At 66.6% G+C, this 57,671-nt stretch carries 55 protein-coding genes, 1 tRNA gene and 1 riboswitch; of the genes, 19 read left to right on the top strand and 37 right to left on the bottom strand.

Annotation, left to right across the window (positions count from 1 at the left end; genetic code table 11):
- Positions 1 to 72: 72 nt before the first annotated feature.
- Positions 73 to 561: a dUTP diphosphatase gene (dut, locus tag G6016_RS01135; RefSeq protein ID WP_182630872.1), complete on the bottom strand. Its 489-nt coding sequence runs from the start codon at positions 559 to 561 to the stop codon at positions 73 to 75.
- Positions 562 to 606: 45 nt separating this feature from the next.
- Between dut and G6016_RS01130 the strand changes: the two genes are divergently transcribed.
- The gene (locus G6016_RS01130; RefSeq protein WP_338403464.1) at positions 607 to 1,113 is read left to right on the top strand and encodes a DUF3093 domain-containing protein; all 507 of its coding nucleotides are present in this window, start codon (positions 607 to 609) and stop codon (positions 1,111 to 1,113) included.
- A gap of 158 nt (positions 1,114 to 1,271) precedes the next feature.
- Here the strand turns inward: G6016_RS01130 and G6016_RS01125 are convergent, their stop codons facing one another.
- The gene (locus G6016_RS01125; protein ID WP_182630870.1) at positions 1,272 to 1,574 is read right to left on the bottom strand and encodes a DUF4193 domain-containing protein; all 303 of its coding nucleotides are present in this window, start codon (positions 1,572 to 1,574) and stop codon (positions 1,272 to 1,274) included.
- Between the two features lie 203 nt (positions 1,575 to 1,777).
- On the opposite strand from G6016_RS01125, the gene cei reads away from it, so the two are divergent.
- Entirely contained in the window at positions 1,778 to 2,416 is a 639-nt protein-coding gene (gene cei / locus G6016_RS01120) for an envelope integrity protein Cei (protein ID WP_182630869.1), read from the top strand.
- Positions 2,417 to 2,475: 59 nt separating this feature from the next.
- On the opposite strand, the gene G6016_RS01115 is transcribed toward cei, so the two are convergent.
- Positions 2,476 to 3,330, bottom strand: coding sequence for an inositol monophosphatase family protein (locus tag G6016_RS01115; protein WP_182630868.1), 855 nt, complete (start codon positions 3,328 to 3,330; stop codon positions 2,476 to 2,478).
- Between the two features lie 202 nt (positions 3,331 to 3,532).
- On the opposite strand from G6016_RS01115, the gene ppgK reads away from it, so the two are divergent.
- The gene (gene ppgK / locus G6016_RS01110; RefSeq protein ID WP_182630867.1) at positions 3,533 to 4,369 is read left to right on the top strand and encodes a polyphosphate--glucose phosphotransferase; all 837 of its coding nucleotides are present in this window, start codon (positions 3,533 to 3,535) and stop codon (positions 4,367 to 4,369) included.
- A gap of 190 nt (positions 4,370 to 4,559) precedes the next feature.
- Positions 4,560 to 5,951, top strand: coding sequence for an RNA polymerase sigma factor (locus G6016_RS01105; protein ID WP_182630866.1), 1,392 nt, complete (start codon positions 4,560 to 4,562; stop codon positions 5,949 to 5,951).
- Positions 5,952 to 6,125: 174 nt separating this feature from the next.
- On the opposite strand, the gene G6016_RS01100 is transcribed toward G6016_RS01105, so the two are convergent.
- Positions 6,126 to 7,850 carry a DEAD/DEAH box helicase gene (locus G6016_RS01100; protein ID WP_241729641.1) on the bottom strand — a complete coding sequence of 575 codons (1,725 nt, stop codon included), beginning with the start codon at positions 7,848 to 7,850 and terminating at the stop codon, positions 6,126 to 6,128.
- A 109-nt stretch (positions 7,851 to 7,959) separates the two neighbouring features.
- Positions 7,960 to 8,205 (bottom strand): DUF3039 domain-containing protein, encoded by a 246-nt coding sequence (locus tag G6016_RS01095; protein WP_182630864.1) that lies wholly within the window; start codon positions 8,203 to 8,205, stop codon positions 7,960 to 7,962.
- Between the two features lie 71 nt (positions 8,206 to 8,276).
- Between G6016_RS01095 and G6016_RS01090 the strand changes: the two genes are divergently transcribed.
- The 4 genes from G6016_RS01090 (at position 8,277) to G6016_RS01075 (ending at position 11,915) form a co-directional block, all read left to right on the top strand.
- Positions 8,277 to 8,777, top strand: coding sequence for a DUF3099 domain-containing protein (locus G6016_RS01090; RefSeq protein WP_182630863.1), 501 nt, complete (start codon positions 8,277 to 8,279; stop codon positions 8,775 to 8,777).
- Positions 8,774 to 10,339, top strand: a complete 1,566-nt coding sequence (locus G6016_RS17040) for a DUF7782 domain-containing protein (RefSeq protein ID WP_182630862.1) — start codon at positions 8,774 to 8,776, stop codon at positions 10,337 to 10,339. The genes G6016_RS01090 and G6016_RS17040 overlap by 4 nt, the downstream gene beginning before the upstream one ends.
- Positions 10,336 to 10,773: a D-aminoacyl-tRNA deacylase gene (dtd, locus tag G6016_RS17035; protein ID WP_182630861.1), complete on the top strand. Its 438-nt coding sequence runs from the start codon at positions 10,336 to 10,338 to the stop codon at positions 10,771 to 10,773. Before G6016_RS17040 ends, dtd begins: the two co-directional genes overlap by 4 nt.
- Positions 10,774 to 10,946: 173 nt before the next feature.
- Positions 10,947 to 11,915, top strand: a complete 969-nt coding sequence (locus G6016_RS01075; RefSeq protein WP_182630860.1) for a sigma-70 family RNA polymerase sigma factor — start codon at positions 10,947 to 10,949, stop codon at positions 11,913 to 11,915.
- 125 nt (positions 11,916 to 12,040) lie between these two features.
- On the opposite strand, the gene G6016_RS01070 is transcribed toward G6016_RS01075, so the two are convergent.
- Positions 12,041 to 14,863 carry a bifunctional acetate--CoA ligase family protein/GNAT family N-acetyltransferase gene (locus G6016_RS01070; RefSeq protein ID WP_182630859.1) on the bottom strand — a complete coding sequence of 941 codons (2,823 nt, stop codon included), beginning with the start codon at positions 14,861 to 14,863 and terminating at the stop codon, positions 12,041 to 12,043.
- A 67-nt stretch (positions 14,864 to 14,930) separates the two neighbouring features.
- Entirely contained in the window at positions 14,931 to 16,163 is a 1,233-nt protein-coding gene (locus G6016_RS01065; RefSeq protein ID WP_182630858.1) for an acetoin utilization protein AcuC, read from the bottom strand.
- Positions 16,164 to 16,400: 237 nt separating this feature from the next.
- Here G6016_RS01065 and G6016_RS01060 point away from each other — a divergent pair, with 237 nt between their 5' ends.
- Complete coding sequence (locus tag G6016_RS01060; protein ID WP_182630857.1) at positions 16,401 to 17,087, top strand: iron-dependent transcriptional repressor DtxR; 687 nt, start codon at positions 16,401 to 16,403, stop codon at positions 17,085 to 17,087.
- A complete protein-coding gene (galE, locus tag G6016_RS01055) occupies positions 17,084 to 18,064 on the top strand; it encodes a UDP-glucose 4-epimerase GalE (protein WP_182630856.1) in 981 nt (326 codons plus the stop codon). Before G6016_RS01060 ends, galE begins: the two co-directional genes overlap by 4 nt.
- Positions 18,065 to 18,175: 111 nt before the next feature.
- On the opposite strand, the gene G6016_RS01050 is transcribed toward galE, so the two are convergent.
- Positions 18,176 to 19,354 carry a DUF4192 domain-containing protein gene (locus G6016_RS01050; RefSeq protein ID WP_182630855.1) on the bottom strand — a complete coding sequence of 393 codons (1,179 nt, stop codon included), beginning with the start codon at positions 19,352 to 19,354 and terminating at the stop codon, positions 18,176 to 18,178.
- Between the two features lie 289 nt (positions 19,355 to 19,643).
- On the opposite strand from G6016_RS01050, the gene G6016_RS01045 reads away from it, so the two are divergent.
- The 7 genes from G6016_RS01045 (at position 19,644) to G6016_RS01015 (ending at position 27,196) form a co-directional block, all read left to right on the top strand.
- Entirely contained in the window at positions 19,644 to 20,579 is a 936-nt protein-coding gene (locus G6016_RS01045; protein WP_182630854.1) for a proteasome assembly chaperone family protein, read from the top strand.
- A 155-nt stretch (positions 20,580 to 20,734) separates the two neighbouring features.
- Positions 20,735 to 23,281: a DUF3516 domain-containing protein gene (locus G6016_RS01040; RefSeq protein WP_182630853.1), complete on the top strand. Its 2,547-nt coding sequence runs from the start codon at positions 20,735 to 20,737 to the stop codon at positions 23,279 to 23,281.
- A 157-nt stretch (positions 23,282 to 23,438) separates the two neighbouring features.
- Positions 23,439 to 23,897: a DUF3817 domain-containing protein gene (locus tag G6016_RS01035; RefSeq protein ID WP_182630852.1), complete on the top strand. Its 459-nt coding sequence runs from the start codon at positions 23,439 to 23,441 to the stop codon at positions 23,895 to 23,897.
- On the top strand, positions 23,894 to 24,565 hold the full coding sequence (locus G6016_RS01030; RefSeq protein ID WP_241729633.1) for a TetR/AcrR family transcriptional regulator: 672 nt from the start codon (positions 23,894 to 23,896) through the stop codon (positions 24,563 to 24,565). The genes G6016_RS01035 and G6016_RS01030 overlap by 4 nt, the downstream gene beginning before the upstream one ends.
- A 115-nt stretch (positions 24,566 to 24,680) precedes the next feature.
- Positions 24,681 to 25,496: an NUDIX hydrolase gene (locus G6016_RS01025; protein WP_182630851.1), complete on the top strand. Its 816-nt coding sequence runs from the start codon at positions 24,681 to 24,683 to the stop codon at positions 25,494 to 25,496.
- Between the two features lie 64 nt (positions 25,497 to 25,560).
- A complete protein-coding gene (locus tag G6016_RS01020; protein ID WP_182630850.1) occupies positions 25,561 to 26,589 on the top strand; it encodes a TY-Chap domain-containing protein in 1,029 nt (342 codons plus the stop codon).
- Positions 26,590 to 26,641: 52 nt separating this feature from the next.
- On the top strand, positions 26,642 to 27,196 hold the full coding sequence (locus G6016_RS01015; RefSeq protein WP_182630849.1) for a hypothetical protein: 555 nt from the start codon (positions 26,642 to 26,644) through the stop codon (positions 27,194 to 27,196).
- Here G6016_RS01015 and G6016_RS01010 read toward each other — a convergent pair.
- On the bottom strand, positions 27,193 to 27,573 hold the full coding sequence (locus tag G6016_RS01010; protein WP_182630848.1) for a YchJ family protein: 381 nt from the start codon (positions 27,571 to 27,573) through the stop codon (positions 27,193 to 27,195). The genes G6016_RS01015 and G6016_RS01010 overlap by 4 nt on opposite strands.
- Before the next feature lie 108 nt (positions 27,574 to 27,681).
- On the opposite strand from G6016_RS01010, the gene G6016_RS01005 reads away from it, so the two are divergent.
- A complete protein-coding gene (locus G6016_RS01005; protein ID WP_206682275.1) occupies positions 27,682 to 27,930 on the top strand; it encodes a hypothetical protein in 249 nt (82 codons plus the stop codon).
- Positions 27,931 to 28,053: 123 nt separating this feature from the next.
- Positions 28,054 to 29,610: a fatty acyl-CoA synthetase gene (locus tag G6016_RS01000; protein WP_182630847.1), complete on the top strand. Its 1,557-nt coding sequence runs from the start codon at positions 28,054 to 28,056 to the stop codon at positions 29,608 to 29,610.
- Between the two features lie 85 nt (positions 29,611 to 29,695).
- On the opposite strand, the gene G6016_RS00995 is transcribed toward G6016_RS01000, so the two are convergent.
- The 28 genes from G6016_RS00995 to G6016_RS00860 all read right to left on the bottom strand — a co-directional run.
- Positions 29,696 to 30,544, bottom strand: coding sequence for an alpha/beta fold hydrolase (locus G6016_RS00995; protein ID WP_182630846.1), 849 nt, complete (start codon positions 30,542 to 30,544; stop codon positions 29,696 to 29,698).
- A gap of 90 nt (positions 30,545 to 30,634) precedes the next feature.
- A complete protein-coding gene (locus tag G6016_RS00990) occupies positions 30,635 to 31,462 on the bottom strand; it encodes an 8-oxoguanine DNA glycosylase OGG fold protein (protein WP_182630845.1) in 828 nt (275 codons plus the stop codon).
- 48 nt (positions 31,463 to 31,510) lie between these two features.
- Positions 31,511 to 34,405, bottom strand: coding sequence for an aminomethyl-transferring glycine dehydrogenase (gene gcvP, locus G6016_RS00985; RefSeq protein WP_182630844.1), 2,895 nt, complete (start codon positions 34,403 to 34,405; stop codon positions 31,511 to 31,513).
- 175 nt (positions 34,406 to 34,580) lie between these two features.
- Positions 34,581 to 34,678: riboswitch (glycine riboswitch) on the bottom strand.
- A 34-nt stretch (positions 34,679 to 34,712) separates the two neighbouring features.
- A complete protein-coding gene (locus G6016_RS00980; protein WP_182630892.1) occupies positions 34,713 to 35,315 on the bottom strand; it encodes a MerR family transcriptional regulator in 603 nt (200 codons plus the stop codon).
- Positions 35,316 to 35,599: 284 nt separating this feature from the next.
- On the bottom strand, positions 35,600 to 36,100 hold the full coding sequence (locus G6016_RS00975) for a bifunctional nuclease family protein (RefSeq protein WP_182630891.1): 501 nt from the start codon (positions 36,098 to 36,100) through the stop codon (positions 35,600 to 35,602).
- A gap of 95 nt (positions 36,101 to 36,195) precedes the next feature.
- Positions 36,196 to 36,930 carry a transcriptional regulator FtsR gene (ftsR, locus tag G6016_RS00970; protein WP_182630843.1) on the bottom strand — a complete coding sequence of 245 codons (735 nt, stop codon included), beginning with the start codon at positions 36,928 to 36,930 and terminating at the stop codon, positions 36,196 to 36,198.
- Entirely contained in the window at positions 36,927 to 37,346 is a 420-nt protein-coding gene (gene odhI / locus G6016_RS00965; RefSeq protein WP_182630890.1) for an oxoglutarate dehydrogenase inhibitor Odhl, read from the bottom strand. The genes ftsR and odhI overlap by 4 nt, the downstream gene beginning before the upstream one ends.
- Positions 37,347 to 37,475: 129 nt before the next feature.
- Positions 37,476 to 37,877: a glycine cleavage system protein GcvH gene (gcvH, locus tag G6016_RS00960; protein WP_182630842.1), complete on the bottom strand. Its 402-nt coding sequence runs from the start codon at positions 37,875 to 37,877 to the stop codon at positions 37,476 to 37,478.
- A gap of 47 nt (positions 37,878 to 37,924) precedes the next feature.
- The gene (locus tag G6016_RS00955; RefSeq protein WP_182630841.1) at positions 37,925 to 38,689 is read right to left on the bottom strand and encodes a CDP-alcohol phosphatidyltransferase family protein; all 765 of its coding nucleotides are present in this window, start codon (positions 38,687 to 38,689) and stop codon (positions 37,925 to 37,927) included.
- A complete protein-coding gene (secA2, locus tag G6016_RS00950) occupies positions 38,686 to 40,953 on the bottom strand; it encodes an accessory Sec system translocase SecA2 (RefSeq protein WP_187354209.1) in 2,268 nt (755 codons plus the stop codon). Before secA2 ends, G6016_RS00955 begins: the two co-directional genes overlap by 4 nt.
- Before the next feature lie 118 nt (positions 40,954 to 41,071).
- A complete protein-coding gene (locus G6016_RS00945; protein ID WP_182630839.1) occupies positions 41,072 to 42,211 on the bottom strand; it encodes a hypothetical protein in 1,140 nt (379 codons plus the stop codon).
- Between the two features lie 76 nt (positions 42,212 to 42,287).
- Positions 42,288 to 43,409 (bottom strand): ATP-binding protein, encoded by a 1,122-nt coding sequence (locus tag G6016_RS00940; RefSeq protein WP_182630838.1) that lies wholly within the window; start codon positions 43,407 to 43,409, stop codon positions 42,288 to 42,290.
- A gap of 117 nt (positions 43,410 to 43,526) precedes the next feature.
- Positions 43,527 to 44,606 (bottom strand): bile salt hydrolase, encoded by a 1,080-nt coding sequence (gene bsh / locus G6016_RS00935; protein ID WP_182630837.1) that lies wholly within the window; start codon positions 44,604 to 44,606, stop codon positions 43,527 to 43,529.
- An 89-nt stretch (positions 44,607 to 44,695) separates the two neighbouring features.
- Positions 44,696 to 45,328: a hypothetical protein gene (locus G6016_RS00930; protein WP_338403467.1), complete on the bottom strand. Its 633-nt coding sequence runs from the start codon at positions 45,326 to 45,328 to the stop codon at positions 44,696 to 44,698.
- Between the two features lie 246 nt (positions 45,329 to 45,574).
- Positions 45,575 to 46,975 (bottom strand): glutamate decarboxylase, encoded by a 1,401-nt coding sequence (gene gad, locus G6016_RS00925; RefSeq protein WP_380024238.1) that lies wholly within the window; start codon positions 46,973 to 46,975, stop codon positions 45,575 to 45,577.
- A 492-nt stretch (positions 46,976 to 47,467) separates the two neighbouring features.
- Positions 47,468 to 49,048, bottom strand: coding sequence for a polyamine aminopropyltransferase (locus G6016_RS00920; RefSeq protein ID WP_182630834.1), 1,581 nt, complete (start codon positions 49,046 to 49,048; stop codon positions 47,468 to 47,470).
- Positions 49,049 to 49,109: 61 nt separating this feature from the next.
- Positions 49,110 to 49,544, bottom strand: coding sequence for a DUF350 domain-containing protein (locus tag G6016_RS00915; RefSeq protein ID WP_182630833.1), 435 nt, complete (start codon positions 49,542 to 49,544; stop codon positions 49,110 to 49,112).
- Positions 49,545 to 49,593: 49 nt separating this feature from the next.
- Positions 49,594 to 50,013: a DUF4247 domain-containing protein gene (locus G6016_RS00910; RefSeq protein WP_182630832.1), complete on the bottom strand. Its 420-nt coding sequence runs from the start codon at positions 50,011 to 50,013 to the stop codon at positions 49,594 to 49,596.
- A complete protein-coding gene (locus G6016_RS00905; RefSeq protein ID WP_182630831.1) occupies positions 50,010 to 50,561 on the bottom strand; it encodes a DUF2617 family protein in 552 nt (183 codons plus the stop codon). The genes G6016_RS00910 and G6016_RS00905 overlap by 4 nt, the downstream gene beginning before the upstream one ends.
- A 17-nt stretch (positions 50,562 to 50,578) precedes the next feature.
- A complete protein-coding gene (locus G6016_RS00900) occupies positions 50,579 to 51,205 on the bottom strand; it encodes a DUF4178 domain-containing protein (RefSeq protein ID WP_182630830.1) in 627 nt (208 codons plus the stop codon).
- Between the two features lie 233 nt (positions 51,206 to 51,438).
- Positions 51,439 to 51,512: transfer RNA gene (locus G6016_RS00895), tRNA-Pro, on the bottom strand.
- 69 nt (positions 51,513 to 51,581) lie between these two features.
- Positions 51,582 to 53,039 carry a ribosome biogenesis GTPase Der gene (gene der / locus G6016_RS00890; protein ID WP_182630829.1) on the bottom strand — a complete coding sequence of 486 codons (1,458 nt, stop codon included), beginning with the start codon at positions 53,037 to 53,039 and terminating at the stop codon, positions 51,582 to 51,584.
- The gene (gene cmk / locus G6016_RS00885; RefSeq protein ID WP_182630828.1) at positions 53,036 to 53,776 is read right to left on the bottom strand and encodes a (d)CMP kinase; all 741 of its coding nucleotides are present in this window, start codon (positions 53,774 to 53,776) and stop codon (positions 53,036 to 53,038) included. The genes der and cmk overlap by 4 nt, the downstream gene beginning before the upstream one ends.
- A complete protein-coding gene (locus G6016_RS00880; protein WP_182630827.1) occupies positions 53,773 to 54,531 on the bottom strand; it encodes a pseudouridine synthase in 759 nt (252 codons plus the stop codon). Before G6016_RS00880 ends, cmk begins: the two co-directional genes overlap by 4 nt.
- 7 nt (positions 54,532 to 54,538) lie before the next feature.
- On the bottom strand, positions 54,539 to 55,303 hold the full coding sequence (gene scpB / locus G6016_RS00875) for an SMC-Scp complex subunit ScpB (protein ID WP_241729632.1): 765 nt from the start codon (positions 55,301 to 55,303) through the stop codon (positions 54,539 to 54,541).
- Positions 55,294 to 56,220 carry a segregation and condensation protein A gene (locus G6016_RS00870; protein WP_182630826.1) on the bottom strand — a complete coding sequence of 309 codons (927 nt, stop codon included), beginning with the start codon at positions 56,218 to 56,220 and terminating at the stop codon, positions 55,294 to 55,296. Before G6016_RS00870 ends, scpB begins: the two co-directional genes overlap by 10 nt.
- Complete coding sequence (locus G6016_RS00865) at positions 56,217 to 57,092, bottom strand: ParA family protein (RefSeq protein ID WP_182630889.1); 876 nt, start codon at positions 57,090 to 57,092, stop codon at positions 56,217 to 56,219. Before G6016_RS00865 ends, G6016_RS00870 begins: the two co-directional genes overlap by 4 nt.
- 75 nt (positions 57,093 to 57,167) lie before the next feature.
- The coding region (locus tag G6016_RS00860) for a tyrosine-type recombinase/integrase (protein ID WP_182630825.1) at positions 57,168 to 57,671 on the bottom strand (504 nt) is incomplete at its 5' end.

Raw genomic sequence — 57,671 nt, 5'->3', positions numbered from 1 at the left:
ATCCTCTCCCCGTGCGCCCCGGCCCCGGACAGGACCGTCTGGGACGACGCTACCCAACGTCGCCGACCCCGGTCAGGTCAGGCGGGCGTGTCCGCCGGTGGATCCGTGACCTCCCGTGCCGCGATCGGTCTGGTCCAGTTCCTCGACCTCCGCCACATCCCACAGCTCGACACGCTGGATGAGGAGCTGAGCGATCCGGTCACCGCGCGCGATGTGGACCGTATCGGTCGGATCGAGGTTGATGAGATTGACCTTGATCTCACCTCGGTAGGCCGCGTCGACCGTGCCCGGTGCATTGACGATCGACAGTCCGGCACGCGCGGCCAGACCTGACCGGGGGTGCACAAGTCCGACGAAGCCGGCGGGCAAGGTGATCGCCACCCCGGTCCCCACAAGCATGCGATGCCCCGGGGCGAGGTTGCAGTCGTGTGCTGCGTGGAGATCGATGCCCGCATCGGTCGGATGTGCCCGGACAGGCAGAGGCAGGTCGGCGTCCAGTCGCTGCAATCGCAGCACCGGGGTCGATCCGCTCGCGTCGTGACTGTTGTCCATGGTGTTCATGCCCTCCTACCGGCTCAGACCCGGATGGTAGATAGTCTGTCTGGCGTGACCGAAGAAGATCTCCGCCCACCCCGCGATCGCGCTCCACGTCCGGTTCACTCGGAATCTCTCCGGGTTCCCGTGTGGTGGTGGCTGCTGCTGATCGCGATCACCGTGGTGGCGGTGGTACTGGCTGTCACCATCGGCGCTCGCTGGTGGATGTGGATCCTGATCGTGGTCCTCCCGGCCCTGTTCGCGTGGCTGTTCGTCACGGTCAGCCGCGAGAAGGTCGAGGTCGAGTCCGACGGCCAGGGTGGCGGAACCCTGTATGCGGGCCGGGCACGTCTGCCGTTCGACGCCATCTCGAGGACGGCGGTGGTCCCGGCATCGGCCAAGCAGGCGGCGATGGGCCGGCAGCTGGATCCGGAGGCCTTCGTGGTCCACCGCGGGTACATCCCCACCATGGTGATCGTCGTCCTGGACGACCCGCTGGATCCGACCCCGTACTGGCTCATCAGCACCCGCGATCCCGAGGGGTTGGCCGCCGCGCTTCCGGACAATCACTACTGCTGATTCCCCGACGTCGATCCCGGGACCCCGAACGGACGGCAGCCCGGTACTGACAACTGCGGCGGCTGACCGATGATCCTCGGCCAACCGCCGCGAGGCCACTCAGCGCGGCCACCTGCCACCGCCACAGCCGCCCATCTCGGGGGCTGTGGCGCCCGGCGTCAACCCGCGCAGTCCACGCAAATCGACAGACCGTCGCGCTCTTCGGCGAAGCGGCTGCGGTGGTGCACGAGAAAGCACTCGCCGCAGGTGAACTCGTTGTCCTGCTCCGGCACGACTCGTACCGTCAGCTCTTCACCGGACAGGTCCGCGCCCGGGAGTTCGTAGGATTCGGCGGTGTCCGTCTCGTCCACGTCGACCTCGCCGGTGGCACCCTCAGCACGTCGGGCTTTGAGCTCTTCCAGCGAATCGCCGGCGAGCTCGTCCGCCTCTGTCCGGCGGGGTGCGTCGTAGTCGGTTGCCATGAGTCTCTTTTCTGCGGGGTCCGGGTCGAGGGTTCGCGCATCGGTCGTGGTGCGACCGGCGCACGCATAGTAACGGAATCCACACGGAATTTCATCCGCCGATTCGTCCGTGTCCCGGCGACGGTCCCACCGCGGGGACCTCTACAGTGTTGCCACAGGGCTCGAACGGGCCGTGCACTCGCTTACCTGCAGGAAGGCCGTCGATGGTCGCGCACCTCAGCACCCAGACCACTCCGAGCCCGACCCCCGCCCGGGGGGTCGGACGTCTGCGCACGCCGTATGTGCTGTTCGTGGTCGCGGTCCTGGTTCTCGGGGCCGCCGTGTGGGTGTTGGCGCTCCGAGGGGACGACGCCGCGACCCAGGCCGTGGCGTGCCCGATTCCGGAGGTCGCCGAGCAGGCGGGACTGCAGGATCAGCAGGTCGACGCGCTCGACGACGTGGAGCCGGCGGTCCTGGACACCACCCGCGTGAGGGTGCTCAACGCCAACGGACAGAGCGGCCAGGCGGGCGCTGTGGCCGCGCAACTGGCCGAGCGCGGATTCCAGCCCGCGGGCTCGGACGCGACCGGCAACGACCCGATCTACGGCCAGGCGCTCGAGTGCCACGGCCAGATCCGGTACGGCGAAGCAGGCGAGGCCAGCGCCCGGTCACTGTCCCTCGCCGCCCCGTGCATGCAGCTGGTGACCGACGGCCGCGAGGATGAGAGCGTCGACCTCGTCCTGGGCACCACGTTCTCCAGGCTGTCGGATTCGGTGTCGTCGGTCGGCGCGCTGGACGAGCTGAAGGTGGGTCGCCAGCCGATCTCCAGCGAGCTCGAGGCCGCGCGCGCGGTCAGCTGCTAACTCGAACGCAACACCGGTAGAGCACACGACACCGGTAGAGCCCGCCGGCAGGTCCGGAGCTAGAGGGCCCCGCACTCCCGCAGGGCCTGACGGAACGCCTCGGAGACGCCGGGGCCCGCGGCGACCGTGGGCACCGCGTCGTCGTCCGAGGTGGTGACGATCGCGCCCGCCTCGGCCGCGATGAGCGCCCCGGCCGCGTGGTCCCACGGCTTGAGGCACCGTTCGAAGTACGCATCGAGGCGGCCGGTGGCGAGCATGCACAGGTCCAACGCCGCGGAACCGCACCGCCGGATGTCGCGGACGCGCGGGAGCAACGCCGCGACCACCGCGCCCTGCTCGGAGCGCACCGAGGCGTCGTAGGAGAACCCGGTGCCGACCAGGGCGAGGGACAGGTCGACGCAGTCGGAGACGCCGAGCGGGACCACGTCCCGCTCCGGGGCCCGCAGGGTGGCCCCACGGTCGCGCGCGGCCGTCCAGGTCTCGTGGGTGACGATGTTGTGAACCGCTCCGACGACGACGACACCGTCGACTTCAGCCGCCACCGAGACGGCCGTGAACGGAATTCCATAGAGCAGGTTCACCGTCCCGTCCACGGGGTCGACAACCCACCGGACCCGGGTACCGCCTCCCGTGCCCCGGGTCTCGCCGGCCTCCTCCCCCAGTACGCCGTCCCCGGGCCGGGCCGCGGCGATCCCCCGGCGCAGGTGCTCCTCCACCGCGGTGTCGATGACCGTCACCGGGTCGGTGACCGAACTCTTGGTCTGCGCCCCGGGCCCCTGCCCGTCAAGCTCGGCAAGCATCCGCCGGGCCACCTCGCCGCCCGAGGTCGCGAGATGGACGGCGAGCGCCCGCAGACCGTCGATGAACTCCGGGCCGGACTCGTTCTCCCTGGCCGATGCCGTGTTTCCGTTCATGCGATCCCTGCTCTCGTCGTCGTCGCGATTTGATCTTGCGCCGTCAGGCGCGTGGCCTTATCGCGCCGTGAGGCGCGTGGCGCGGATACCCTTGCGGGCGGGTCACCACAGCCCATACTGCCCCGTCCCGCGGGGCTCCTTTCCAACCGTGACGCGAACCTCACCCACGCCGCCTGCCGCGGCCCGTCCCCGGGAGCACCCATTGGCCAGCACCACCACTGACCCCTCCGGAACCGCGCTCGTCGGACTGGGGGTGGACGTCGGCGGCACGGGGATCAAGATCGGCCGCGTGGACCTCGCCGACGGTGAGCTGCTCGACGAGCGGCTCATCCGACCGACCCCGCAGCCCGCCACGCCCGACGCGATCGCCGAGACCATCCGGGAGATGATCGACGAGGTCGGGTGGGACGGCCCGGTGGGCGTGGCCATCCCGACGGTCATCCACGAGGGCACCGCACGGATCGCGCACAACATCGACGAATCGTGGATCGGGTGCGACGTGGTGGACCTGTTCGACCGACACCTGCCCGGTCGCACGGTCGTCATGCTCAACGACGCGGACGCGGCGGGCCTGACCGAGGTGCACTACGGCGCCGGCGGGGGCGTCGAGGGACTGGTGATCCTCCTGACCTTCGGCACCGGGATCGGTTCCGCGCTGATCCTGAACGGTCAGCTCATCCCCAACACCGAGTTCGGTCACCTCTTCGTCGACGACATCGCAGGGCGGGGATTCGACGAGGCGGAGCACCTGGCCTCCGCGATGGTGCGGGCGCGCGACGATCTGTCGTTCGACGAGTGGGCCCCCCATGTCTCCAACGTCCTGCGCTCGATCGAGGACCTGCTGTGGCCGCGCGCGTTCGTCTTGGGCGGCGGTGTGAGCGAGGCCGCGGACGAGTGGTTTCCCCTGCTCGAGAACCGGACGCCCGTGCGCGCGGCGGTCCGTCTCAACGACGCCGGAATCATCGGTGCGGCGCTGTATGCGGCAGCACATGACGGCGCCGTAGACCTCGGACAAACCCTGGGCGTTTCCGATAACTGACGCGGTTAACTCTCGGTTAACCCCGCCGGATGCGACCTCCAGGCCGGTTCCTCGTTACAATGGCGCAGGCCGGGATCAGCTACCGGCCGGGGACGGGCCCGGTACCGCATGGCGGACGGCTCGAGTGTCTGCAGAAAACGCGGCACCGTTCCCCGATTCCCATCGAGTAACCGGTTGTGAAGGGGCGTTTGTGGCAGCCACGAAGACCACCAGTTCGGATCCCGCCGAGAGCGGCGATCCGTCAGGCACCGAGGTCACGGGCGCGGCCCCCGCCAAGAAGACCGCGGCCAAGAAGGCCCCCGCCAAGAAGACGGCGGCCAAGAAGACCGCCGCGAAGAAGGCTCCCGCCAAGAAGACGGCGGCCAAGAAGACGGCTGCGAAGAAGACCGCCGCCAAGAAGACGGCAGCCAAAAAGGCCACCGCCGCGGCGACGCCCGAGTCCGATGAGGACCAGACCGACGAGGCCCCCGAGGCGTTGGACGCCGAGCCGGACACCGCCGAGCTGGAGGACGTCGAGGTCGAGGACGTCGAGGATGACGAGGAAGCCGACGAGGAGACCAAGGAGGAGCCGTCCGCGAAGGACAAGGCCTCCGGGGACTTCGTCTGGGACGAGGAGGAGTCGGAGGCGCTGCGGCAGGCCCGCAAGGACGCCGAGCTCACCGCGTCCGCGGACTCGGTCCGTGCCTACCTCAAGCAGATCGGCAAGGTCGCCCTCCTCAACGCCGAGGAAGAGGTCGAGCTCGCCAAGCGCATCGAGGCCGGTCTCTACTCGACCTGGTTCATGGCGCAGGTCGCCGAGCGTGGCGAGAAGCTCACCACGGCCCAGCGTCGCGACTACAAGTGGATCGAGCGGGACGGCGTGCGCGCCAAGAACCACTTGCTCGAGGCCAACCTCCGTCTGGTCGTCTCCCTCGCCAAGCGCTACACGGGACGCGGCATGGCGTTCCTGGATCTCATCCAGGAGGGCAACCTCGGCCTGATCCGCGCGGTCGAGAAGTTCGACTACACCAAGGGCTACAAGTTCTCCACGTACGCCACCTGGTGGATCCGCCAGGCCATCACCCGCGCGATGGCCGACCAGGCCCGCACCATCCGTATCCCGGTGCACATGGTCGAGGTCATCAACAAGCTCGGCCGTATCCAGCGTGAGCTGCTCCAGGATCTGGGCCGCGAGCCCACCCCGGAGGAGCTCGCCAAGGAGATGGACATCACCCCGGAGAAGGTGCTGGAGATCCAGCAGTACGCCCGGGAGCCCATCTCGCTCGACCAGACCATCGGTGACGAGGGCGACTCGCAGCTCGGTGACTTCATCGAGGACTCCGAGGCCGTGGTGGCCGTGGACGCGGTGAGCTTCACGCTCCTGCAGGATCAGCTGCGCTCGGTGCTCGACACGCTGTCCGAGCGTGAGGCCGGCGTCGTTCGCCTGCGCTTCGGCCTCACCGACGGTCTCCCCCGCACCCTGGACGAGATCGGCCAGGTCTACGGCGTGACCCGCGAGCGGATCCGTCAGATCGAGTCCAAGACCATGTCCAAGCTGCGCCACCCGTCGCGGTCGCAGGTGCTGCGGGACTACCTGGACTAGATCGCCTGCCGGGTCTCCCGGCCCGCAAGAATTCCCGACTCACGCCCCTTACCGGACCACCGGCAGGGGGCGTGAGTTCATTTATGACGCTATGGCTGCACGGGATGACGCACCGTCAGTACAGCTGAGGCTGCCGGCCCCGGTGCGTCCACTGCCCTGATTCACCCCGGTGCCTCACCACGAACGCAGCGTCGAAATGCGCTCCCGGATCTGCTCGGCCGAAGCCATCGGCACCGGCGGTCCACCGCAGGCATTGCGCAATTGCGTATGGATCGCGCCGTGGGATTTGCCCAGGCGTCCCGAGTACACCGACACCAGGGTGTTCAGCTGCCGGCGTAGGTCCTTGAGCTCGGCGGCGGATGCCACCCGCTCGGCCGCGGCACCGGCGTGGGAGCCCGGGCCCGCCGCATTGCCCGGCAGCGTTGTCCCGGACATCCCCGGGTCGGTGCCCACCACCGAGATATTTCCCGCTGCGGAGGCCTGCGCTGATGACGAGCGTTGCTTGACCTGTTCCTTCTCACGCTGCCTAAGGAGCGCCTTGACGTCATCAGCACCAAGGAGACCGGGCAGGCCGATATAGTCGGCCTCTTCCTCGCTGCCGGCAAAGGTCGCGGTGCCGTACGAGGAGCCCTCGTACACGATCTGGTCGAGTTCGGCGTCCGCACCAAGCGAGATGTAGCCGCGTTCTTCCTCGTCCTCGGTGTTCTCGTCCTGCTGCTGGTTGGCCTTGGCCAGGAGTTGATCCTCCAGCCCCTCCTCCCGGTGAGGCTTGCCCAACACGTGGTCGCGCTGGGCTTCCATCTCCGAGGCCAGCTTCAGCAGTACCGGAACCGACGGCAGGAACACCGACGCCGTCTCCCCCTTGCGCCGGGAACGCACGAAACGTCCGATGGCCTGCGCGAAGTACAGCGGGGTCGACGCGCTGGTGGCGTAGACGCCCACGCTCAGGCGCGGGACGTCCACGCCCTCGGAGACCATGCGGACCGCGACCATCCACTCGTCAGTGGAGTCGGAGAAGGCGCCGATCCGGCTCGAGGCGGTCGGATCGTCGGACAGGACCACGGTAGGTGCGGTGCCGGTAATCTCGGTGAGCAACGCGGCGTACTCGCGCGCCCGTTCCTGATCGGTGGCGATCACCAGTCCACCCGCGTCCGGCACACCACCGGCGCGGATCTGGCGTAGGCGGGTGTGCGCAGCCTGCAGGACCGCCGGCATCCAGTCACCGTGCGGGTCCAGCGCAACGCGCCAGGCCCGGGACATCTGATCGGCGCTCAGGGGCTCCCCCAGACGCGCGGAGAACTCTTCGCCCGCGTTGGAGCGCCAGCGGGCTTCACCGGAGTAGGCGAGAAAGACCACCGGGCGGACGACTCCGTCGGCCAACGCGTCGGCGTATCCGTAGGAGTGATCGGCCTTCGATCGCTGGTGCCCCTGTCCGTCCGGCTCGTAGGTGACGAACGGGATCGGGCTGTCATCCGAGCGGAACGGTGTCCCGGTCAGGGAGAGTCGACGCTCGGCGTCGTCGAATGCCTCGCGGATGCCGTCACCCCAGCTCTTCGCGTCACCACCGTGGTGGATCTCGTCGAGGATCACCAGTGTGCGGCGTGAGTTGGTGCGCTCGCGATGCTTGAACGGGTGTGCTGCGACCTGTGCGTAGGTCACCACCACACCGTGATATTCCGGCGCCAGGGCGCCGGAGGAGTTGGCATACTCCGGGTCCAGCGCGATGCCGGCGCGAGCCGCGGAGGCCGCCCACTGGTACTTCAGGTGCTCGGTCGGCGCGACGACCGTGATCGTGTCGACCGTCCGGTCGGCCAACAGTTCGTTGGCGACACGCAGCCCGAACGTCGTTTTTCCGGCACCCGGCGTGGCCACAGCGAGGAAATCCTTGGGCCGCGCCATGAGGTACTTGCGCAGTGCGGTCCGCTGCCAGGCGCGCAGCGACGCACCCCCGGCCGTCGGGGTGGTGGGTTCTGCGGTCAATTCCTCGTGGCCCGGGACCGCTCCGGGATCACTCACCAGGCTTCAGCGACTCATAGACGCGCTTGCACTCCGGGCACACCGGAGAGCCTGGCTTGGCGGAGCGGGTGACCGGGAAGACCTCACCGCACAGGGCGATCACATAGGTGCCCATGACCGCGCTCTCGGCGATCTTGCTCTTGTCCACGTAGTGGAAGAACTTTGGGGCGTCGTCCTCCGTCTCCTCGGTCGTAGTGACCTCGGGACGCTCGAGTGTCTTGGTCCGGGTGGTGCTCACCCCCTCATGATGCCGCACCCGGGTGCCACCGCGCCAACGCTCAGGTACCCCTGCCGGAGTACCTTGGGTTCATGGCTCCCGGCTTCCAACGAAAGCGGTCCGGGGATCGGGATGACACCTCGAGCCCCGTCCTCATCACCGAGGCCCGCCAGTCCTACCAGGAAGAACTGGCGGCACGGAAGAAGCGTTACTTCCTGCTGATGAGTGTGCGGATCCCGGCGCTTCTTCTCGCCGCGGGATCGCTTTCTATCTGGAACAACCCCTGGATCGCTCTGGCGATCGTCGCCGTGTCCATCCCGATCCCGTGGATCGCCGTGGTCGGCGCAAACGATCGACCGCCGCTGCCCAAGGGCCAGGCACGCACCTATAACGCGGGCCGCCTGCCCGCACCCCGGACAGTCGCCCTCCCTCCGGGCCAGACCGGAAAAACTTCGTCTCAGTCCTCGACCGATCCCGAGCGCGAGGCACCCGTCGACGACATCGACATCGACTTTGAAACCAATACCGACACCGCCCAGAACGACAACACTGGCTCAGACACAGACACAGCGGAAGGCAATCCGACCCCGTGACCGGTTCCAGCACTTCCCTCGCGACTCTCGCCTCTGATCTGGCCGCGGCCTTTCGTCGGCATGACTACACCGTGGAGGGGCTCGAGCGCGCGCTCGGCGAGGAGGCCGTCTCCGCCCTGGCCCGCTCGGACGCCGCGGTGGTCCGCCGACATGCTCGCGGCGCCGGAGCGCCCGGTGCGCTGCTGAGGCTGTTCGTCCTCGGCGACGCGCTCCCCCGGTCGGAGGTCGAGTCCCTCCTGCCGGCCACCGATGTTGCCGCCGGTGCAGAAGCCGGCCTGTGGGAACCCGCAGGTGACGACTCGCTGCGCGCGCTGATCGATCTGCGCCCGGTCGACACCGGCCACGGCACCCGCTGGGTGTTCGCGGATGTGGACGGTTCAATGGTCCGCACGCAGACCCGCCCGGACCACGTCCTCGGCGTGGGGCAGGCCACGTTGTCGCTGCTGCGCATCTCGCCCGCCTCCCCGGTGGCGTCGGTCCTGGATCTGGGGACGGGCTGCGGGATCCAGCTGGTCCACAACCTCGCCACCGGCGCCGCGGGGACGGGGACCGACATCACGCCCCGCTGCCTCGAGCTGACCGAGGCGACTTTGGCCATCAACGCGATGGAGGCTGAGCTCCTGCGCGGCCCCTGGTTCGAGCCCGTCGAGGGCCGCCGGTTCGAGCGGATCGTCGCCAATCCGCCGTTCGTGGTGGGTCCGCCGGAGACGGGGCACACCTACCGGGAGTCGGGGCTGTCCCTGGACGGCGCGTCCCGCACGGTCGTGTCCGGCGCACCGGAGCACCTCGCCGAGGGCGGTACCGCGGTGCTGCTGGCCTCCTGGGTCGAGAGTGAGAGCACCGACTGGCGATCGCATGTGGCCTCGTGGGTTCCGGCCGAGGGCGTGGACGCGTGGTTCCTGCGCCGGGACTCCTCCGATCCGGGCCTGTACGTGTGGACCTGGCTCACCGACGAGGGGATGGATCCGCGCGACGAGTCCACGTGGCGCGCCGCCGACGCCTGGCTGGACCATTTCCGCGACGAGGGCGTGACGGGGATCGGGTTCGGCTACGTCTACCTGCGCCGGATCGACGGTCCGTCGTCGGTGCTATGCGAGGACCTGACCCATCCGTTCGAGGGCGGTCTCGGCGAGGAGGCGGAGGCCTACTTCGCCCGTACCGAGTGGCTGCGCACCGCCGCCGAGCAGCACGGCGGCGAGGACCTGGCGCTGGATGCGACGGTCTTCACCGTCTCCCCCGATGTCCACCTGCACGTGTCGGAGTCGCTGGCGCCGGGCGGTGTCGACGATCTGCCGTCCGGTCCGTCGACCGTGGTGGTGGAGCGGGTCACCGGCGCGCGGTGGCGGCACGAGATCGACCAGTTCACCGCGACGGTGCTGCGGGGCGCGCGCACGGGGGCTCTGCCGTTGGAGGACCTGGTAATCCTCGCCGCGGCCGCCGCGGGTGTGGATCCGGACGAGCTCGCCGCGCCGATCCGTCGGGTCGTCGTCGACCTGTTCCTGCACGGCTTCCTCGTTCCCGCGGGGGTGCCGGACGTGGTGCCGCCCGGGGTCGACGCGTGAAGGCCGTGGTCTCGCGCGTCACCGAGGCGTCGGTGACGGTCGACGGCACCGTGGTGGGAGCCCTCCCTGGTCCGGGGCTGTTGGTCCTGGTGGGAGTATCTGTCGACGACGACGACGCCGACATCGCCACCATGGTGCGCAAGATCTCCGAATTACGGATCCTGCATGACGAGTCGAGTGCTGTAGACGTAGGCGCCCCGGTCCTCGTGGTGAGTCAATTCACGTTGATGGGTGAGACCTCAAAGGGCCGGCGGCCGTCGTGGTCGAAGGCCGCGCGGGGTCCGGTCGCCGAGCCGATGGTGGACTCTGTCGTCCGGGGCCTCCGCGAGCGCGGCCTGCGGGTCGAAACCGGGGTTTTCGGGGCGATGATGCAGGTCCATTCGGTCAATGACGGCCCGTTCACCGTCCTGATCGAGACCCCGAGCTCCCGCTGACCCGCCGATTCCCGGATCTTCGGTACTCGGCGTGACCGAAATCATCTCGCCGGGAACATTCCGGGAACTCCCTCCGTTGTAGGTATACGTGACCGATTAACGGACACGACCCTGATCCGTCCACCAGCGACCGACCGCCGGCCCCGTTTCCGGGCCAGGCAGGAGGAGGAGACATGACGTCAGCCACCACTCGATCGGATCTTCGGACGGAGGCGGATTCGGAAGGTCAGAGCCCCAGCGCTGACCTGGTTCGTGTCTACCTCAACGGGATCGGTAAGACCGCCCTGCTCAATGCCGAGGACGAGGTGGAGCTGTCGAAGCGCATCGAGGCCGGGCTGTACGCAAAGCATCTGCTCGCCACCAAGAAGCGCCTGGGTCCGGTGAAGAAGGCTGACCTCGCGGTGATCGTCCAGGAAGGTGAGGCCGCGCGGGCGCACCTGCTCGAGGCCAACCTGCGTCTGGTGGTCTCGCTGGCCAAGCGCTACACCGGCCGCGGGATGCCGCTGCTCGATCTGATCCAGGAGGGCAACCTCGGGCTGATTCGCGCGATGGAGAAGTTCGATTACGCCAAGGGCTTCAAGTTCTCCACCTACGCCACCTGGTGGATCCGCCAGGCCATCACGCGCGGTATGGCAGATCAGTCGCGCACAATCCGCCTCCCAGTGCATCTCGTCGAGCAGGTGAACAAGCTCGCGCGCATCAAGCGTGAGCTGCACCAGCAGCTCGGTCGTGAGTCCACGCTCGAGGAGCTCGCGGAGGAGTCGGGCATCCCGGCCCACAAGATCGAGGAACTGCTCGATCACTCGCGTGATCCGGTCAGCCTGGACATGCCGGTCGGTGCGGACGAGGAGGCGCCCCTGGGCGACTTCATCGAGGACGCCGAGGCGATCAGCGCCGAGAACACGGTCGTGACCAACGTCATGCACTCGGATGTCCGGGCGGTCCTGTCCACACTTGATGAGCGGGAGCAGCAGGTCATCACTCTGCGTTTCGGCCTCAATGACGGTCAGCCACGCACTCTCGATCAGATCGGTAAGCGGTTCGGTCTGTCCCGTGAGCGTGTCCGTCAGATCGAGCGCGAGGTCATGGCCAAGCTCCGCGAGGGGCGCCGCGCCGACAAGCTGCGTTCCTACGCCAGCTGACACCCGCTCGTGCAGAGAACGGCCCCGCTTCCCAGCGGGGCCGTTCCTCATTCTCGGCTCGTCCAGCTCCCCCAGCGCGTCTGCGCTCAGTCCGCGCGTCGAATTTCCTCAACCCACCCGCTCTGTCAGCGCGTCTGATCTGTCAGCGCGTCCGCTCCCAGTGAGCGGAGGCGGCGTGGGCCTTCGTCGCCGCTGTACAACGGCGGGGGTCCGAGCGTCACGCTGGCATAGAGCACAGACAGTCCTTCGGGAGCGACGAGCCCGGGATCCAGTGACAGCCGACGCAACTCCGGGATGTCCTCCGCCAAGCACGACACCCTGCCCATCAGTTCGACTAGCGCCTCCCTGTCCACCGGTGCATCTCCCGCGTACCCGTCCAGGATCGGTGCTGCCCGGGGACGGTCGAGCAACGCGGCCGCCTCTGACGGGGTGATCGGCAGGGTGCTGAAGGCCCGGTCAGCCAACAGGTCCGAGAGAATTCCGGACAGGCCGAACGAGATCAGCGACCCGAAGATCGGATGGTCGGCCACTCGGATGGTCACCGCGACCCCCTTGGTCGCCATCTTCTGCACATGCAGTGATCGCGACCCGGTCGTGGACTGCAGGTAGTCGAAGGCGTGCCGGACCGCAGTCGCATCAGCCAGATCCAACCGCACCCCTGATTGGTCGCTCCGGGTGCGCCACTCCTCACCCATCGCCTTCACCGCGACCGGGTAGCCGAGCTCGTCGGCCGCCATCACCGCCTGCTCAACATCTGTAGCAACGCGGTAGTCGATGATGTCGATGCCATAGCACTCGAGTAGCGCACGGACCTGGCCCTGTGTCAGAGAGAACGCATCGACGCCAGCATTGAGCTGGCACAACGAGTCGACCAGTTCCCGTGCCCGCTTCCGATCGATATCCGCGAACTCGGCGGGCTCCTCGGCGGGCTGATCCAGCCATTCGGCGTAGCGCCGAGCCCTCACGAGCGCTGACACAGCTCGCTCGGGGTACGGGTAGGAGGGAATCGACCCACGTGAGGCGACGCCGGAGTCGTCGGTCACCGTCAGCCCTTCGGGAAGCCCCTCCCCCGCGAGGAACGTACTCACGACGGGTTTCTCACTTCCCGAGGCGGCTGCCTGGATCGCTCCGGCGTACGCATCCGGTTCGGTGGCCACGGGCGGGACGAACACCGTCAGCACCGAGTCCACCTCGTCCCGTGCCAACGAATCCGAGATCGCTGTCCGGAACTCTTCCGGGCTCGCGCCTGCCCCCAGGTCGACCGAGTGGGCGACGGTGAACCCCTGCATGCGGGCCGCGTCGCCGCCGAGACGTGCGACGGCGGACGAGTTCCCGACAATCGCCAGCCTGCCCCCGGCTGGCAGTGGCTGGTAGGCGAGAAGCGTGGCGGTGTCGAACATGTCCGTGATCGAGTCGACCTGGATGAGACCGGAGTCGCGGAACAGGCCGCGGATCGCGTTCGCGGTGAGTCCCTCGACGCCGGACTCGAGATCATCCGATGCGCGCCGCACGACCACTACCGGCTTGTTGCGGGCGATTCGGCGAGCGATCCGGGAGAACTTTCTCGCGTTACCGAAGCTCTCGAGATAGAGGAGCACCACTTCCGTGGCCGAATCGGTGTCCCAGTACTGCATCAGGTCATTGCCGGAGACGTCCGCGCGGTTTCCTGCGGACACGAACGTCGACAATCCGAGCCTGCGTCTGGCCGCTGCGGCCAGAATCGTGATGCCCAGTGCACCGGACTGGCAGAAGAACCCGACCCGCCCGGGTCCCGGGACGAGTTCGGCGAGAGTGGCATTCAGCCGGACATCCGCGGAGCTGTTGATCACGCCGAGCGCGTTCGGACCCACCACCCGCATCCCGTGAGCCCGGGCTTCACTGACCAGGCGTCGTTCCGACACCACACCCGCGCTACCGACGTCGGAGAATCCCGCCGAGATGACGACCAACGTCGACACGCCCTTGGACAGGCAGTCGTCCAGTACCTCTGACATCGATGCGGCAGGCACTGCGACAACAGCCAGGTCCACCGGGTCAGGAATATCCCGGACGCTGGCATAGGCACGCACCGACTGCACGGAGTTCGCGTCCGAGTTGACCGGATACACCGGCCCGGAGAAACCGTTGGCGATGAGGTTGCGCAGCACGGTGTGACCGATCTTGCCCACCTGGTCGGAGGCGCCGATCACGGCCACCGAGCCGGGATTGAGGACCCTGGCGACGCTGCGCGCCTCGGCGGCCGCCTCCCGCGAGTTGCGGACATTCGTCAACGCCTCGGTCGGGTCGATGGCGAACTCGAGGTGCAGGCTCGATCCGTCGAACGACCGGGAGATCTCATAGCCGGCCCGGCGGAAGACCTGGATCATCGACCGATTCTCGGAGAGGACCTCGGCCTCGAAATGGTCGATCCCGCATTCCGCGGCCGCACCGGCGAGGTGCTCGAGGAAGATCGACCCGAGGCCACGTCCCTGGTGCTGGTCCGAGATGGTGAAAGCGACCTCGGCGAACGTGGAGTCCGGTAGCCGCTCATAGATCGCCATACCGATGATCTCGGCACCGAGTTCGGCCACGAACGCCATGCGGTCGCGATAGTCGACGTTGGTCATCCGGTGTAGCTCACGATCAGACAGGACGTCCCGTGAGCCGAAATAGCGCAGATAGCGCGTACGGTCCGACAAGCTCGTATGGAACCGCGAGACCTTCTCCGAGTCTCCCGGCACGATGGGCCGGATGCGAACCGCCCGGCCGTCGGATCCGAGCACATCCGCCGCCCACTCGTGCGGGTACCCCTCCGGGTAGACATCCACTGACGTGTCGGTGGAGGCATGCTCCGGTGGCTCCACCGCTGGTGCCGCAGCGGCCTGCGAGGCCGGGGGCGTCGTCACCGGAGTTGTCGTCGTGGTCGGTGTCTCCGGATCACTGGTGGAATCGTCACCGGGATTCGTCATGGGATTCTCCATCGAGGGGATCGGTCGGTCGGTCAACGGTCATGGTGATGCGGTCGTGAACCGTCGATCAGTCCCGGGGATCGTCCGGGTCGAGTCCGTGAAGGGGAAACACCGACCGGCGTGTGTCCAGAATCGATTGGTCCAACCTCGCCAGCGACCGATCGATCTCGACTCCACGGTCCGCACCGGTCGGCTCCCACGGCGTGAACTCGGGCAACTCACCGTCGGTCATGGTCTCGGGCACCCGTTCCGGCACCGTCAACTGCCTGGCCATCTCGCGCCACTGCTCGGGAATCACCGTGTCCGGGGCCACCGGCGAACCGAGCACCGCACCGATGAGATGCGTCCAGGACCGTGGCACGACACGGACCAGCTCGTAGCCGCCGCCCCCGATCGCGATGAGACGGCCCTCGCAGATCTCGTCGGCCAACGCGATCACATCGAGGTAGGACTGTCGGTGCCCGTCGACACTGAGCGACAGGTCCGCGAGGGGGTCCTCGCGATGCGAATCGCATCCGGCCTGCAGGACGATGATCTGCGGTTCGAAGGTGCGGAGCAGGCCGGGTACCACGGCGTGGAATCCGCGAAGCCACAGGCTGTCGGTCGCCGCGGGCAGGTAGGCGAGGTTGACGGCAGCGCCCTCGGCCCGGCCGACTCCGATCTCGGAAGCCCAGCCCGTCGACGGCCACAAGGTGGCGGGATGCTGATGCAGCGAGACCGTGAGCACCCGCGGATCCTCATAGAAGGCCGTCTGCACCCCGTCACCGTGGTGAACGTCGATGTCGACATAGGCGATGCGGTCATATCCGTTGTCGAGCAACCAACTGATGGCGACCGCGGCGTCGTTGTACACACAGAAGCCAGCTGCTGCCGCCGGCATCGCATGGTGCATGCCGCCGGCCACCGAGATCGCTTTGTTCGCCACACCGTCGGCGATCGCGCGGGCGGCTGCGAGAGTTCCACCGGCGACCGCCGCGCTGGCCTCGTGCATCGCCGGGAAGGTCGGATTATCGGCCGTTCCCAGTCCGTGACTCATCCCCACGTGCTCACCGGGCGGCAGATCACCCGCCGCCTTGACCGTGTCGATGTAGCGCGACGTGTGGACCCGCAGAAGTTCCTCGTCGGACGCCGTGCCGGGATCGAGCAATTCGACCCCTTCGAGAAGTCCGAGTTCGGTAGCCAACGACATCGTCAGATCTAGCCGCCGCGGACTCATCGGGTGGTCCCTCGAGTGGCGGTATTGCAGCAACGACGGGCTCCACACCACCTTCGCCGCGACTCCGTCCCGGATGCCCGACATGGTCACCGTCCTCCCCATATCGCCGGGTGGTTCCCGGCCCCGCGCCCCCGGGCTCTCCCGAGGAATGCGTCTTCCGCAAATCTACGCGGCACCCGCCACCCAGACCCCGGATTGCGAGGCCTCCACCCCGGTTCGTGCACCGACGGTAGGCTCATTGCGAACACTGCGCGCGGGCGTGTCATGCACGCGCATCAGTACGTACTCTCTCAACCGATTTTCAACTCGGAGGACTGCAGCGTGAAGGACCTGGTGGACACCACCGAGATGTACCTCCGCACTATCTATGAGCTCGAGGAGGAAGGTGTCATCCCGCTGCGTGCGCGGATCGCCGAACGCCTCGAGCAGAGTGGACCGACGGTGAGCCAGACCGTGGCTCGTATGGAGCGGGACGGGCTCGTCCTGGTGGCACCGGACCGGCATCTCCAGCTCACACCGACCGGCCGCGAACTGGCCGTGGATGTGATGCGCAAGCACCGTCTCGCCGAGCGACTGCTGGTCGACGTGATCGGCTTGGAACTGGAGAAGGTCCATGCCGAGGCCTGCCGCTGGGAACACGTGATGAGCGATGACGTCGAGCGGCGTCTCATCGAGGTACTCGATGATCCGCTCACCTCCCCCTACGGCAACCCCATCCCGGGACTCGACCGGATCGGGTACGACGCCACGGTTGGTGAACCGCCGACCTACGTGCGGTTGTCCGAGCTCGAGGCGGACGTGCCGCATCAGGTCCGCATTCAGGCGATCGGGGAAAATGTTCAGATCGACATCGAGCTGATCACGGAGTTCCGGGCCACGGGTGTCGAGCCGCTCAAGACCGTCACCGCCACGCGTCGAGGCCACCTCGTGGAGCTCGATTCCGGGTCGGGACAGACTGTCGAGATCGACGGGGATCACGCCCACGCGATCCAGGTCGAGATCCTGTGAAGCTTCTCGTCACCGGTGGGGCCGGCTACGTCGGCGGCGTCTGTGCGACCGTCCTGCTCGAACGCGGGCACGAGGTCGTGATTCTCGACGATCTGTCGACGGGTAATCGCGACGGGATCCCAGAGGGTGCGACCTTCATCGAGGGCGATGTCGCAACGAAGATCGGGGATGTCCTCGACTCGACTTTCGACGGGGTTCTGCACTTTGCGGCCCGGTCGCTCGTCGGCGAATCGGTGGAGAAGCCGGGCGAGTACTGGCAGGGCAATGTGGTCACCTCGCTCACCCTGCTCGACGCGATGCGGAGCACCGGAGTGGACAATCTGGTCTTCTCCTCCACCGCGGCGACCTACGGCGAGCCGGAGCAGGTTCCCATCACCGAGGACATGCCGACCCGGCCGACCAACACCTACGGAGCTACCAAGCTCGCGATCGACCACGCGATCACCTCGTACGCCAAGGCCCATGGACTCGCAGCCACCAGCCTCCGGTACTTCAACGTGGCCGGCGCATACGGATCTGCTGGCGAGAACCGCGTCGTGGAGACCCACCTCATACCCCTGGTGCTGCAGGTGGCCTTGGGGCATCGCGAGGACATCAAGGTGTTCGGTGACGACTGGCCGACGCCGGACGGCACCTGCGTCAGGGATTACATCCACGTCGCCGACCTGGCCGACGCCCACGTGCTCGCCCTGGAAACAAACTCCGCCGGGGTGCATCGCATCCTCAACCTCGGCAGCGGGGAAGGCTTCTCGGTCCGCGAGGTGATCGACGTCTGTCGTGAGGTCACCGGACATCCGATTCCGGACGTCATCGCGCCACGCCGCGCCGGGGATCCCGCAGTGTTGGTCGCATCGAGTTCCAAAGCCATCGACGAACTGGGCTGGTCGCCCTCCCGGACGGACCTGCGAACGGTCGTCGAAGATGCCTGGGCATTCACCTCCAACCTCGGCGATCGCGCCCACTCGGCTCCTCGCTGAACGCTCAACGCTGAGGGTCTTGCCTTCGCCTTGCCGAATCCGCCGGACGCCCGCCCCACGGGTGTCCGGCGGATTCACCTTCTCACTGGCCTCCGCGTCGCCGCTCGGCCCTCATGCCGCGGCTGAGGCCGCCCACCGGAGACGTTCCGGCGGAAAGCCGGAATCCAAACCATCCTTGAGGGTCTGGGCAAACGTGTTCGCCGGATCAGCCTCAAGCGCCGCATCGAAGGCAGCCCCCGCATGCACACCCGCGCCGTCGAAATACGAGGCGGCACCCAACAGGAGCAACGCCACGGACCGTTCCCTCGCGGGCCGCCGGCGGGCCAGAGCCCACCACAGCATGCGGCGGCCGTCGACCTCCTCCAACAGGTGCGACGCCAACCGCCGATACACCTCGTCACGGACGGACACCGACAGCAGTCCCCTCCCGATGACGGCCAGCTCGTCGTCGTCGATCTCTCCACCCGATTCCAACCGCAGGGCCGCCCTGTCGTGACGGATGACCATCGCCTCGGACGCCGACCGTGACATCACAGAACCGGCGAGCCGATCCCTCGCCCGCCCCGGCGCCCATTCGGCCTCCTCGCACGCATCGGAGTCCCTCTCTAGATACATCTGCACGATCTCGTCCCTTGACGTCGCGACCGTCCGACCCAGAAACGCATTCGCGGCCGCGATGTGGGTGGACGCAGGATCGATCTGCACCCCGCTGCCCATCCCGAGGAGGTCCACCCACAGTGCGCCGCCCTCGAACTCCTCGACACCGTACGCAGCTACGACAGCCGTGCCGGCCAGCTCGAGGAGGTAGACGGCCGCGGCCGCCGCATCGATCGCCTGCCGGGCGGCGAGCGCATCGGACGTACAGTTCTCGCGGACGACGACCACGCTCACACTCTCCACCCCGGCACGAGCACAGAACCGCGCCAGCCCCTTCATCGGCTCCCAGTTGAAACTCCCGCCCGGGATCCCCATCCCGCCTTGGGCGTCAGATGAGGGATCATCCGGATCGTCGAAGTCACGGAAGTCAGCAGACCCACCGAACAGCTCGTCATCGCCGGGGTCTAGGGCTCCGTCGTCCACCAGCCCCGGAACATCCACCCGCATCACCGGTCCGCGGCTACCGTCAATCATCCGTTCGCACACCATCACCACCGACCCCAGCGGTGGCGGAAACCCGAGCAGGTGCGGAACTGAGGCGATCAATTCCTCCATGGTCTTGATCACCACATGTTCGCGCTCGTCCGTGCCCTCCTCGGCGTTCTCGTCCCCGAGTCCTTGCCGTGAATCCATTTGTCGTCCACCCGTTTCTCTCCTCGCGCGGCCCCGCCTCATCAGATCGAGACGCGGTCCGCAGGTGTCCTCCACCGGCAACAACACTCGGGCATCGACGGGGCCGAAAAGCCCGCACGGCCCCCTCACGCCGCTCCCCTGTGGAGCGCGCCAGAGTTTGCGGGGAATCATCCGAAGCGGCCTGACGTTGACACAAGCGTGTGCATCCGTCCCGAATGGACGACCGCGCGAGCCCCGTCCACGCTCTGACGAGGTGCGGTAACGAGGTGCGGTAACGAGAGGAGTCGACATGGCCAGGCACAGCGATCTGTACCGACTGATCCAGCCCGTTCCCGATCTGCGGTCCGAGGACGGCCGCGGGCCGGTGCTCGTCCACGGTCTCGAGGGATTTTCTGACGCCGGGCAGGCGATCGAGGGCGTGACCGATCACCTTCGCGACTCCCAGGACGCCCAGTTGATCGTCGAGTTCGATGTCGATCAGCTCATCGACTACCGCTCGCGGCGCCCGCACTTGAAGTATTCCTTCGACCACTTCGCCGGATACGACGAGCCGGCCATCCAGATCCACGCGGTCAAGGACACGAAGGGCGCGTCCTACCTGCTGCTGTCCGGACTCGAGCCGGATCTGCGCTGGGACGGCTTCACCGAGTCGGTCGTCGATCTCGCTGGGGCCTTCGGCGTACGCATGTCCATCGGCCTGGGGTCGATACCTCTCGGTGTGCCCCACACTCGCCCCACCAATGCCAGTGCCCATGCCAGCGACGTGGACCTGATCCGTGGCTTCACCGCCTGGCCCGGCGAGTTCTCGGTTCCCGGGAACGTCGGTTCACTGCTCGAGCTGAGAATGTCCGAGCACGGGATCCCGTCCGCCGGATTCACCGTGCACGTGCCGCAGTACCTGTCCCAGACCGCTTACCCGGCGGCAGTGCTCAACCTCGTCGACAGCATCAGCAAGGTCAGCGAACTCGACCTGCCCACCGGGGAGCTGGAGAAGGCCGCCGAGGATTTCACCGCGCAGGTGAACGCCCAGATCTCCCACAATCCCGAGATCCTCACGGCCGTGGAACAGATGGAGAAGCAGTACGACGAGTTCATGGAGGCCCGTATGGGCTCGGACTCGCTCAACCCCGGCGGCAAACCCCTGCCGTCCGGCGACGAGATCGGCGCTGAGTTCGAGCGCTTCCTCGCGCAGCAGTCAGGTGATGGAACCACCGACGAGGAGTAACCCCACCTCGCAGCCGCCCGGTGCCCCGGCATCGGGCGGCTGTCCCATTTCCACCACGCTTGCGCCCACAGGCCGCGGACCCGAACTCGGTCCCGCCCGCGTCGGCGTGCGGTCCACGGACTCCGCGATCACCACATGCCGATAGGCTCGACCACGTGCATCTCCCCGATCTCCTCGCCGACCTCGACGACGTCCCCGCCGATCTCGTGGAGGAAGCCGTCTTCGACGCGTTCGTCGCGTGGGCCGCGGACCGGGGGATCTCGCTGTACCCCGCCCAGGAAGAGGCGGTCCTCGAGATCGCCGCCGACAGCCACGTCATCCTCGCCACCCCGACGGGGTCGGGTAAGTCACTGGTCGCCCTCGGCGCGCATTTCTCCGCAATGGCCCGCGGCGTCAGGAGCTACTACACCGCGCCCATCAAGGCGCTCGTGAGCGAGAAGTTCTTCTCCCTGTGCGAGGTGTTCGGAGCCGAGAACGTCGGCATGGTCACCGGCGACGCCTCGGTCAACGCCGACGCGCCGATCGTCTGCGCCACCGCCGAGATCGTGGCCAACATCGCGCTCCGCGAGGGTGCCTCCGCCGACATCGGCCAGGTGGTGATGGATGAGTTCCACTACTACTCGGAGCCGGATCGGGGCTGGGCATGGCAGGTCCCGCTCATCGAACTCCCCGACACGCAGTTCCTGCTGATGTCCGCGACTCTCGGCGATGTGGAATGGCTTCAGAAGGACCTCGAGGACCGCACCGGCCGGTCCTGCACCCACATCGGCGGTACGCAACGCCCCGTCCCACTGACGTTCGACTACGCCCTGTCCGGCGTGCACGAATCGGTGGAGATCCTGCTGCGGGACGGCAAGGCGCCCGTCTACATCGTCCACTTCACCCAGGCGGCGGCGCTCGAACAGGCTCAGGCGCTGACCTCGCTGGCGGTGGCCGACAAGGAGCGCAAACGCGCGATCGCCGACGAGATCGGCGGGTTCCGCTTCAGCACCTCCTTCGGACGGACGCTGCGCAAACTGCTGCTCCACGGCATCGGCGTCCACCACGCCGGCATGCTGCCGAAGTATCGGCGCCTGGTCGAGAAGCTGGCCCAGGACGGACTGCTCAGTGTCATCTGCGGCACCGACACCCTCGGCGTGGGCATCAACGTGCCCATCCGCACGGTCCTGTTCACCGGCCTGACCAAGTTCGACGGGCGGCGCCAGCGGGTGCTCAAGTCACGCGAGTTCCACCAGATCGCCGGGCGGGCCGGTCGCGCCGGCTTCGACACCGAGGGTTTCGTGGTGGTGCTGGCGCCCGAGCATGAGATCGAGAACGCCAAGGCTGCGGCAAAGGCGGCGGCGAACCCCAAGAAGAAGTCCAAGTCGGCGAAGAAGAAGCCGCCGGAGGGCTTCGTCAACTGGTCTCAGTCCACGTTCGACAAGCTCGTGGGTGCGCAACCCGAGCAGCTCACCAGCCGGTTCGAGGTGAGTAACTCGATGCTGCTGAACATCATCTCGCGGCCCGGCAGCTGCTTCGAGCACATGAAGCATCTGCTGCTCTCCTCGCACGAGACCCGGGCTCGTACCCGCCATCACATCCTGCGCTCGATCGAGCTGTTCCGCGGGCTGGAAACCGCCGGCATCGTCGAAAGGCTGAAAGAGGTCGACGACGACGGGCGCCATGTTCGGCTGACCGTCGACCTGCAGCGAGATTTTGCGCTCAACCAGCCTCTGGCGCCGTTCGCCCTCGCCGCGATGGAGGTCCTCGACCCCGACTCCCCCACTCGCGTGCTCGATATCGTGTCGGTGATTGAAGCCGTCCTCGACGACCCCCGCCCAATCCTCTTCGCCCAGCAGCGTGAGGCCCGTGGTGAGGCGATCGCCTCACTCAAGGCCGACGGTGTCGACTATTCCGAGCGGATGGAGCTCACCGAGGACATCACCTGGCCCAAGCCGCTCGACGATCTGCTCGCGGACGCCTACGACGCCTACCGCGCCGGTCATCCGTGGGTGACGGGCATCGAGCCCTCTCCCAAGTCGGTTATCCGGGAGATGGTGGAGCGCGGCATGACCTTCTCCGACCTGATCTCCGCGTACGGCATCGGTCGTTCCGAGGGCGCGGTACTGCGTTATCTCACCGATGCGTACCGAACCCTGCGCCAGACCGTCCCCGCACACGTGCGGTCCGAGGAGTTCGACGACCTCGTCGAATGGTTGGGTGAACTGGTCCGGCAGGTGGACTCGAGTCTGCTCGACGAGTGGGAACTGCTCACCGATCCGCAGGTGTCCTCCGAACAGGTTGCGGAGCTCGCGTTCGGCGAGAGTTCCGGCACCTCCAGGCCCGTCACCGCGAACCGTCGAGCGTTCCGCGTGATGGTGCGAAACGCCATGTTCCGCCGGGTGGAACTCCTGGCACGTGATGACATCGAACGCCTCGTCGCTCTTGATGACGACGTACCCGATCATCCCGACTGGGACTCCGAGATAGATCCCTACTGGGACGAGTACGACGAAATCGGGACCGGCCCGGCAGCGCGAGGCCCCGAACTGTTCACGGTGACCGAGTCCGGTCCGGGGGTCGACGCCGGAACCTGGCGGGTCCGGCAGGTGCTCGACGACCCCCAGGGCGACCACGGGTGGGCGATCGACGCGGTGGTGGACCTGGCCGCCAGCGACGAGGCCGGTGAAGCCAGGTTCGCCTCCCTCGCGCTACGCGGGTGAGCGCCCGTCCATGGCCGGTTCACAGTAGGTCCCCGAGAGGGTGTGCGGACGGCACAGTGCACTGATCCGCCAAGGCTAAACGGAGCCTTCTCCGGAGTCCGGTCCGCGAGTCCGTACGATGTCGGTCGGACACCACACTGAACCCTGGAGGCCTCCTGTGACCCCCCGCATCCTTTATAAGCGGCTCGCGCTCGCCGAGATGGTGACCTGGACCCTGCTGATCCTCGGCATGATCGGCAAGTACGCCTTCGGGCTCGAATGGGCGACGACCGTCGGCGGCAGCATCCACGGTTTCGTGTTCCTCTGCTACGCGGTCACCACCGTCCTCGTCTGGGTCGACAAGCGCTGGTCCTTCGGCACGGGTGTCCTCGGACTGGCGTCCGCGATCATTCCCTATGCCACCTACCCCTTCGAGCGGTCCGTCGAAAAGCGTGGACTGCTCGACGGGCCGTGGCGGCTCGGCAGCGACGAGGAGAGCCCGCGCGGCGTGCACGAGAAGCTCGTGGCCTCCGCCCTGCGTTCGCCCGTTCTGGCGCTCATCGTGACCGTGGTCGTCGTGGCCGTCGTGTTCAGTCTCCTTCTGCTCGCCGGCCCGCCGACCGAGTGGTTCAGTTGAGTTCGGCCGACCTGGGCACTGTCGGCGGCGACATGGCCCGCGAGCCCGGCCGCCGCGAGTTGAACAAGGCCGACAAGCAGCGGCGCATCCACAAGGCGGCCAGGGAACTGTTCTGGACCCGCGGTTACGCGTCGGTCACCACCCAGGAGGTGGCCGATCGGGCGGAGGTCGGAACCGGCACGCTGTTTCGCTACGCCCGGTCCAAGGGCGAACTGCTGTGCATGGTCGCCAACGACGATTTCCGGTTGATGGTCGATTCCCTGCCGGACACCGGGGATCCGGTCGAGGACCTCGTCCAATTGTGCGAGCCTCTCGTACGGGCGCTGGAGAACCAGCCCGACAACGTCGCCGCCTACCACCGCGAAACCCTGTTCGGCGAGCCCGGCCCTCACCGTGACGAGGCCCAACGAATCCTGCTGGACCTGCGTGGCCGCATAGCCGAGGTGCTGGCCAGGCACTCCGGGGGAGGCGCGGACCCCGCGCACCTCATCGGCCCCGCGCAGACCGTCTTTGACGTCATGTACATGACGATCGTGAGATCGGGGGTGCGCCGGGCGCCGGACTTGGATCATCGCGGCGAACTGCGCGCGCATGTCCGGCGCGTACTCCACGGGGCTCTCGCCGCAGCATCTGAGTCGTCGCCAGAGCCCGGGTCGACGTCGCACTGAATGACCCGACCGGCGTCCCCCGAGTGGACCCGCATCGGCGCGCACGCACAGCCCGTATCGCCCGGATCAGTACCCCGGTGCGACCCACGTCACCCGTGCGGGCCACACTGGCCTCATGAGCAAGGCTGAGCACGACGGCACGCGTCCTGTGAAGGACGCCTCCACGGTGATGGTCGTCCGCGATTCGGAAGCCGGACCCGAGGTGTTCGTGGCCCGGCGGGTCAAGGGGATGGCCTTCGCCGGCGGGATGACGGTGTTCCCCGGCGGTGGAGTCGACGCCGCGGATGACGATCCGGATCTGGCGTGGACCGGCCCCGCCCCGCAGTGGTGGGCCGACCGTCTCGGCTGCGAGGAATCCCGGGCCCGCCGTCTCGTGTGTGCCGCCGCACGGGAAACATTCGAGGAGTGCGGGGTCCTCCTCGCCGACCATCTGGACGGCTCGCCCGTGGCCGACGCCGGCCGCTACCACGGTGCCCGCGCCGATCTGGAGGCCCACGAGTTGACCTTCAGTCACTTCCTCTCCACCGAGGAACTCTCCCTGGCGGCCGGACGACTGCGCCCGTTCGACCACTGGATCACGCCCGCGGTGGAACCGCGGCGGTACGACACCCGGTTCTTCCTCGCCGCACTGCCGAACGGCCAGGAACCCGACGATCAGACGACCGAGGTCGACCTGACGATGTGGGCACGACCGACCGACCTGCTCGACGACTTCCGCTCCGGACGGTCAATGCTCCTCCCGCCGACCTGGGTGCAACTCCACAATCTGTCCGCGTTCGACGACGTCGCGTCCGCGCTCGCCGCCGAGCCGGACATCTCCCCCGTCGAACCGGAGATCATCGAGCACCGGGGCGGGCTGCGCGTCGGATTCGACGGCTCTGACGAGTACTGGGCGGACTACCAGAGAGGCCACGCGGCGCCGGAAAGCTGAGCACCCGCCACGGACACCGGCGAACCGCTGACGGCGAGTACGACTCGGTGGTTGACTTCGAGGCATGCCGGAATTCGAGTTCGACGTCGATGCGTCGATCGCCGCTGGGTGGGAACGGTTCGCCGTCCGCCTGGCCGGGTTTCTCCGCGACCTCGTACCCGGCGCGACCTTCGATCTCACCGTGCCGGTTCTCGGCGTCCAGTCGAGTCAGCCGCCGTTCATCCGGTTCACCACCTCCGAACCGGACTCCGACGCGACGCACACCGCGGTCCTGCAGGAACGCACACGCCATATCGAGGCCGAGGTGTCCGGAGGCGGCGCAGAAGACCATCCGATCCCGCTCCGCTCCTCTCAACTCGACCAACTCGCCGGACTCGGGTGGGAGGTAACCCACGACCCGGCGGCGGCCACGCGCGCCCGGATTCGGCTGCCCGCATTCGAGGCACCACACCTGTCGCATCTGGTCGCCGGAACCATGGAGAGGGTGTTCGGGATCCCCCACCCGGTGTTCCTCCACGACGTGGTTGACATCGAGCACACGACCGCCGATCCGCGCCCACCTTCCGACGAGCCCGGTGGCGGGCCATCGACGCCTCCGGCCGGTAACTCGCCCTCGTTGGCCGATGATCCGGATTTCCATCCGGTCACCATCACCGACCCCGATCAGGCGACCCAGGTGTTGAGCACCGCTCTGTCCGAGGTCTACAACGATCGCGTGGAGGTCGACGACCATGATGTGTTCACGGTGCCGACAGCCTGCGTCGTCGTGTTCGTCCGAGCCCACCGCTCGATGCCGCTGATCGTGTTCCGGAGTCCCCTGGTCCCCGTCGTGGAAGACGCGGCGGCCGCCGAAACCGAGGTGGCGATCCTCAACCGGGATTCGTTGTGGTGCCGGTACGTCTTCGACGGCAAGGCGATCGTGGCCGAGTCTGAATTCGTCGACAGAGTCTTCGTCCCAGTCAATTTCAAGATCAAGCTCGCCGAGATCGTGGCGGAGCTGGACGACGTGTACCCGGATCTCGCCCGACGCGTCGCCAGCTCACAATGGCGTGACCTGCACTCTGCCGACGATCCGAAAATCGACGATCAGTAGCATGTTGTACTGCCGGGATCGGCCCGGCGCACGACCCGCCCAGGAGCACCCGATGAGACGCGTCGCCCTTGCCGCAGCCCTCATGGCCACGATCGCTGTCTCCGGAGCCTGCTCGTCGTCGGATTCCGACGAGCGTCGCACGCTTCCCGCAACCGCGAACGCCGACACCGGACCGGTGCCCACCTCCCAGCAGTTCGACCGGCCCTTCCCCGTCGCCGGCGATGACTGGGATGCCACCGTGACTCTGTCCAACCTCCGCATCGTTCCGACAAGTGCCTATGCGGACACCGTGTTCGCCGTGGACGTCAGAGCCGTGCAGTCCGCCGGGCAGCCCGAGATCGGGCCCGCCTCCCTCTCCGCCTACTCACCCACAGGGGTCGAGTACGAGCTGATCGAGAACCCCGCGGGCATCGTCAACGATCCTCTGGTCCCCTCGGTGATGACGATGCCCGGCGAACAGATCCAGGGGATGGTGGCGTGGAAGATGGCCGGCGGTGACCGCATCGGCCGCCTCGAGGTCGCCTCTCCGCGCACGCTGGCCTCGATCACCGTCACGCTCCAGCCAGCGGATCCGTCGGCTCAGACCGCCGACGCTTCGGCCTCCTAGTCCTCTCGGGGATCCGTCCCCTCCAGGTACACCCAGCGTCCGCCTCGGCGCCGGAACTCGGACCGCTCTCTCATGTTCTCGACGCCGTCCGGGCCGGAGAATCGCGCCTCGAATTCAACGACGCCGTCGTCGTCGTCCTCTTCTCCTGCGACCACCTCGAGCACGGACAGGCCCAGCCACGTCACCCCGCCGGTCTCCACATTTTTCGGGCGGTAACGGGGGTGCCACGTCCGCCAGAGGTGGTCAGGGTGCCCCGTCGCGAACGCCGTGTAGCGCGAGCGCATGAGCTGCTCCGCGGTACGGGCGGGGACCCCGTCCTCGACCAGGGGACCACAGCACGCGCTGTACTCCCCGCCACCACACGGACATGCGGGCATCGACGTCTCCATTCGCTTCGGACCAGGACAGGCTACCTCCGGCCCTCCCCCGTTCATGCCCACGCCACCGCCCACCTGCTGCTGCCGGGGACTATCCTGGTCGGTGTCATGGCATCCCTCTCCTCGCTGCGTGCGCTCGCCCGCCGAACCACCGACCCCGATCTCGCGCCGCTCAAGGTCCGGTCGTGCCGGGACCTGTGCAACTGGAACAAGACCCCCGTCGAGCGGCGGGGCGAGCCGCTGTTCGCCTGCCGCGGCTGCGGCTCCCAATGGGTACCGAGCGAACACTGGACGCCACGCGAGGCCAGCGGACATATCCCGCCGGAGGTTCTGACACTCCTGCGCGCCGAAGACTGATCACCCCGCCGGCGACTCCCGCGATGGGGCCCCACTAGCACCCTCGTCACCTGCGCCGGGAACGGGGGCGGGACCTGTCTTTCTCGGCATCTGCACCGGGGGCGCCGCTATAGGCTCCGTTCCATGCCCTCAACGACTCTCTCGTCCACCTCGGCCGCCAGCGCCGGGACCGTCGATGCAATTCTGCGCCGGTCGGCCTCCCGGTACCCCGACCGACCCGCCCTCACCTTCGGTGACCGCCGCTGGACCTACGCCGAACTCGACGCCGCTGTCGACCGGGTTGCCGCAGATCTGGCTGGCCGAGGCCTCGAGGCAGGAGCCCGCGTCGCCGCCTACGGAATCAACTCCGATGCCTACCTCATCGCGTTCCTGGCGGTCTCCCGCGCGGGCCTGACCCACGTCCCCGTCAACTACGCACTGACCGGCGGCGAGCTCGAGTACCTGCTCACTGATTCGGGTGCATCGGTCGTGCTGGTCGACCCGGCGCAGGCGGCGACGCTCGATTCCGTTCTCGGCGGGATGCCCGGCCTCACCGCACTCCCTCTCCAGCCCGCGGCAGGCGAGTCCACCGATGGCACCGTCCTCGGCACCGCGCTGTCGTCCGAGGCCACCGGGCGGTTCGACTCCCCCGCCTCCGGCACCAGCCTGGCCCAGCTCCTCTACACCTCGGGCACCACGTCCCGCCCCAAGGGCGCGATGATGACCCACTCCGCCCTCGTCCACGAGTACATCAGTTGCATCCTCGCGCTCGATTTCGATATCGACGACGAGCCGCTCGTGGCGATGCCGCTGTACCACTCGGCGGCGATGCATGTGTTCGCTCTGCCGTACCTGTCCCTCGGCGCCACGGTGCACCTGATGGCCGCCCCCGACATCCCGGAGATCCTCCGCCGTATCGAGGCGGACAAGATCCGGTCCCTCTTCCTGGCCCCCACGGTATGGGTCCCGCTCGCCTCGCATCCCGATCTCGAGACCCGCGACCTATCCAGCCTTACAAAGGCCCAGTACGGCGCCTCGATCATGCCGGTCACCGTGCTCCAGCGGCTCCGGTCCAGGTACCCTGACCTCGGCTTCTACAACTGCTTCGGCCAATCCGAAGTCGCGCCACTCGCCGCCGTTCTCCGCCCCGAGGAGCACGACGCCCGTCCCGCCAGCGCCGGGCGCCCGGTGTTCTTCGTCGAGGCGCGCGTGGTCGACGACAACGGCGCGGACGTCGCCGACGGCGAGCGCGGCGAGGTCGTCTACCGCTCACCTCAGCTGTGCAGCGGCTACTGGAACAAGCCCGAAGCGACCGAGGAGGCGTTCCGAGATGGATGGTTCCATTCCGGCGACCTCGTGGTCCGGGATTCAGAGGGCTTCCTCGAGGTCGTGGACCGCATCAAGGACGTCATCAATACCGGCGGCGTCCTGGTGGCCTCTCGCGAAGTCGAGGACGCCGTCTACCAGGACACCCGGGTCGCCGAGGTCGCGGTAATCGGCACCCCCGACCCGAAGTGGATCGAGGCGGTCACGGCTGTCGTGGTGCTCAAGGACGGCCAGGACGTCACCGAGGCCGAGATCATTGACGGCACCCGCGCGCATCTCGCGCCCTTCAAGGTCCCCAAGCACGTCGTGTTTGTCGACGAGCTTCCCCGAAACCAGTCCGGCAAACTCCTCAAGCGCGAACTCCGGCAGTCCTGACTCCAGAGCGAGGTGACTGATCCGATCAACTGTCGATCGGATCAGTCACGGCATATCAGCACCAGCGCCGGCAACGACGCCGACGTCACCGCACGCGCGCCAATACTTCGGCAGCGACAAGCTCCGGATTCTCTTCCGGAATCCAATGCCCACCACCGGACACCGGCACGAATCGGTAGTCGCCGGTCATGCGCTCGGCTGTGGCCTCGGCGCCACTTCGCGCGATCGCCATATCCTGATCGCCCCAGATGAACGTCGTCGGAACAGACACATCCGGCAACTCGTAGCTCCGCATCGCCCGATACCAGTTCAGCGCGCCTGTCAGTCCGTCGCGGGTCCCCACCACGTCCATGTGCTGCGTCACCAGGTCCTCCGGCACGGCATCGGTGAACATGGCTCGAAGGCGCCGTGCGCCATCGGCGAGAAGGACGTCCTCTGCCTTCCCGGGCTCGCGGAAGAGCGTGAAATACGCGGACCGTTCCTGCTGGTCTGGATCGGTACCGATCGCCTCGGCGAATGCCCCGAGGTGCGGCACCGATATCGCGACGAGCGAGGTGAGACGGTTCGGTTGATGGCCGGCGAGCCACCACGCCACACAGGCGCCCCAATCGTGCCCGACCAGGTGAAAGGCACCGAGCTGCAGGTCTTCGGCCACCGCCAGAACATCCTCGGCCAGGAGCTCGATCGAGTAGTCCTCCACGGCCGTGGGCCTCGCCCCCGGCGAATAACCCCGCTGGAGTGGCGCCACGACCCGGACACCGTTGCGGGCGAGGATCTCCGCGACGGGCCGCCACTCGTTCGCTGACTCGGGGAACCCGTGCAGAGCAAGCACCGTCGGCACGGGTTCATCACCCATGCCGGTCCCGTCCGCATCCCACACGAGTACTTCTAGTCGGCCAGCCTGGACATCGACGGACAATTCGCGGGGGCTCATGCCCGGACCCTAATGCCTCCACGGGCTCGCCATACCCGACTTCGTGCGGCCAGCCGGGTTGCCCCCTGACCGGCCGGCCGCCCCGGCCGACTACTGACCGGGCCTGTCGCGGGGCGTCCGAACGGCGGCGCCCGCCCCGACGGTGCCCGACCTCCTGTGATGCCAATCCCGGACGAGCCACATCTCCACCACGAGCGGATCGACTCCACACTCATTGGCCCACGCCTGGACCAGTTCCAGGTATCGCTGGAAACGGCGCGGGGTGAGGCGGGAAGCCGAGTCGACCTCGGTCCAGCCGGCGTGGATCAACGTCCCGATTCCCGCCGAATCGACCGGAACGATGCGCTGCTCAGACCAGGCCATCGCCAACGACGACAGATACAGCGAGGCCAGCGGGTAGCCCAGATCGGGCACTCCGCGTCCGGCACGCCCCGCCGGAGCGCCGTGCCGGAGCAGGTTCATCGCCTCCCCGGGCGCGTCCAGCCAGTCGACGACGTCATGGAGAACGAGGGGGTAGCCGTGAGAAGAGACCGACCGCCAGCCGGATCTGTCCCGGTCCGGCACCCGGAAATCCGGCACCCCACGCCGGATGCCTGACCGTGTGGGGTGGGAGGACAGCCACGCCGCGCACATGTACAGCGCGACCACCGCCTCCTCCAGGCTGCCCCGCGCCCGACGACCGGCTGCCCACAGGTCACTGCGCCGCAGGTAGCCGGTTCCGGTCTCGACCCGGCCACCGTCTGGTCCGCCACCAACCAGTCGGAGGTCGATCCCCTTCTCCGCGAGGCGGAGATTCCAGAGATCCAGATCGATCTTCACGTACTCGTCAGCTACCAGCACCGCCGGCGGCTGCGCCCTGCACCAGTCGGCGCAGGCCGCGGGAAGCGGTGGAACGTGGCCTGGTCCTGTCGTGGTCATACCCGCACAGTGTCATGCGGGTACGACACGATCGGACCGACGAGCCACTCAGTCCTCCGCGAACGCCTCCAACGGAGGGCACGAACAGACCAGGTTGCGGTCACCGTAGGCGCCGTCGATCCGGCGGACCGCGGGCCACACCTTCGGCCGCCACGACGAACCCAGCGGGTAGCCGGCGACACTGCGCGGGTACGGGTGAGTCCACTCATCCGCAGAGACGCTCTCCGCGGTGTGCGGGGCACCCCTCAGCGGGTTGTCCTCGACCGGCCACTCCCCGTCCGCGACACGATCGATCTCGGCGCGGATCGCCGCCATGGCATCACAGAATGCGTCGAGCTCGGCCAGGTCCTCACTCTCGGTGGGCTCGACCATGAGGGTGTTGGGGACCGGGAAGCTCATGGTCGGCGCATGGAAGCCGTAGTCGGCGAGCCGCTTGGCCACATCGTCGATCGAGATGCCCACCGAATCGATGAGCGGGCGGATGTCGAGGATGCACTCGTGGGCGACCCAGCCGCCGTCACCGGAGTACAGGACCGGGAAGTGTTCGCCGATACGGCGGGCGAGGTAGTTGGCACTCGCGATGGCGGTGAGCGTGGCACGGCGTAGGCCGTCCGCACCCATCATCCGGATGTAAGCCCAGGTGATGGGCAGGATCGACGCTGAACCGAACGGTGCCGCGGACACCACGCCACCGGAACCCAGTCCTTCCACGTGCGGGTGCCCGGGCAGGAACTCACGCAGGTGCTCGGCGACAGCCACCGGCCCGACACCAGGACCGCCGCCACCGTGCGGGATGCAGAACGTCTTGTGCAGGTTGAGGTGGCTGACGTCGCCACCGAACCGACCGGGACGCGCGACGCCCACCAGAGCGTTGAGGTTCGCGCCGTCGATGTAGACCTGGCCACCGGCATCGTGGACGATCGCGCAGATCTCCTCGATGTCGTGCTCATACACACCATGTGTGGACGGGTAGGTGATCATGATCGCCGCCAGCTCGTCGGCGTGCTTATCGACCTTGGCCTTGAGATCCTCGACGTCGACGTCGCCGTTCTCACGGCACGCCACCACGACGACCTTCATGCCCGCCATGACCGCGGAGGCCGCATTGGTGCCGTGAGCAGAGGACGGGATGATGCACACCGTGCGGGAATCGTCGCCACGTGAGCGGTGGTAGGCGCTGATCGCGAGCAGTCCCGCGTACTCGCCCTGGCTCCCCGCGTTCGGCTGGAGACTGACCGCCGCGTAACCGGTGATGTCGACGAGCCACTGCTCGACATCGGACACCAGCTGGCGGATCCCCTCGTTCTGATCTGCGGGGGCGAACGGGTGGAGCTTGCTGAACTCCGGCCACGTGATGGGTTCCATCTCGGTGGTCGCGTTGAGCTTCATCGTGCAGGAGCCGAGCGGGATCATCGTTCGATCCAGCGCCATGTCCTTGTCCGACAACGCCCGCAGATACCGCAGCATCGCCGTCTCAGTGCGGTAGCGCACGAACGCCTCGTGCTCCAGGAACGCACTCGTGCGATCTCCGTATGCCGGATCGACGAGGACCTCAAGGCCGGCCGTATCCGCCACGTCCTCGACGCGGCCACCGAAGGCCTCGAGGACGAGTGCGACGTGATCCCCGGTGGTGGCCTCGTCACAGGAAATGGAGACGTTGTCGTCGTCGACCTTCCACAGGTTGACCCCGCGCTCGGCCGCGGCGGCGAGCACCTCGTCGGCGCGGCCCGGTACGCGCGCCAGGACGGTGTCGAAGAACTCATCGTGCACGACCTCGACACCCGCCATGACGAGCCCGTCCGCGAGCACCGCGGCGTGGGCGTGGACACGTCGCGCGATGGCCGTCAGGCCCTCCGCACCGTGGTACGAGGCATACATCGCGGCGAGCACCGCGAGCAGTACCTGGGCGGTACAGATGTTGGAGGTGGCCTTGTCACGGCGGATGTGCTGCTCACGGGTCTGCAACGCCAGACGGTAGGCGACACGACCGTCAGCGTCGGTGGACACACCCACCAGACGTCCCGGCAAGTTGCGGGCGTGCGCGGTGCGGCAGGCCAGGAAGCCGGCGTGCGGACCGCCGAAGCCCATCGGCACGCCGAAGCGCTGGGTGGTGCCGAAGCACGCATCCGCGCCCTTCTCGCCGGCCGGGGTGAGCACCGTCGCCGACAGCAGGTCGACGCCGGCGGCCACCATCACGCCGCGCTCGTGGCACTCCTCGATGAGCTTGGCGACATCCGCGACCCGACCCGACGCCCCCGGCGTCTGGACGAGAGCGCCGAAGAACTCGCCCTCCGGCAGGCCCCCGTCAATGAGGTTGGCGGTGACGATCTCGATCCCGAGCGGCTCCGCACGCGTGGCCAGGATCGCCGCGGTCTGGGGGAAGATGTCGACGTCGACGGCAAAGCGGGGGCTCTTGGACTTTCGGTTGGACCGACGCAGCATGGTCATGGCCTCGGCCGCGGCGGTGCCCTCGTCCAGCATGGAGGCGTTGGCCAGGTCCATACCCGTCAGATCGGACACCATGGTCTGGAAGTTCAGCAGGGCCTCCAGGCGCCCCTGGCTGATCTCCGGCTGGTACGGGGTGTAGCCCGTGTACCAGGCGGGGCTCTCGATGATGTTCCGGATCAGCACCGGCGGCGTAAGCGTGTCGTAGTAGCCCTGCCCGATCATCGACACGGCGACCGTGTTCCGATCAGCCAGAGCCCGCAGTGCGGCTAGCGTATCCGCCTCCGACAGTGGTTCGGGAAGCGCGTCGATACCGGCGGCACGGCCATCGGACCCGACCTCGTCCACGATGACCGACGGGAATGCCCGCTCTGCGAGTTCATCCAGCGACGACACCCCGATGGTGTCCAGGATGCGGTCAAGCCCATCAGCGTCGGGCCCCAGATGGCGGGCGACGAACTCGCCTCCGGTCCGGGCGGTGTGCGGGGTCGTCGTCACAGGTGCTCCTCCAAGGGCGGGGCCACCCCGATGGGCGGCCGGCGGGCCGGTGCTACCCTCTCCGCTCTGTCCCCTGCCGGTCCGCGCCGGCGCCTGAGAGATTCACCGGGCCCATGTCAGGGCCGGGCTTTCCCCGTGGGCGGGTGGTCGATTCCACCGCTCTCCAGAGGCGTTCGCCGACTACACGGTCCGGGTGCCTGAGAGATTCTCGGAGAGGAGTTGCTCCTTCGGCGCCCGCGGCTGGTTACCGCGGAACTCTCCCGTGAGTCGCGTGAACGCGTCACCGAGTCTAGACGACGTCTCCGCCTTAGCCCGTACGGCGCGAGGCGCGAGCACGGCGACGCGCCGCGAGCTCGTCCTCGACCGGGGCGACGACATCCTCCTCGATGACCGTCTCCGCGGGGAACTCCGAGATCGATCCGGCCAGCTCACGCATCGCCCCACCGATCCCGATCCCGAACACGCCCTGTCCACCCTGCAGGAGGTCGAACACCTCCTCCTTGGAGGTGCACTCGAACACGGTGCGGCCATCCGAGAACAGGGTGATCGTCGCCAAGTCCTGAACGCCGCGGGAACGGATCTGATCCACGGCCTTGCGGATGTTCTGCAGGGAGATGCCGGTGTCGAGCAGCTGCTTGACAATCTTGAGGACGAGTATGTCCTTGAACGAGTACAGGCGCTGGCTTCCGGAGCCCGCGGCGTTGCGGATCGACGGCACGACCAGGTCTGTGCGGGCCCAGTAGTCGAGCTGCCGGTAGGTGATGCCGGCGATCTGGCACGCGATCGGCACACGGTAACCACTGGTACCGTCCGGGATCCCGTCATCCGGGAACAGTCCGGGCTGCACCTCGTCGAACGTGGCCTGGGTGGCCTCGGTCGCATCACCAAAGAGGCTCTCCGTATCGGTCACGACGGTCGGCTCCGGAATCCGGGGGTGATCGGCCACGTTTGCTCCCTCAAGCTGCGGGTGCAGCCACAATTGTGGCCGCACGGTACCGGGCCTGTCAGCCCGAATCCTGGACGCGTGAACACCATCGGTGTAGTTCACTGAGGGCAACGCTATGCCTGCACCGCCCGCCGATCAATAGGACACGCGGTAAACCTCAACCTCAAGTTGAACTTTAGACTCTTAATCTGCCTGCGAAAAGGTAGCCAAGTGACGCAAGTGACTAATAAACCAGCAGGTCACGCACCTCAGGAGGGGGAATCTCCGGGACGCTCTTCCGGACCTCCGCCGCCGAGAAAATCATCAGGACTCACCTGATCCAGGAACTCGCGGAAGGCCTCGACCTCTTCCTCACCCTGCTCGACGAGTGAGATCCCGACCTCGTCGAGCACCTCCTTGCTCACCAACACGGGCGACGAGGTCCGCAGTGCCACCGCCACCGCATCGGACGGCCGGGCCGAGACCCTCGTCGAACCGAACACGAGCTCCGCGATGAAGGTGCCCTCGGACACCCCGACAATCTCGACCTGCTTCAGCTGCTGCGAGAAAGTCTCCAGGAGAGTCGCCACCAGGTCATGTGTGAGCGGCCGACTTGGCTGGACGCCCTGCTGCTGGAGGCTGATCGCAGCGGCTTCGGCCGCGCCGATCCAGATCGGCACGTAACGCCCGCCCTCCTTCTCGTGAAGGATCAGGACGGGCGCGTACTCGGGCTCCTCGAAGCGGATCCCGACCACGTCGACCTCATGCATGTTGCTCTCCATGTTCTCCGCCTCTCGACTTCTCCAGCGTATCCCTCACGGACCCCCGCGCGAGCAGGCGCCGCCGCAGCGGATACCCCCTACCGTCAGGAGTCGAGTGCGTGCCGGACCGCTACGGTCACCAGCGTCGAGTGCAGTGCGACCGACAACGCCGCGATCTCCCTTGCCAGCTCGGCAGCACGATCCCTCGCGTCTGCATCCCCTTGTCGCGCGACCGGCCCCGCAATCTGGGCGATGAGTCCGGTCTGTCGGTCGGCTGCGGTCCGGAAGCCCCGCAGATGACGCACGTCCACGCCGTGGACGGCCAGATCATGGGCGGTACGCGCGATCAACACGGCCTCGGGGTCAAAGAAACCACCAAGGCCGGTGGCGATGAGCCCGGCATCGATGAGAGAGTCGACCAGGTCCGCGTCGACCCCCGATTGGTCGATGACGTTCTCTCGGGTCAGGCGCCTGAGGGTATCGGTACGGAAATCATCCGGCTCCGAGCCCGGAACGCCCTCCGCCCCCGGCCGGGGCCGAAGAGCCGTGGTCGACCCATCGGCAATCGCCGCGTCGAGAGCGTCCAGTTCCTCTCGAATCACCTTGAGAGGCAGGTAACGGTCTCGCTGTGCGGTGAGGACGTACCTCAGTCGTTCCCGGTCCTCGGCACTGAACCGTCGGTACCCGCTCGGCGTGCGTTGGGGCGTGACCAGTCCCTCGTTCTCGAGGAACCGAACCTTGGACACCGTCAGGTCCGGGAACTCCGGAGTCAGAAGTGCGATGACACCGCCGATGGAGAGAAACTCCTCCTTGCCGGCGCCGTGGCCAGCTGCGGTCACTGCCCGGGCGTACCCGTCAGGAACACGAGGCGGAACTTACCGATCTGCACCTCGTCGCCATTGGCGAGAGACGCGGAGTCAACGGGCTCCCGGTTGACGTACGTGCCGTTCAGCGACCCCACGTCAACAACCGTGAAGCTGCCGCCTTCACTGCGGAACTCCGCATGGCGGCGACTGACGGTCACGTCATCCAGGAAGATGTCACTGTCCGGGTGACGACCGGCCGACGTCGTGGCCTGGTCCAGCAGGAAACGGGAGCCGGCATTGGGGCCACGCTTGACCACCAGCAGCGCCTGCCCTTCGGGAAGTCCCTCGATACCGGTGACAGACGAATCCGACTGGGCCGCCTGCTGATCGGTCTCGTTGAGGAGCTCGGCGCGGAACACGGAGGTGGTCTCGGCGGTCGCCTCGGGCATGTTCTTGTTCTCGGTCACGTTCGTCTCTCCTCGTCTGAGCCCGGGCGCAGGGCTCACGGTGCGCTCATCGTTAATTCTAGGCCGGACTGTCCGTCCGCGTGGCCGGGGGCGTGCTGAGAGGTCCGCTCATCACTCCGTGATCGCGGCGTACCCGTCCGAATCCAGGGTCTGCTGGAGCTGTGCCTCCAGGTCATCGACATCCGCGATCTCCAGGACGATGATCCATCCCTCGCCGTACGGATCGGAGTTGACCAGCTCGGGCGACGTCTCGAGGGCGGTGTTGACCTCAACGACCTTGCCGGTGAGCGGCGCGTACAGGTCGGACACGCTCTTCGGTGACTCGACCTCGCCGAAGGGCTCACCCGCCTCCGTCTCGCCACCGACCTCCGGGAGCTGAACAAAGACGATGTCTCCGAGCTTGGACTGCGCGTACTCGGTGATGCCGATACGGACTCGGGTGTCCGACACCCGCTCCACCCACTCGTGCTCATCGGTGTACCGGAGCTGGTCGGGGATGTTCTGGTCGCTCACTGACGTGCCCTTCTCGAGTGGATCGCTACAAATTCCATCTGGCGACATTACACACTGTCAGACGACTCCACATCAGCCGATCGCTTGCCTTTAGGGGGAACCGCCATGGCGATTCTGCGTGCCTGCCAGAGATATATGCCGCCGCTCCATGCGTAGAGGCCCACGCCCCAGTACAGGCACGCCTCCCCGACCACCTTGAGGCCTTCGGCACCGATCAGACCGGCATGGCCTGCGAGCAACAGCGGGAGCGACCAGAACAGCGCAAACGTGGCCGCCTTGCCCAGATAGGTCACCTCGGGTTCGAGATCGCGTCGGCGGTACACCGGGACGGTCGCCACGAGCAGTGCGTCTCGCGCGAGCAAGACCACCACTACCCATACCGGGATGTAGCCGGCGAGGACGAACGCGACGGGGACGACGGCGACGAGGATCCGATCCGCGATCGGGTCCAGTCTCTCGCCCCACGTCGAGCGCATGTTCCACAAGCGGGCAATCTTGCCGTCAAGCCAGTCAGAAACCACCAGGACAGCGAGAATCCACAACGCCAGAGTGGGCGCATCCCAGGCCAGGATTGCGACGACCAGGACGGGAATCAGCGCGATTCGTCCTAGCGAAATGGCATTGGGCAGGGTCCAGAAGCGATCGCTCACACCCGGGTCGCGCTGCGGGCTCTCCTCACCGAGGCCCGGTGGCACGGCCGCCGAGAGATGACCTCCACGCGGTGTGGGGATCTTGGCACCGAGGACCTTCCCCTCACCGGTCCGCCATTCACGCAGATCTGTTTCTCGCTTACCCTCGCGTGCCGCGTTCATCGGAAGGTGGACATCATCCCGGAGAAGACACTGCCGCCGGCCGCCATCGGGTTGTCATGCACCATGTACGTCCACGTCGAGGTCGGCCGGGCCATATCGTTCGCCTCGAGATCCACGCCGTTGTCCGTGAACTCGATCTCGGCGAACGTCTTCTCCGCCTCGGTGACGGCGTCGGAGGCCAGGTCCCGGAAGTGATCGATCGCGATCCGATGGAACTCGTCCAGCGGGTTCTCTCTACCGAGCGCGCGGAGGTGGATCGACTCACGAACGTCGTTCATCGCCTCCAGGTGCTCGGCCCATCCCTTGTCCAGGTGCCAGAGCATGATCTCCCGGCAACCCTGGACGACGACCGCCTCCCCGTGCGCTTGCACCAGCTCCGCGCTACGTTCCGGATTCTGTTCGGTCAGTTCCTCGAACGCCTTCTCCGTCAGCAGTAGAGCCGATCGGCGTTCGGCAAGGATGTCGCGCTGTTCGGCGAGGAGCCTGCTGTAGCGCCAGGTATTGGAGTGGATCTCCAGCATCTGTCCCTCGGTGACGCGTTGTGCATGATCGACGGCGTCGCGACCGCGGTTACCTTTGAGCAGCCCGGACATCCGATCATGCGCTGTCGGTAGCTTCTCCTCTTCCAGGGCAGAGGTGACAACCGGGTCGTCCATCGCCGCGAAGAACACCGAGCTGCCGGGGTCACCCTGTCGGCCAGCGCGTCCACGGAGTTGGTTGTCGAGCCGCTCGGTTCGGTGCCGACCGGTTCCGACGACGTGCAGTCCCCCGAGTTCCACCACGGCATCGCGGCGGCTCTCATCCGATCCGCCCAACCTGATGTCGGTACCCCGGCCGGCCATCTGCGTGGACACCGTGACGTTGCCGATGTCGCCGGCCTCCGCGATGATCGCGGCCTCTTCCTCGTCGTTCTTGGCGTTGAGCACCGCGCAGTCGACGTCCTTTTCCGCGAGCCGTGCTGCCAACTCCTCGGACTCGGCGACGTCATGGGTGCCCACGAGCACCGGCTGCCCGGTCTCGTGGACCGAGGCGATGTGCTCGACCAGCGCACGGGTCTTGCTGTCATTGTCGATGTAGGTCCGGTCGGCCTCATCAAAACGGATGTTGGGCCGATTCGGCTCGATCTGTGACACGCCGAGCGAGTAGAACTCGCGCAACTGAGGACCGGCGGCCAGAGCGGTGCCGGTCATGCCACAGACCTTCGTGTATCGACCGATGAAGGCCTGGACGGTCAGGCTGTCGAGGATCTGACCGGACTCGGAGACCGCGACACCCTCTTTCGCCTCGACGGCCGCCTGGAGCCCGTCCGGCCATCGCTGCAACTCGGCAACGCGGCCTCTGGACGCGTTGACCAGCTGTACCCGACCGTCGCGAACGATGTAGTCCACATCCCGGCGCAGAAGAAAACACGCGTGCAACGCCACGTTGACCTGGACCAATGTCGTACCGACGTGTTCTGCGTCGTAGAGATCGTCGATCCCCAGTTCTTTCTCGATCGCTTCCGCGCCGTCGTCAGTGAGATAGATATTGCGTCGCTCCGAGTCCGTCTCGTAGTGACGTCCCGGGCGCAGTTTGCGCACCGCGGCGAGAACCTCCCCCGTCGGAGCGTCTCCCGAGGCCGAGCCCGCGAGGACCAACGGAACCAGAGCTTCGTCCACGAGAACGGAGTCGGCCTCATCGACGATTGCCACATCTGTTGCCGGCGAGATGAGATCTTCAGGGTTGGTCACCAACTGCTCGCGCAGCACGTCGAACCCGATCTCCGACACCGAGCCGTACGTGATGTCGCAGTCATATGCCGCACGACGCTCCTCACGCGACGACGACTCGGTGACGTGCCCGACGGACAGTCCCAGGAGCTCGAACATCGCCCCCATCCACTGGGCGTCGCGGGCGGCGAGGTAATCGTTCACCGAGATCACATGGACCGTATGTCCCTGCAGGGCGTACCCAGCTGCAGCAATGGCTCCGGACAACGTCTTTCCCTCGCCGGTGGCCATCTCGACCACGTCACCCTCGAACATGCGGAGTGCACCCTGCAACTGGACGTCGAAGGGGCGCAGGTCCACCGTCCGGGTGGCGGCCTCCCTGGCGAGCGCCAGGAAGCGGGCGAGGTCCTCGGCCGACTCACCGAAAAGGCTCAATTCGTGTGCGGCATCCGCGAATTCGGAGTCATCCAGGTCCGCCGCCCATTCATCGAACCCATGGGATGCCTCAACCGCGCTCTGCGCGCGTGAGGTGTCCCGGCCCTGGGTGGAGCCCATCAGCTTCCAGAATCGGTTGGCGATTCCCACGCGCAGTGTCCTTCCCGATCACGAACAGATGCTCCCACCGTACGCAGGCGTGCGCCTTCTCGGTGCCCCGCCCCGCCGGAGGCCGCTCCTACTTCTCTGGGTCGATCTGACCTCGCAACCTGCGCATCGCCTCGGTCGACAGCATCCGGTCCCCCGCTCTCGCTGCCAGGTGCTCGGCTGCGAGATCGGCTTGGTTGGGTTGGTAGTGAGCAGCGGGCGATCTGACCCCGTTATCCCGCGCGATCCCCGCAACCCGGGCGGCCTCGGCCACGGCAACGTCTGCACGCGACTCCACCGACTCCACCAGTTCGCGAAATGCCACGGCGCGTTCGACCACCTCGGCCCACGCCCGGTCGATCGCCGGACCCATACCGGTGAGGGTGCTGAAGCCGTCGGATGAGAAAGACGCGTCAGCCGTGGCGGCCGCCTCGCGGAGTCGGCACAGGTCTCCGGAGAGCCCGATGAGTTCACTTTCCGCGTCGAATTGGAGCCTGATTTCCTCGACAGCGCGCCCACCCCGGAAGTACCCCGCATTCAACCGGTCGTAGAGTCCACCGACCTCCATGAGCATCGCCGTATACATTTCCGGGATCCGCCTGTTATCAGATCGGATCTGCGGTAGCGACGGCAGCGAACGCACCACCGTCTGCATTCGCTGGGGAAGGACAACACGTCCCATCTCCCGCTGCCCGTACGCGGCTGCCACCGTGCCGAGCTCCCCTAGTGTCCTGGGGACAAGTGGAACCGGAGCCATGGTCGGTGTGGAGGCCAATGCGTCGAACAGCCGCCCGCGGTCATCGGTGTCCAGATGGACACCCCGCCTCCTGTCTGCGCGAATGTCCTTGATCTTGTACGCGAACACCCCGGCCCCTCTGGTGAAACCAGAACGAAGAACGAGGTATTTGCGATCGAGTTCCGCCAGGCGGGTGCGGAGCGCCATCTTCAACATCGAGGGGGCTGGCGAGTCGATTATCCGCCGCAGATCGTGCCGCTGTTCCTCGATGACCCGAACCTGGTGAAAACCACCGGTGGTGGGAAATGACAGGTTGCGGTGCAGACGTGTCCGGACGACGTCGACAATTCGAGGCTCGACCAACCCACAGGCCACCAAGAGGGCTGCCCGGTCCGACAGTTCGGCGACCGGAGGCCGTCCTTCTCCGCGACACATCTGGTCGACATCGGAGACGATCCGGTCCCGTGCCGTGCGAGCCTTGTTGTCGGCTGTCATGCGCCCTCCTCGTCGCACCCCGGTGACGGGCACGTCCATGTCACGGGATATCACACCCGGTACAACGATGGGCCAGTCAGAGGTGTTCCCCCGACTGTCCGCGTATGGGCACCTTCACATCCCCACCCGACTCCTCGGTGAGCCTGCGACCTACCTGCACAAATGTCGGCTCCGACACGAAACCGCCAGCGAACAGTGCCTGACCCTGGGCGAATCCAGTAGACCGACGGAGATGTTCTTCTCCCGCGTATCCGAACACGTCCGACAAGTCCGTCAGGTCTCGCGGCGAATTGATCCGCATGAGACCGAGGTTGTCGCATTGAGACAGCACGTTCGGATGAATTTTCCCGGGGCGCTGTGTCGACAGCAACATCCACAGCCCAAATTTCCGGCCCTCTGCGGCAATCTGGATGACCTGTTTGGTCAGCGCCCGCTCCACTTCATTCTCGGGATCGGGCGGGCAGATGTTGTGGGCCTCGTCTATCACGATCAGTATCGGACGCCGTTCTTCCCTTCGCTCCCACAGCTGTTCAAGAACTGCGAGCGCCGCGACCTTCGACTCCGCGGGATGGGTGAATCCACCCAGGTCCATCACTGTCGCTCGTGGGCGCTCGGCGACCACGTCCACCACGGACTCAGTTCCGCGGGCCCACAAATCCCATTTGAGGACGCCGAGGTTTTCCATTCGGTATGCCAGCCGCACCTGGCCTGGGTCCTCCGACGAACGCAAACGCTCGATGATCGTGTCGGGATCGAACTCGGCCACCGAGTAATCCTTGCGGTTGATCTCCGCTCGGAGGAGAACGTTGTATTCCTCGGCGTCAACAATCGGATCCAGCTGAAGAAGTGCGGCTTTCGACGCTGGTGTCAGGTCGAGATAACGCGCCCGGAGTGGCTGGGATGCACCTGCCGACGAGCGGAAGATCCGGAGATCCAGATCCGCGAGCCGCGCGACGGCATCTCGGTGCGCCTCCGGTCGCGTCTGGGACAACCTGACGAAATCCGCGTTCGGATCGAGGATCAGCAGGGGCAGGTCGGTTTCCAGAAGAAGCTGCTCCAGCACCACCCCCAGCGCGTAGCTCTTTCCGCTGCCGCTCTGACCGCACCAGAACGTGTGTCGATTGAATCGTGTGGCGTCCAGCCCTACGACTGTGTCTTCTGCCCCCACTTCGGTGCCGATCGTCAGTGTCGTCGTCATCGTCGTCTGCCCTCACTTCGTGCGGTTCCGCGGCGAGGCCGGCGTCCAACATGCACAGCAGTTGCTTTTCAATCGAGACGTCATCGTTCGATCACGCTCAGCGACTCCTGTGCCCCGTCACTTCTTTGCTGTGGCGAATGCTCGGACGGTTGCGGCCAGCGCCGCGAACTCGTCCTGCTTTCTCGCGACGAATTCGAGCGCCGTCACTCCTGTCGCGATGACTTCGAGTGCAGCGGCCTCGACTCGGACGAAACCATCAGTGACGTTGCCGGCAAGTCCTCCCTCGAGTGCCATCTGCCCGACCAGGTCGAGCTTGGTCGTTCCAGAACTCTCGGTGAAATCCATGTCGTCGAAGTCGACCCAGACAATATTCGGCCTGGTAGTCGACTCGAAGACATATCGCCGATTGGTCAGATCCAGCACCACTTGCCAGATCGTCTGTGAAGCATCGGGTTTGCCCGGCTCCGGGGTACGGAACGGTTGGGCGGCATTTCGAATGATGCTGAACATCGCCGCGATCGCGCCCACCTGGCTTGTGGGCTGGACTTGATTCTCAACGTAATAAGAGGCGCGAGCGAAACGATCCCTGGCTTGAGTCGACCCGGGCAACGGCTTCTCCCCGCCCAACCCCTCGATCTGTGCAACCAACTCCAGCTGCCGGTCGAACGTCGGCGAGTTGGTCATGACCTTGTAATCACGGCTGTGATAGATGGTCGGGGTGCCGTCGACGTACTCGATGATCGCCGAGTCACCGGTGGCGTCATTGATCGCCAGATGCAATGTGGGGACGAGATGACCAGTAGGGTCGAAAAGCTGAGAGATGCCGACCTGCGTTGACTCAGTCCACCTCACGGCCTGTTCAACTGTTTCGAAATTATCGAGGTAGTACTGCAGCCACACGGACTGACTTAGCCAGGTTCCTTCTGGAGAGGGCTTGCCGTAGTCGGACTCGGTGAGCCAGAGGATATGACCTGCGAATCCCTTCTCATTCATCCCGTCGGTCGCAATGAGATCGAAGGCTGTCGCGACAAGACTTCCGTACTTGGAGGTCCATGTGAGCTCACCGAAGACACCGTCGACTCGTTCAACGCCACGGGGAAATTTCCACAAATTGGTGAGCAGGTCCATGTGAAAATCCATGTTCCGACCGACGATTACCGAACCATTGGCATCTGGCCAGACGACACGTGTACACATAGGGACTCCTAGTCCTTATCGAGATGTTCCTGCTCGGTGCCGATTTCGACTGATCGATGTTCCACAATCTTCAATGCCTCACCTGCAGACTATGTGGAATTACGTCGGTTCCAACCAAGTTGCGGAAGTGCAATTGCAGACGAGAAGAAGAAACAAAGTGCGCCGATGAATGTGCCCCAGTTGGCCACATTGGCATTCTCGACAGAGCCATTGGCTAGGACGAAGGCCCCCACCGCGGATACACCGAACGCGATGCAACCGAGCATGTTGATATGAGCGCCCCACCAGCCGGATTGGCTCGGCTCCCACAGAGTGTCCCGATCTCGAAAGTAGGCGACATAGACGAACGCCGCACTGATGAGGAATGCAACGGAGCCGCCAGCGTCCGGATTCCAGACGAATTGCTCTTGCGCGTGAATGGAGCGTGCCGCCAGGGCACCACTGGTGCTGACGTTGAACAGAAGCGTGCCGACGCTCTGGATGAATGCCGCGAGCCACACTGCACGAAACATTCGACCGGTACCGTAATCCACGGCCTTAGTCGGCGCCCCACTGAGAATCGTCTGCATCAATCCGGCCGTGGTGAAGAACCAGGCACCGATGAAGCACAGGACGTTCGTGAGATTTGCGGATCCGAGGTCCCAAATCGCCACAGCTGCGCCGACCGCGAACAGAGTCGATCCGATCATGAACGACCAGCTTTGTTTGGTCAGTGTGGGCACCAACAGCGAATTGTGTCGGTCGGATCCAGATTCGACTCGAGATCGTGTCATGGAAAGTTGCACCTTCCAGTGGGTCGGTAATGGATGTCGGACGGAACGGAAACACCGCCCGGGCCGGCGGTCAGCCGGCCCGGGCGGGCCCGTGTCAGGGTGGGCAATTCTCAGAAAGTGACCGTCATCCGCACGCACTCAGCGAAGGCACGCAGTCCTCTGAAACGGCATGGCCGAGGCCTCCCACCCCTCAGATCAGTGCGCGAAGTTGGTACGCGGCTTCTCACGCGGGATCGGAGCCGCGAGGTTCTCAAGGAAGTCGACCTCTTCCTTGATCGCATCGAGCAGCAGTCCGGCCAGGTCGCGGCTGAGGCCGAGACGGACCACAATGCGCTGGACGACAAGATCTGCCATGTCATCCGGCATGGGGTACGCCGGAACCTGCCATCCGCGCATGCGCAGACGGTCCGCGAGGTCGTAGAGGTCCCAGTTTCGCTTGCCCTCCTTGAGCTTCCACGCGAAGACCGGAATGGTGTCTCCACGGCTTACGAGGGTGAACGGACCCAGTTTCTCGATCTCGGACGACAGATACGTGGCGACATCGATAGAACCCTGCTGCACCGCCCGATACCCCTCACGGCCGAGACGCAGGAACTGGTAGTACTGCAGTAGGACCTGAGCGCCGGGGCGCGAGAAGTTCAACGCCAGAGTCGGCATGTCGCCACCTAGGTAGCTGACGTGGAAGATGAGACTCTCCGGGCACACGGCCTTGTTGCGCCAGATGACCCAGCCAACGCCCGGGTAGACGAGCCCGTACTTGTGACCCGACGTACTGATCGAGTTGACACGGTCGACCTTGAAGTCCCACTCGAGATCGGGCTGACAGAACGGCGCGACCATCGCACCGGAAGCACCGTCGACGTGGATCTTGACGTCGAGTCCGGTGTCCTTCTGGATCTCGTCGAGCTTTTCGGAAATCTGCTTGACCGGCTCGTAGAGGCCGGTGTAGGTCTGTCCCAGGATGGCCACGACGCCGATCGTGTTCTCGTCGACGTACTTCTCCAGCTCGAAGCCGTCCAGAACGAGATGGTCCTCGGTCACGGGGACGTAGCGGGCCTCGACATCCCAGTAGTTGCAGAATTTCTCCCAGACGACCTGCACTCCTGCGGAAAGGATCAGGTTGGGCTTCTCGGTGGACTTACCCTCTTCCTTGCGCTTCTCCTGCCACAGGCGCTTGAGCGCGAGCCCGCCGAGCATGCAGGCCTCCGAGGAACCGACGGTGGAGGTACCGATCGTGTCGTTGGCGTCCGGCACGTTCCACAGGTCGGCGAGCATCCGCCAGCATCGATCCTCGATCGCCGCGGTAGCCGGGTACTCGTCCTTGTCGATCATGTTCTTGTCGGCGGTCTCGGCGTAGATCTTCTGCGCGTTGTCGTCCATCCAGGTGGAGACGAACGTCGCGAGGTTCAGCCGAGAGTTGCCGTCGAGCATGGCCTCGTCGTGGACGATCTGATAAGCCGTATCGCCGGACATCATGCCGTCGGGCATCTTGAACTTCGGCAACGACGTTGCCTCGCCCGGACGGGCGAACACCGGGCTGATCTCCAGCTGGGCGTCGGATTGCTGCTCGGCAGCATTGCGATAGGTCTCAGACACGTCATCCTCGCTTCTCTCGGGGTGCAGGCAGCTCATGAGATGCACAAAGCAGACCGGGCCTGGCCGCACTCCGGCTGCAAGTCAGGCGAAATTGCTGCATAACCAACGCCCAACCCCAGACCGGGTGGCGGACCACTCAAGAGGACAAGCGCACAAGCACGCCGTATCAGCATCCACTTGAATTTTCACCCCCGATGCACATCTCACAGACCAAACGCTACCCAATGAACATAAGTTGCACTTGATATTCTGAGGGACTTCTCGCGCAGATTCGACAGGTGTCACGGGAGGGTGTCGGCGACGGCGCCCGGTTCACCTCCCCGAAACGGGCAGTGGCCCCGCTGTTTACATCATTTGGCAATCCAGTGGGCAATATCGGCGAAAACCATAATCTGAGAATCAGGTTAGACTTCTGTGGGGGTCCCCACCAGCAGACACCCGACATTCGGGGGCCCGCATGCCTGGAGGCCGTTCGTAGAGGTCAGGACGAGGTCAACGCTCGTACCCCCGCCGCGAATCATCCAGAATTCGCGGCCTGTCGAGAGTCGAAGGATCGAGGGCCATAGGGCTGACGTCCCCTCCGAACTCCGTCGCGGCGGCCAACACCCCGGAACGGAGGTATCGCAGCCCCTCGACATCAGGACGAAGGCGAAGCTCGGGTTCAGATTTGCTCTTACCTGCGAGAACGAATCCCCAGTCACCGAAGGTGGGGACGTACGTGTGGTACGGGGTGGTCGACCACCCGGCCGACCCAACCGTCGATACCGTCCGCCAATACTGATGCGGCGTCGAGTAGGGACTTCCGGACTGGACCACCATCAGTCCGTCATCGCTGACGACCCGATCTATCAGGGCGTAGAACTCCTGCGAGTACAGGCGTGCCAGCGCCGCATTCCTGGGATCCGGCAGGTCCACGAGAACGGCGCCGAAACCGCCGTCCGGCACCTCTCCATCGCCGCCACGGCGCAGCCAGGTGAACGCGTCATCCACGATCACGTCCACCCGCGGATCGGTCAGTGCACCTTCGTTATCTTCAACCAGCCGGGTTCTGGCGATGTCCAGCACCGCGGGATCGAGCTCCACCTGCACCACTCGCTGAACCCCGGGAACCTTGAGGAGGTCTCGAGCGGCCAATCCGTCACCGCCGCCCAGCACCAATACCTCTTCCGGACGGTTTGCCACCACCGGCTGGACGAGCGACTCGGTGTATCGGTACTCGTCAAGACTGGAATATTGAAGTGTGCCGTCTAGGTAGAGCCTCCGGTCCGTACGCCCCTTATAGACGGCACTGGTAACGACGATCTCTTGGTATGCGGATTGAGTGTGCGCCACCACCGGATCCGGATACAGCCGGGAGCGAGACCACTCGGTGACACCGTCCACGGCGACGAGGAGTGTCCCCAGAAGCCCTGCGACCAGCAGTAGCACGAGAGCCGAGACGACCGTTCGTACACGCGCCATGAAATGGCGCAGTACCAGGCCCAGCAAGACGGCAGCGGCCGCGACATTGATCAGGCCGGTCACCGCCGCAGCCTGCTGCATCCCCATCGTGGGAAGCAGCAGAAACGGCCACAACAAACCGCCCAGCAGCGCGCCCAGGTAGTCCGCGGCATTGAGATTGGCGAGAGTGCGTCCGGCCTCCTCGGCGTCACTTCGTCGTCCGGTTTGGAGCAGCGACATGAGCAGCGGCACCTCGGCACCGACCAGTGCGCCGATAGCACCGGTCGCCAGCGCGAGCACGACGAGCGACGGTTGAGTCCCCAATGACGTGAACGTGATGTACAGCAGAGTGGCTGAGACACCACCGACCAGCCCTAGCGCGGCTTCGACGGCGACGAACGAGGACGCCGCGCGGTCGACGAACGGCTTGGCGAGAAGCGCTCCGAGGCCCAGCGCCGCGACGTAGCCGGCGACAATGAGGCTCGTCGCGACTATCCCGCCACCCTGGACGGTCGTGGCCAGCGTGAGTAGTGCCAGTTCGTAGATGAGTCCGCATGCAGCACAGGCAGCTACAGCAGCCAGGACTATCGGGCGCCACCATCGTCCGACTGGCGTCGCGACCGACGGCCCCATGCCAGATGACCATTCGGGTACCGCTGATGGCTCCGGAGAGAGAGCCGTATCCGGAGAAGGCTCAGGCAATGGCTGCGGCGTTCACTGCGCCAACCGCGATGAGTGTCGCGGCCACGGCGAGAGACGCGGTGCTGAAGGTGGGGGCGGCAACGAGATCTCGGAAGCGTCCCGGCACCACCAACTCCAGGATCACCAGGGTCACGGCCTGGAAGATGATCCCCAGAATCCCGTATACCGCCACATCAACAAGGCCCAACAGGAGCTCGTCGGAGGCATTGACCATCACCGTCACCACGATGATGGACAACGCGATGGCGGAAGCAGCGTGAAGGGCTGCGGCGTTGGGGCGATGATCGATGAAAACGTGCTGACGCAAGCTCCCCGGAGTCAGTAGATCGAGAACAACGAAGCCGGCAGCCAACACGAGGGCGCCTACGCCGAAGTAGGCCAGGGACACGCCGATTCCGTCGAGCAGGTCAGGGATGTGGTCGCCCATATTCTCCGGATCTCCTTCACATTGTGGCCATCGGGGCCGATTACGAGTGTTACTTGGCTCCGAAGCCGCCGGAGCTTCCGCCCGACGAGCTAGCCGGGCTCCGGGGGCCGAAAGCGCCTCCGAGGAACAGGAATCCGCCAGACCGCAGTGTGCGGGAGTTCTCGTCGAGCTGAACACGGCACGGCAGTGAACCCGAGGGCCCGACGATGATCATGTCCTTGTCATACCGCATGTACTCGGTATCACCCTGACGACTACTCGCGTCGGGGCGCTCGTGATCTGAGATGTCGGCGACTGTTTCATCGACGCTGCCGCGGCAATCATAGGTATTCGCAGACTGAGCGGTCGGAGTGTAGTTGTCGCGCACGTACCGCACAGCGTTGGTTCCGGCAGCTACCAGGACGAGCCCGAGCAGTACCGCCACCACTCCCCCGCACAGGGCGATAACCAACCATTTGCTGCGCTTCACGCCACTTCCTCCGTCACCGCGCCCGCAAACGCCATTTCGAACCCTGATTCAGTCGTCACGATCTCGCCACCGGCCTCCACGGTCTCATCGGCGGGGTAGAGATGCCAGGTGCGCCACTGCCAACCTCTGCTGTGGGCTCTCGCCTCCACCACGGTCAGCGCACCCTCAGCTCCGGGAAACCTGCCCGCGAGAACATGCGGCTCGTTCACCGCACGATCGGTCAGCTCCCGCACCACTGCGGAAAATCTGCCCGATGGCACCGCGTCCACGGCGCCCCTGAGGTGATGTACGCCCTCCGGGCAGGTGTGCGTTTCGCCGGCATGCGGAAGACCTCCCCCCGCGGTCGATGCCCGACAGGACACCTCCTCCGTGATGGAGTCCCGCCCGTCGACGATCACGGTGACCGCGTGGGACGCCCCGAGTATGGCTACCCGGAGCGACACAGGGTGGTGCGGATGTTCGAGAACTGCAGTTGCCAGTGCTGCCGGGGCTGGTTCGAAGTCGACCCGGTACCCGAGTTCCGACGCTGCCACGTCGTCCGGCTGCACATCGAGGTGGTGAAGAGTCACGCGCGGTACCCCGGGGCTCCTGGCGCGGGCGGGGCGGGATAGACGGTCAGCTCCCCCGGCGACATCGGACGACCGGACGAGAGCTCCCAGCCGGAACCGTCCCAGTCTTCGAACGACAGGAGCGAGCTCCCGTCCTGGGTCCGGTAGTCCCGATACCGCATCTGCCCCTGCGGGGGGAGGCCAGTCGTGCCTTCACAGGAGTACTGGGCTGCGCCCGACTCGTCCTCCCGATGAACTCTGTCGTCCAGGACCACTTCGGGGGCCGGCAGGAGTCCGTGCCCCCTGCGGGTGGTCCACCATGTGATCTCAAGTTGCCCCTCGTCCACCTCGACACCGAGCCACTGGGCACCGTCACCCCCGTCGAGAAGGTGCTCCCACCAGACAAAGGAACCCTGATGAAGAGTGATGGTGCCCCGGACCACGTAGTCGATTCCGCCATACGCGACGATCGCGCCAGGGCCGAGGTTCCGGGGCCCGAAGCCCTGAGCGACCTGGTCAGAGGCCAGGGGGTCCCGACGCGAGCCGGGGACTGAGTTCTTTCCGGCTCGCCGTGCGTTCATCACGAGTCCGATGATCGCCACTATCACGATCACCACACCGATCACGATGAGAAATTCCCCCACTTGGCCTTACCCCTCTGCCGGAAAACGTGCCGCACAGTCCCACCCGGACCGGCGGCGTCCACCGGGCCAGGCTAGCGCACATCGCCAGTACGCCCGCGAAAGCGCCAGGGTGTCAGGAGCATTGATTCGGCGGAGATCCCGAGAGCACGCCGATGGGGTGCAAGTGGGGTAAACAACGAGTCAGGGCCGGTTTCCCTTGCAAGGAAACCGACCCTGGCCTGCATTAATCTGTGTCGGGCTGACAGGATTTGAACCTGCGACCCCTTGACCCCCAGTCAAGTGCGCTACCAAGCTGCGCCACAGCCCGTCTTCCGCGGCTCTCACCGCAGCGACTGGAACAGACTATCGCACCTCGGGAGGCATCTCCCAATCGGGGTCACTTCCGCTGTCGGCGCTCCTTGACCCGGACGTTCACGCGTACCGGCGAGCCGTCGAAACCGAAGGTCTCACGCAGTCGGCGCTCGAGAAAACGCCGGTAGTTGGCCTCCAGAAAACCTGTGGAGAACAGTACGAACGTCGGCGGACGGGTGGTGGCCTGAGTACAGAACCGGATCCGCGGCAGGCGCCCACCTCTCATCGGGGGTGGGGTCGCCGCGACGACCTCGTTCATCCACGTATTGAGCGGGCCGGTGGGGATCCGCTTGTCCCACGACTCCAGGGCCGTCTCCATCGCGGGGACCAGTTTCGCCAGGGCGCGACCCGTCTTGGCCGAGATATTCACGCGGTGTGCCCAGGACAGGATCTTGGACAGTTCGCGGTCGATCTCCTTGTCGAGGTCGTACCGGCGGTCCTCGTCCACCAGGTCCCACTTGTTGAAAGCGATCACCAGGGCTCGGCCCGCGTCGGCGACCATGGAGATCACCCGGAGGTCCTGCTCCGTGATCGGCTCCGAGGCATCCAGCAGCAACACCACGACCTCGGCGGCCTCGATCGCGCCCCGCGTACGAAGCGAGGCGTAGTACTCGTGTCCGTACGCCTGGTTGACCTTGCGTCGCAGCCCCGCGGTGTCCACGAAGCGCCAGGTCTTGCCGCCGAGTTCGACCAGCGAGTCGACGGGGTCGACCGTCGTGCCGGCGACGTTGTCCACCACCGAGCGGTCCTCGCCGGTGAGCTTGTTGATCAGACTCGATTTGCCCACGTTGGGTTTGCCGACGAGCGCGACCCGGCGGGGGGTGTCAGCGACCTCGCGCATGGACGCCTTGGACGGCAGCTGGTCCATGATCTCGTCGAGCAGGTCACCGGTGCCGCGACCGTGGGCCGCCGAGATCGCGAAGGGCTGGTCCAGGCCGAGGGCCCAGAACTCCGCGGACTCGAGCTCGGCCTTCTCGCTGTCGACCTTGTTCACCGCGAGGATCACCGGGGTTTTGGACCGGCGGAGAGTCTTGGCCACGGTCGCGTCGCCGGCGGTGATGCCGACGGTGCCGTCACAGACCAACACGATGAGGTCGGCGGTGCCCATCGCGATCTCGGCCTGCTGGGCGATGGACCGGTGCAGCCCCTTGGCGTCCTGTTCCCAGCCACCGGTGTCCTGGACCATGAACGATCGGCCGTTCCACAGCGCCTCGTACGACACCCGGTCGCGGGTCACACCGGGAACGTCCTCGACAACTGCCTCGCGGCGGCCGATGATCCTGTTGACCAGTGTCGACTTGCCGACGTTAGGGCGGCCGACGATCGCGACGGTCGGGAGGATCTCGACCCCCTCGATCTCCGTCTCGATCTCATCGGCGTATTCCTGCGCGATCGACTCCCAGTCGGTGTCGTCGCTCCATCCGTCCTCAATGGTCTCCTCGGCGGGGCCGGAGGGCAGGTCGAAATCCTCGGAATCGGTCACTGTGCGTTCCCTTCTGCGGTGGCGCCCTGCGACGCTGCGGTGGCGCGCTGCGACGCGTCGGTCCCGACGGCGAGCGCGATCAGTCGATCGAGCACGGCCTCGAGGGTGAGGTCGGAGGTATCGATCACCACGGCGTCCTCCGCGGGCCGGAGCGGGCTCGCGGCGCGGGTGGAGTCCTTGCGGTCGCGCTCGATGACCGCGGCGAGGACCTCGTCGTAGTCGGCGTCGCGGCCGGCGGACCGGTCCTGGTCGGTGCGGCGCTGCGCGCGGACCTCGGGGCTGGCGGTGAGGTAGATCTTGACCTCGGCGTCGGGCAGGACGACGGTCCCGATGTCCCGGCCTTCGAGGACCACGGTGCCGCCGCCGGCGGCAAGTCGCCGCTGCAGTTCCACCATGTTCTCCCGCACCTGCGGAACCGCGGACACCGCCGAGACGTTCGCGGTGACCTGGGCGGTCCGGATCTCCTCACTGACGTCCTCGGCGCCCAGCAGAATCCGCTCGGCCCCGGCGTCCGTGCCCACCTCGAGCGGCAGGTCGGAGGTCGCGGCGATCACGGCGTCGGCGTCGTCCGGGTCGATGCCGGCCCGGAGCACCTGCAGCGTGGCCACCCGGTACATCGCGCCGGTGTCGAGATACGCCCCGCCGATGCGCCGCGCGAGAGTGCGCGCGAGGGTGGACTTACCGGTTCCGGCGGGGCCGTCGATGGCGATGCGTCTGGTCGGCTGCGTGGCGTTCACAGGCCCACCGCCTCGTACAGGTCGGAGACCTCTTTGCGGTTGAGCTTGCGGAAGCTGCCCGCGCGCTGATCGCCCAGCGCCACGGCGCCGAAGCGGGTGCGCACCAGCCCCTCGACGGGGTGACCGACCTCGGCGAGGATCCGGCGGACGATGTGCTTGCGCCCCTCGTGCAGGACCACCTTGACCAGCGAGCGGCCGTCGTGGACGTCCAGGAGCGAGAACTGGTCGACCTTGGCCGGCCCGTCCTCCAGCTCGATGCCGTCGCGGAGTTGCTTGCCGACGCCCTTGCCCACGACGCCGGTCACCGTCGCCATGTAGGTCTTGGACACCTCGTACGACGGGTGCATGAGGCGGTGCGCCAGCTCGCCGTCGTTGGTCACCAGCAGCAGTCCCTCGGTGTCGGCATCGAGTCGGCCGACGTGGAACAGCCGCTGACCGGCGTCGATCCGGTCGGCCACGAGGTCACCCACGCAGGGCCGACCGCGCTCGTCGGACATGGTCGTGTGGTAGCCGCGGGGCTTGTTCAGTGCGAGGTACACCAGGGTGTCGTCGAGGACGATTCGCGTGCCATCGACCCGGATCACCGCCGTCGCGGGATCGACCTTGATGCCCATCTCGCGCACGATCTTGCCATCAACCTCGACCCGACCCCGCGCGATGAGATCCTCGGAGGCACGGCGGGAGGCCACGCCCGCCTGCGCGAGGATCTTCTGGAGTCGGACCGGTGCGCCTTCTCGGCCAGCGGATTCAGTCATGGGGATGTCACATCTCTTCGTCGTCGGGTTCAGGGTCGGTCTGGGAGACCGGGTCGGCGTCGGCGTCCACTTCGGCTTCTACGTCAGCATCGGCGTCGGCATCGGCCCGGTCCTCGGCCGCGGGTGTCGCCGCCCGCCGCCGCCCCACCGGGATCCGCGGGTCGTCCGCGGGGTCGTCGCTCATCTCGTCGACCAGGTCGACATCCGGCAACAGCGGGGCGATGTCCGGCAGCTCGTCGAGCGACGCGAGGCCCAATCTTTCCAGAAATAGCTCTGTTGTCCTATACAGCATGCCCCCGGTCTCGGCATCCGTACCGCATTCGACCGCCAAACCGCGCGCCACGAGGGTACGCATCACACCGTCGACGTTGACGCCACGCACCGCCGCGATGCGCGATCGGGTGACCGGCTGGCGGTAGGCGATCACGGCGAGCGTCTCGAGCGCCGCGCGGGTCAAGGTGGAGCGGGTGCCGTCGGTGAGGAGCCGCTCCACGTACGGCGCGAGCTCGCGACGGGTGTAGAGGCGCCAGCCCTCGCCGGTCCGACGCACGTCCATCCCGCTGCCGGCCGCCGTGAGGTCGTCACGCCAGGCACGCAGTTCGGCGTCCACCTCCCCGACCGACGCCCCCGCGGCCGACGCGAGAGCCGCCTCGGGGGTCGGTTGGTCTACCACGAGCAGAAGAGCCTCGAGACGTGCCCGCAGCGACGGCTCATCCGGATCCGCGCCAATGACCTCGTCGTCGTCATCAAAACTCGTCTCACTCAAGTCCATTCATCCCTTCCGCGCGTCACCTCGGTGGCCTCCTCGCCCGTCCAGCTCACCAACAGGTCCCCCAGCGCCTCGTCCTGGGTGAGCGCGACCGCACGCGCCCGGTACAACTCCAACAGGGCCAAAAACCTGGCGACGACGACGAGGGATTCCCCACTCCCCGCGATCAACTCCCGGAAATCGACCCACGTTCCCTTCCCACGGAACCGCAATAATTCGAGGACCCGCCCGGCCTGCTCCGGCACCGAAACCACAGGTGTATGGACGTGGGCCACCCCCACCTCGTCGACCGGGCGCGGCCGAAACGCCACCGCGGCGATGGTGGCCAGCTGTTCTGCGTCCACCCCCAACTCGACCTCCGGCAGCAGTCCGAGGAACTCCTCGTCCGGTCCCGCGGTGCGCGGATAGGCGCGCTGCGCGGTGCGGTCCAGCTCGGCGAACAGCTCCGCGACCCGCCGGAACGCCCGGAACTGCAGCAGCCGCGCGAACAGCATGTCACGGGCCTGCAGCAGCGCCAGATCCTCCGGATCCTGGACCTCGCCCGACGGCACCAGCCGCGCGGTCTTGAGGTCCAGCAGGGTCGCGGCCACCACGAGGAACTCGGTGACCTCCTCGAGCCCGGCCTCCTTGCCCAGCTCGCGGGTGTGGGCGATGAACTCGTCGGTGACCATGTGCAGGGCCACCTCGGTCACGTCGAGGCGGCGGGAGTCGATGAGACCCAGCAGCAGATCGAACGGGCCGGTGAAGTTGGTGAGGTGGACGGTGAACGCACGCTCGCCGTCGGCTGCCCCGTCCGGGACGGACTGCTCGGGACCGGCCACCTCCGGACCGGTGCCCTCCTCGGCTACCGCGTCCGGGACGGTCTCCTCGCCCGCTTCCTGCCCCGGCGGGGTCTCGACGTCGGACACCGCGTCGCTCATCTACCGCGCTGGATGACCTCGCGGGCCAGCGCCCGGTACGCCTGGGCGCCACCCGATTTGGGCGCCCACGTGGTGATGGGCTCGCCGGCCACCGTCGTCTCGGGGAACCGGACGGTCCGGGTGACCAACGTGTCGAAGACCTTGTCGCCGAAGACCTCCACCACCCGGCCCAGCACATCACGCGCGTGCACGGTCCGCCGGTCGAACATCGTGATGAGGATGCCCGTCAGGTGCAGGCGCGGGTTGATCCGGTCACGGACCTTGTCGATCGTGTCGGTGAGCAGCGCCAGGCCGCGCAGCGAGAAGTACTCGCACTCCATCGGGATGAGCACCCCGTCCGAGCAGGCCAGAGCATTGACGGTGAGCAGGCCCAGCGAGGGCTGGCAGTCGATCAGCACGAAGTCGTACCGGTCCAGCACCGGGTACAGGGCCCGGCCCAGCGCCTGTTCGCGGCCCACCTCGTTGACGAGCTGGATCTCCGCTGCCGACAGGTCAATGTTCGCGGGAATGAGGTCCACGCCCTCGACGCGCGTCCGGACGAGCACCTCCTCCGTCGACACCGTGTGGTCGACGAGCAGGTTGTAGACGGTCAGCTCGAGCTCGTGGTGCCGGATCCCCAGCCCCGCGGACAGTGCGCCCTGCGGGTCGAGGTCCACCACGAGGACCCGTCGCCCGTACTCGGCGAGCGCGGCCGCCAGGTTGATGGTGCTGGTGGTCTTGCCGACGCCGCCCTTCTGGTTGCACATCGAGAGCACCACGGCGGGACCGTGCGAGGTTAGTGGCTCCGGTTCGGGGATCGCGGAGAATCCCTCGCCGGCGGCCGGGTCGTCAGCGCCCAGCAGCTCGGCGCGGGAGAACAGTGCGGGATCCATCGCACCAGTGTTCTGCGCCACCCTCGTCTCCTCTCGTCGCCTCCAACCGCACCCGGGCGGTACCTTGCGGCCACGTTACCGTGCCCGAGGGTGACACTCGGCCCAGACCTCGCGCAGGGTGTCGACCGTGACGAGTGTGTACACCTGGGTCGTGGTGACCGACGCGTGCCCCAGCAGCTCCTGGACCACCCGGATATCCGCGCCGCCGTCGAGCAGATGGGTGGCGAACGAGTGCCGGAAGGTGTGCGGTGAGACCTCCTGCGTCAGCCCGGCGCGCCGGGCGGCGACGGTCACGACGTTCCACAGCGTCTGGCGGCTCAGCCGCCCTCCACGGGCGTTGAGGAACAGTGCGGGCCCGCCCTTGACGGCGAGCGCGGGCCGTGCCCGGACAAGGTAGGCGCCCACCGCCTCGCACGCCGGCCGCCCGAGCGGGACGACGCGTTCCTTGCCGCCCTTGCCGCGCAGGATCACCGATCCGCCCTCCGGCCGGTCCAGACCGTCCAGATCGTCCACGTCGAGACTGATCAGTTCGGCCGCACGCGCACCGGAGGCGTAGAGGAGTTCGAGCATGGCCCGATC

The sequence above is a fragment of the Dietzia aerolata genome (genome assembly GCF_014144865.1).
GTDB lineage: Bacteria > Actinomycetota > Actinomycetes > Mycobacteriales > Mycobacteriaceae > Dietzia > Dietzia aerolata.
This window is presented reverse-complemented; position numbering and strand designations above follow the sequence as displayed.

Coding starts and splice junctions, on each gene's coding strand:
- G6016_RS00880 (WP_182630827.1), bottom strand. CDS start 54,531: ATGACTGAATCCGCTGGCCGAGAAGGCGCACCGGTCCGACTCCAGAAG.
- G6016_RS01100 (WP_241729641.1), bottom strand. CDS start 7,850: ATGGCGCGGCCCAAGGATTTCCTCGCTGTGGCCACGCCGGGTGCCGGA.
- G6016_RS00920 (WP_182630834.1), bottom strand. CDS start 49,048: ATGGGGCCGTCGGTCGCGACGCCAGTCGGACGATGGTGGCGCCCGATA.
- G6016_RS01010 (WP_182630848.1), bottom strand. CDS start 27,573: ATGCCCGCATGTCCGTGTGGTGGCGGGGAGTACAGCGCGTGCTGTGGT.
- cei (WP_182630869.1), top strand. CDS start 1,778: ATGGTCGCGCACCTCAGCACCCAGACCACTCCGAGCCCGACCCCCGCC.
- G6016_RS01125 (WP_182630870.1), bottom strand. CDS start 1,574: ATGGCAACCGACTACGACGCACCCCGCCGGACAGAGGCGGACGAGCTC.
- G6016_RS01000 (WP_182630847.1), top strand. CDS start 28,054: ATGCCCTCAACGACTCTCTCGTCCACCTCGGCCGCCAGCGCCGGGACC.
- G6016_RS00870 (WP_182630826.1), bottom strand. CDS start 56,220: ATGAGCGACGCGGTGTCCGACGTCGAGACCCCGCCGGGGCAGGAAGCG.
- G6016_RS01070 (WP_182630859.1), bottom strand. CDS start 14,863: ATGACGAATCCCGGTGACGATTCCACCAGTGATCCGGAGACACCGACC.
- G6016_RS01015 (WP_182630849.1), top strand. CDS start 26,642: ATGAGACGCGTCGCCCTTGCCGCAGCCCTCATGGCCACGATCGCTGTC.
- G6016_RS01090 (WP_182630863.1), top strand. CDS start 8,277: ATGGCTCCCGGCTTCCAACGAAAGCGGTCCGGGGATCGGGATGACACC.
- odhI (WP_182630890.1), bottom strand. CDS start 37,346: ATGCCCGAGGCGACCGCCGAGACCACCTCCGTGTTCCGCGCCGAGCTC.
- G6016_RS01005 (WP_206682275.1), top strand. CDS start 27,682: ATGGCATCCCTCTCCTCGCTGCGTGCGCTCGCCCGCCGAACCACCGAC.
- dut (WP_182630872.1), bottom strand. CDS start 561: ATGAACACCATGGACAACAGTCACGACGCGAGCGGATCGACCCCGGTG.
- bsh (WP_182630837.1), bottom strand. CDS start 44,606: ATGTGTACACGTGTCGTCTGGCCAGATGCCAATGGTTCGGTAATCGTC.
- G6016_RS00990 (WP_182630845.1), bottom strand. CDS start 31,462: ATGACCACGACAGGACCAGGCCACGTTCCACCGCTTCCCGCGGCCTGC.
- G6016_RS01065 (WP_182630858.1), bottom strand. CDS start 16,163: ATGTCGGGCATCCGGGACGGAGTCGCGGCGAAGGTGGTGTGGAGCCCG.
- G6016_RS00955 (WP_182630841.1), bottom strand. CDS start 38,689: ATGAACGCGGCACGCGAGGGTAAGCGAGAAACAGATCTGCGTGAATGG.
- G6016_RS01050 (WP_182630855.1), bottom strand. CDS start 19,354: ATGGATTCACGGCAAGGACTCGGGGACGAGAACGCCGAGGAGGGCACG.
- G6016_RS00915 (WP_182630833.1), bottom strand. CDS start 49,544: ATGGGCGACCACATCCCTGACCTGCTCGACGGAATCGGCGTGTCCCTG.
- G6016_RS01020 (WP_182630850.1), top strand. CDS start 25,561: ATGCCGGAATTCGAGTTCGACGTCGATGCGTCGATCGCCGCTGGGTGG.
- G6016_RS01115 (WP_182630868.1), bottom strand. CDS start 3,330: ATGAACGGAAACACGGCATCGGCCAGGGAGAACGAGTCCGGCCCGGAG.
- G6016_RS01045 (WP_182630854.1), top strand. CDS start 19,644: ATGGCCAGGCACAGCGATCTGTACCGACTGATCCAGCCCGTTCCCGAT.
- G6016_RS00940 (WP_182630838.1), bottom strand. CDS start 43,409: ATGACGACGACACTGACGATCGGCACCGAAGTGGGGGCAGAAGACACA.
- secA2 (WP_187354209.1), bottom strand. CDS start 40,953: ATGGGCTCCACCCAGGGCCGGGACACCTCACGCGCGCAGAGCGCGGTT.
- G6016_RS00975 (WP_182630891.1), bottom strand. CDS start 36,100: ATGCATGAGGTCGACGTGGTCGGGATCCGCTTCGAGGAGCCCGAGTAC.
- G6016_RS00995 (WP_182630846.1), bottom strand. CDS start 30,544: ATGAGCCCCCGCGAATTGTCCGTCGATGTCCAGGCTGGCCGACTAGAA.
- G6016_RS01075 (WP_182630860.1), top strand. CDS start 10,947: ATGACGTCAGCCACCACTCGATCGGATCTTCGGACGGAGGCGGATTCG.
- G6016_RS00865 (WP_182630889.1), bottom strand. CDS start 57,092: ATGGATCCCGCACTGTTCTCCCGCGCCGAGCTGCTGGGCGCTGACGAC.
- G6016_RS00945 (WP_182630839.1), bottom strand. CDS start 42,211: ATGACAGCCGACAACAAGGCTCGCACGGCACGGGACCGGATCGTCTCC.
- scpB (WP_241729632.1), bottom strand. CDS start 55,303: ATGGACTTGAGTGAGACGAGTTTTGATGACGACGACGAGGTCATTGGC.
- G6016_RS01025 (WP_182630851.1), top strand. CDS start 24,681: ATGAGCAAGGCTGAGCACGACGGCACGCGTCCTGTGAAGGACGCCTCC.